Source organism: Streptomyces sp. ISL-99, assembly GCF_018614005.1.
Taxonomy (GTDB): domain Bacteria; phylum Actinomycetota; class Actinomycetes; order Streptomycetales; family Streptomycetaceae; genus Streptomyces; species Streptomyces flavidovirens.
Genome location: NZ_JAGGPC010000031.1, coordinates 1 through 55711 on the forward strand (window position 1 = coordinate 1; position 55711 = coordinate 55711).

At 69.5% G+C, this 55711-nt stretch carries 52 protein-coding genes, 1 tRNA gene, 4 pseudogenes and 1 riboswitch (1 of these 58 cut by a window edge); of the genes and pseudogenes, 31 read left to right on the forward strand and 26 right to left on the reverse strand.

The features are described from left to right. Positions 1–391, forward strand: a pseudogene (locus tag J7E91_RS19595) (sel1 repeat family protein); the annotation flags it as partial. A 98-nt stretch (positions 392–489) separates the two neighbouring features. After that, a tRNA-Met gene (locus J7E91_RS19600) sits at positions 490–563 on the forward strand. 144 nt (positions 564–707) lie between these two features. Here the strand turns inward: J7E91_RS19600 and J7E91_RS19605 are convergent. Next, positions 708–1124 carry a Fur family transcriptional regulator gene (locus J7E91_RS19605; RefSeq protein ID WP_214906506.1) on the reverse strand — a complete coding sequence of 139 codons (417 nt, stop codon included), beginning with the start codon at positions 1122–1124 and terminating at the stop codon, positions 708–710. Between the two features lie 126 nt (positions 1125–1250). Here J7E91_RS19605 and J7E91_RS19610 point away from each other — a divergent pair, with 126 nt between their 5' ends. Then, a complete protein-coding gene (locus J7E91_RS19610; protein ID WP_251015950.1) occupies positions 1251–2720 on the forward strand; it encodes a catalase in 1470 nt (489 codons plus the stop codon). A 64-nt stretch (positions 2721–2784) separates the two neighbouring features. Here J7E91_RS19610 and J7E91_RS19615 read toward each other — a convergent pair whose 3' ends face one another. Together J7E91_RS19615 and hisN are read right to left on the reverse strand one after the other, a co-directional pair. Next, positions 2785–3189 carry a cyclic nucleotide-binding/CBS domain-containing protein gene (locus tag J7E91_RS19615; RefSeq protein WP_214906517.1) on the reverse strand — a complete coding sequence of 135 codons (405 nt, stop codon included), beginning with the start codon at positions 3187–3189 and terminating at the stop codon, positions 2785–2787. Between the two features lie 185 nt (positions 3190–3374). Then, positions 3375–4169, reverse strand: a complete 795-nt coding sequence (gene hisN, locus J7E91_RS19620; protein WP_214906519.1) for a histidinol-phosphatase — start codon at positions 4167–4169, stop codon at positions 3375–3377. Between the two features lie 158 nt (positions 4170–4327). Here hisN and J7E91_RS19625 point away from each other — a divergent pair, with 158 nt between their 5' ends. After that, complete coding sequence (locus J7E91_RS19625; protein ID WP_214906521.1) at positions 4328–5083, forward strand: TetR/AcrR family transcriptional regulator; 756 nt, start codon at positions 4328–4330, stop codon at positions 5081–5083. On the opposite strand, the gene J7E91_RS19630 is transcribed toward J7E91_RS19625, so the two are convergent. The 4 genes from J7E91_RS19630 to J7E91_RS19645 form a co-directional block, all read right to left on the reverse strand. Continuing rightward, positions 5049–5372, reverse strand: coding sequence for a multidrug efflux SMR transporter (locus tag J7E91_RS19630; RefSeq protein ID WP_028811751.1), 324 nt, complete (start codon positions 5370–5372; stop codon positions 5049–5051). The genes J7E91_RS19625 and J7E91_RS19630 overlap by 35 nt on opposite strands. Positions 5373–5463: 91 nt before the next feature. Beyond that, positions 5464–6474, reverse strand: a complete 1011-nt coding sequence (gene rsgA / locus J7E91_RS19635) for a ribosome small subunit-dependent GTPase A (protein ID WP_214906523.1) — start codon at positions 6472–6474, stop codon at positions 5464–5466. A gap of 14 nt (positions 6475–6488) precedes the next feature. Then, positions 6489–7832: a 3-phosphoshikimate 1-carboxyvinyltransferase gene (gene aroA / locus J7E91_RS19640; RefSeq protein WP_214906524.1), complete on the reverse strand. Its 1344-nt coding sequence runs from the start codon at positions 7830–7832 to the stop codon at positions 6489–6491. 105 nt (positions 7833–7937) lie between these two features. After that, positions 7938–8651, reverse strand: coding sequence for a M50 family metallopeptidase (locus tag J7E91_RS19645; RefSeq protein ID WP_214906526.1), 714 nt, complete (start codon positions 8649–8651; stop codon positions 7938–7940). A 49-nt stretch (positions 8652–8700) separates the two neighbouring features. Here J7E91_RS19645 and J7E91_RS19650 point away from each other — a divergent pair, with 49 nt between their 5' ends. The 9 genes from J7E91_RS19650 (at position 8701) to J7E91_RS19690 (ending at position 17115) form a co-directional block, all read left to right on the forward strand. After that, a complete protein-coding gene (locus tag J7E91_RS19650) occupies positions 8701–9516 on the forward strand; it encodes an SOS response-associated peptidase (protein WP_214906534.1) in 816 nt (271 codons plus the stop codon). 64 nt (positions 9517–9580) lie between these two features. Further along, entirely contained in the window at positions 9581–10225 is a 645-nt protein-coding gene (locus tag J7E91_RS19655; RefSeq protein WP_214906536.1) for an alpha/beta family hydrolase, read from the forward strand. 234 nt (positions 10226–10459) lie between these two features. Then, on the forward strand, positions 10460–11119 hold the full coding sequence (locus J7E91_RS19660) for a sigma-70 family RNA polymerase sigma factor (protein WP_214906647.1): 660 nt from the start codon (positions 10460–10462) through the stop codon (positions 11117–11119). Further along, entirely contained in the window at positions 11116–11442 is a 327-nt protein-coding gene (rsrA, locus tag J7E91_RS19665; protein ID WP_214906538.1) for a mycothiol system anti-sigma-R factor, read from the forward strand. Before J7E91_RS19660 ends, rsrA begins: the two co-directional genes overlap by 4 nt. 165 nt (positions 11443–11607) lie before the next feature. Next, positions 11608–13032: an HD-GYP domain-containing protein gene (locus J7E91_RS19670; protein ID WP_214906540.1), complete on the forward strand. Its 1425-nt coding sequence runs from the start codon at positions 11608–11610 to the stop codon at positions 13030–13032. Between the two features lie 88 nt (positions 13033–13120). Further along, entirely contained in the window at positions 13121–14398 is a 1278-nt protein-coding gene (locus J7E91_RS19675) for an HD domain-containing protein (RefSeq protein ID WP_308376796.1), read from the forward strand. A 115-nt stretch (positions 14399–14513) separates the two neighbouring features. Continuing rightward, positions 14514–15500 carry a hypothetical protein gene (locus J7E91_RS19680; RefSeq protein WP_028811741.1) on the forward strand — a complete coding sequence of 329 codons (987 nt, stop codon included), beginning with the start codon at positions 14514–14516 and terminating at the stop codon, positions 15498–15500. A gap of 97 nt (positions 15501–15597) precedes the next feature. Further along, on the forward strand, positions 15598–16230 hold the full coding sequence (def, locus tag J7E91_RS19685; protein ID WP_214906541.1) for a peptide deformylase: 633 nt from the start codon (positions 15598–15600) through the stop codon (positions 16228–16230). 144 nt (positions 16231–16374) lie between these two features. Next, complete coding sequence (locus tag J7E91_RS19690) at positions 16375–17115, forward strand: D-Ala-D-Ala carboxypeptidase family metallohydrolase (protein ID WP_214906543.1); 741 nt, start codon at positions 16375–16377, stop codon at positions 17113–17115. 43 nt (positions 17116–17158) lie between these two features. Here J7E91_RS19690 and J7E91_RS19695 read toward each other — a convergent pair whose 3' ends face one another. Together J7E91_RS19695 and J7E91_RS37345 are read right to left on the reverse strand one after the other, a co-directional pair. Further along, positions 17159–18127, reverse strand: coding sequence for a helix-turn-helix domain-containing protein (locus tag J7E91_RS19695; RefSeq protein ID WP_214906545.1), 969 nt, complete (start codon positions 18125–18127; stop codon positions 17159–17161). Between the two features lie 213 nt (positions 18128–18340). Continuing rightward, positions 18341–18484, reverse strand: a pseudogene (locus tag J7E91_RS37345) (transcriptional regulator); the annotation flags it as partial. A 110-nt stretch (positions 18485–18594) separates the two neighbouring features. Between J7E91_RS37345 and J7E91_RS36075 the strand changes: the two are divergent. Next, positions 18595–19089, forward strand: coding sequence for a transposase (locus J7E91_RS36075; protein WP_308376797.1), 495 nt, complete (start codon positions 18595–18597; stop codon positions 19087–19089). Between the two features lie 6 nt (positions 19090–19095). Here J7E91_RS36075 and J7E91_RS19710 read toward each other — a convergent pair whose 3' ends face one another. The 5 genes from J7E91_RS19710 to J7E91_RS19730 all read right to left on the reverse strand — a co-directional run bounded on the left by J7E91_RS19710 (position 19096) and on the right by J7E91_RS19730 (position 26313). Further along, a complete protein-coding gene (locus J7E91_RS19710) occupies positions 19096–20112 on the reverse strand; it encodes a ribonucleotide-diphosphate reductase subunit beta (RefSeq protein WP_214906547.1) in 1017 nt (338 codons plus the stop codon). Next, entirely contained in the window at positions 20112–22526 is a 2415-nt protein-coding gene (locus J7E91_RS19715; RefSeq protein WP_214906549.1) for a ribonucleoside-diphosphate reductase subunit alpha, read from the reverse strand. The genes J7E91_RS19710 and J7E91_RS19715 overlap by 1 nt, the downstream gene beginning before the upstream one ends. 146 nt (positions 22527–22672) lie before the next feature. Next, positions 22673–22804, reverse strand: a riboswitch (cobalamin riboswitch). 153 nt (positions 22805–22957) lie between these two features. Next, positions 22958–23161 carry a YbdD/YjiX family protein gene (locus J7E91_RS19720; RefSeq protein WP_214906551.1) on the reverse strand — a complete coding sequence of 68 codons (204 nt, stop codon included), beginning with the start codon at positions 23159–23161 and terminating at the stop codon, positions 22958–22960. Further along, entirely contained in the window at positions 23158–25377 is a 2220-nt protein-coding gene (locus J7E91_RS19725) for a carbon starvation CstA family protein (protein ID WP_214906553.1), read from the reverse strand. The genes J7E91_RS19720 and J7E91_RS19725 overlap by 4 nt, the downstream gene beginning before the upstream one ends. 168 nt (positions 25378–25545) lie before the next feature. Continuing rightward, the gene (locus tag J7E91_RS19730; RefSeq protein ID WP_214906555.1) at positions 25546–26313 is read right to left on the reverse strand and encodes a GntR family transcriptional regulator; all 768 of its coding nucleotides are present in this window, start codon (positions 26311–26313) and stop codon (positions 25546–25548) included. A 284-nt stretch (positions 26314–26597) separates the two neighbouring features. Here J7E91_RS19730 and J7E91_RS19735 point away from each other — a divergent pair, with 284 nt between their 5' ends. From J7E91_RS19735 to J7E91_RS19750, 4 genes are all read left to right on the forward strand, one after another. After that, positions 26598–27878, forward strand: coding sequence for an extracellular solute-binding protein (locus J7E91_RS19735; RefSeq protein WP_214906557.1), 1281 nt, complete (start codon positions 26598–26600; stop codon positions 27876–27878). 79 nt (positions 27879–27957) lie between these two features. Then, positions 27958–28965 (forward strand): carbohydrate ABC transporter permease, encoded by a 1008-nt coding sequence (locus J7E91_RS19740; RefSeq protein ID WP_214906559.1) that lies wholly within the window; start codon positions 27958–27960, stop codon positions 28963–28965. Further along, the gene (locus tag J7E91_RS19745; protein WP_214906561.1) at positions 28962–29840 is read left to right on the forward strand and encodes a carbohydrate ABC transporter permease; all 879 of its coding nucleotides are present in this window, start codon (positions 28962–28964) and stop codon (positions 29838–29840) included. Before J7E91_RS19740 ends, J7E91_RS19745 begins: the two co-directional genes overlap by 4 nt. 7 nt (positions 29841–29847) lie before the next feature. Continuing rightward, the gene (locus J7E91_RS19750) at positions 29848–31386 is read left to right on the forward strand and encodes a glycoside hydrolase family 3 protein (protein ID WP_214906563.1); all 1539 of its coding nucleotides are present in this window, start codon (positions 29848–29850) and stop codon (positions 31384–31386) included. A gap of 72 nt (positions 31387–31458) precedes the next feature. Here the strand turns inward: J7E91_RS19750 and nagB are convergent, their stop codons facing one another. Next, positions 31459–32244, reverse strand: a complete 786-nt coding sequence (nagB, locus tag J7E91_RS19755; protein WP_214906565.1) for a glucosamine-6-phosphate deaminase — start codon at positions 32242–32244, stop codon at positions 31459–31461. Positions 32245–32767: 523 nt separating this feature from the next. On the opposite strand from nagB, the gene J7E91_RS19760 reads away from it, so the two are divergent. Continuing rightward, positions 32768–34234 carry a sensor histidine kinase gene (locus J7E91_RS19760; protein WP_214906651.1) on the forward strand — a complete coding sequence of 489 codons (1467 nt, stop codon included), beginning with the start codon at positions 32768–32770 and terminating at the stop codon, positions 34232–34234. Between the two features lie 211 nt (positions 34235–34445). Here the strand turns inward: J7E91_RS19760 and J7E91_RS19765 are convergent, their stop codons facing one another. After that, positions 34446–34703 (reverse strand): WhiB family transcriptional regulator, encoded by a 258-nt coding sequence (locus J7E91_RS19765; RefSeq protein ID WP_004937597.1) that lies wholly within the window; start codon positions 34701–34703, stop codon positions 34446–34448. Positions 34704–35020: 317 nt separating this feature from the next. Further along, the gene (locus tag J7E91_RS19770; RefSeq protein ID WP_214906567.1) at positions 35021–35989 is read right to left on the reverse strand and encodes a diacylglycerol kinase family protein; all 969 of its coding nucleotides are present in this window, start codon (positions 35987–35989) and stop codon (positions 35021–35023) included. Between the two features lie 73 nt (positions 35990–36062). Between J7E91_RS19770 and J7E91_RS19775 the strand changes: the two genes are divergently transcribed. Then, complete coding sequence (locus J7E91_RS19775; protein ID WP_214906569.1) at positions 36063–36494, forward strand: hypothetical protein; 432 nt, start codon at positions 36063–36065, stop codon at positions 36492–36494. A 72-nt stretch (positions 36495–36566) separates the two neighbouring features. Here J7E91_RS19775 and J7E91_RS19780 read toward each other — a convergent pair whose 3' ends face one another. From J7E91_RS19780 to J7E91_RS19790, 3 genes are all read right to left on the reverse strand, one after another. After that, a complete protein-coding gene (locus J7E91_RS19780) occupies positions 36567–37637 on the reverse strand; it encodes an RNA polymerase sigma factor SigF (protein WP_214906571.1) in 1071 nt (356 codons plus the stop codon). Further along, positions 37634–38047 carry an anti-sigma regulatory factor gene (locus tag J7E91_RS19785; RefSeq protein WP_028811722.1) on the reverse strand — a complete coding sequence of 138 codons (414 nt, stop codon included), beginning with the start codon at positions 38045–38047 and terminating at the stop codon, positions 37634–37636. The genes J7E91_RS19780 and J7E91_RS19785 overlap by 4 nt, the downstream gene beginning before the upstream one ends. Positions 38048–38283: 236 nt before the next feature. Continuing rightward, complete coding sequence (locus J7E91_RS19790; protein WP_214906573.1) at positions 38284–38517, reverse strand: UBP-type zinc finger domain-containing protein; 234 nt, start codon at positions 38515–38517, stop codon at positions 38284–38286. A gap of 34 nt (positions 38518–38551) precedes the next feature. Between J7E91_RS19790 and J7E91_RS19795 the strand changes: the two genes are divergently transcribed. Continuing rightward, complete coding sequence (locus tag J7E91_RS19795; protein ID WP_214906575.1) at positions 38552–39748, forward strand: RNA-guided endonuclease TnpB family protein; 1197 nt, start codon at positions 38552–38554, stop codon at positions 39746–39748. Positions 39749–39824: 76 nt separating this feature from the next. Continuing rightward, positions 39825–40172, forward strand: a pseudogene (locus tag J7E91_RS19800) (Na+/H+ antiporter); the annotation flags it as partial. On the opposite strand, the gene J7E91_RS36080 reads toward J7E91_RS19800, so the two are convergent. Beyond that, positions 40151–41230: a pyridoxal-phosphate dependent enzyme gene (locus J7E91_RS36080; protein WP_308376798.1), complete on the reverse strand. Its 1080-nt coding sequence runs from the start codon at positions 41228–41230 to the stop codon at positions 40151–40153. The pseudogene J7E91_RS19800 and the gene J7E91_RS36080 sit on opposite strands and share 22 nt — an antisense overlap. Positions 41231–41284: 54 nt before the next feature. Beyond that, positions 41285–41875 carry an N-acetylmuramoyl-L-alanine amidase gene (locus J7E91_RS19815; RefSeq protein WP_214906577.1) on the reverse strand — a complete coding sequence of 197 codons (591 nt, stop codon included), beginning with the start codon at positions 41873–41875 and terminating at the stop codon, positions 41285–41287. Between the two features lie 251 nt (positions 41876–42126). On the opposite strand from J7E91_RS19815, the gene J7E91_RS19820 reads away from it, so the two are divergent. From J7E91_RS19820 to J7E91_RS19840, 5 genes are all read left to right on the forward strand, one after another. Then, positions 42127–43539, forward strand: a complete 1413-nt coding sequence (locus tag J7E91_RS19820) for a family 2B encapsulin nanocompartment shell protein (RefSeq protein WP_214906579.1) — start codon at positions 42127–42129, stop codon at positions 43537–43539. Between the two features lie 73 nt (positions 43540–43612). After that, positions 43613–44662, forward strand: coding sequence for a family 2 encapsulin nanocompartment cargo protein polyprenyl transferase (locus tag J7E91_RS19825; RefSeq protein ID WP_214906581.1), 1050 nt, complete (start codon positions 43613–43615; stop codon positions 44660–44662). A gap of 123 nt (positions 44663–44785) precedes the next feature. After that, positions 44786–45376: a GNAT family N-acetyltransferase gene (locus tag J7E91_RS19830; protein WP_214906583.1), complete on the forward strand. Its 591-nt coding sequence runs from the start codon at positions 44786–44788 to the stop codon at positions 45374–45376. A 136-nt stretch (positions 45377–45512) separates the two neighbouring features. Then, positions 45513–46091, forward strand: coding sequence for a dihydrofolate reductase family protein (locus J7E91_RS19835; protein WP_214906585.1), 579 nt, complete (start codon positions 45513–45515; stop codon positions 46089–46091). 50 nt (positions 46092–46141) lie between these two features. Next, on the forward strand, positions 46142–46873 hold the full coding sequence (locus J7E91_RS19840) for a DUF6304 family protein (protein ID WP_214906587.1): 732 nt from the start codon (positions 46142–46144) through the stop codon (positions 46871–46873). 152 nt (positions 46874–47025) lie between these two features. Here J7E91_RS19840 and snpA read toward each other — a convergent pair whose 3' ends face one another. Then, positions 47026–47682: a snapalysin gene (snpA, locus tag J7E91_RS19845; RefSeq protein WP_214906653.1), complete on the reverse strand. Its 657-nt coding sequence runs from the start codon at positions 47680–47682 to the stop codon at positions 47026–47028. 201 nt (positions 47683–47883) lie between these two features. Here snpA and J7E91_RS19850 point away from each other — a divergent pair, with 201 nt between their 5' ends. Beyond that, positions 47884–48846: a LysR family transcriptional regulator gene (locus J7E91_RS19850; protein WP_214906589.1), complete on the forward strand. Its 963-nt coding sequence runs from the start codon at positions 47884–47886 to the stop codon at positions 48844–48846. Positions 48847–48861: 15 nt separating this feature from the next. Here J7E91_RS19850 and J7E91_RS19855 read toward each other — a convergent pair whose 3' ends face one another. After that, positions 48862–49572, reverse strand: coding sequence for a TetR/AcrR family transcriptional regulator (locus tag J7E91_RS19855; protein WP_251015952.1), 711 nt, complete (start codon positions 49570–49572; stop codon positions 48862–48864). 78 nt (positions 49573–49650) lie between these two features. On the opposite strand from J7E91_RS19855, the pseudogene J7E91_RS19860 reads away from it, so the two are divergent. Both J7E91_RS19860 and J7E91_RS19865 read left to right on the forward strand, forming a co-directional pair. Then, a pseudogene (locus J7E91_RS19860) lies at positions 49651–50231 on the forward strand (EamA family transporter). Between the two features lie 68 nt (positions 50232–50299). Beyond that, complete coding sequence (locus J7E91_RS19865) at positions 50300–51193, forward strand: NAD(P)H-binding protein (protein ID WP_214906591.1); 894 nt, start codon at positions 50300–50302, stop codon at positions 51191–51193. 58 nt (positions 51194–51251) lie between these two features. On the opposite strand, the gene J7E91_RS19870 is transcribed toward J7E91_RS19865, so the two are convergent. Further along, entirely contained in the window at positions 51252–51917 is a 666-nt protein-coding gene (locus J7E91_RS19870; RefSeq protein ID WP_251015953.1) for an HNH endonuclease family protein, read from the reverse strand. A gap of 126 nt (positions 51918–52043) precedes the next feature. Further along, positions 52044–52685 carry a class I SAM-dependent methyltransferase gene (locus J7E91_RS19875; RefSeq protein WP_214906593.1) on the reverse strand — a complete coding sequence of 214 codons (642 nt, stop codon included), beginning with the start codon at positions 52683–52685 and terminating at the stop codon, positions 52044–52046. A 1142-nt stretch (positions 52686–53827) separates the two neighbouring features. Between J7E91_RS19875 and J7E91_RS19880 the strand changes: the two genes are divergently transcribed. Further along, positions 53828–55711, forward strand: partial view of a hypothetical protein gene (locus J7E91_RS19880; RefSeq protein ID WP_308376800.1) — the 5' portion only. It continues 1431 nt past the right edge of the window; 1884 of the gene's 3315 nt are visible here — the first part of the coding sequence; its start codon is at positions 53828–53830; its stop codon lies beyond the right edge, outside the window.

Sequence of the window (55711 nt, forward strand, 5' to 3'; positions counted from 1 at the left end):
GTGCGAGGAGTGGTACGAGCGGGCCGCCGAGCAGGGTCACCGCCGCGCGCAGGTGCGCGTCGGCATGCTCGCCGCGGGCCGGGGCGACCTGGAGGGCGCCGCGCGCTGGTACCGGGAGGCCGCCGAGGCGGGCAGCCGCAACGGCGCCTTCAACCTCGGTCTGCTGCTGGCCCGCGAGGGCAGCGAGCCGGAGGCCGCCCTGTGGTGGTCCCGCGCCGCGCACGCGGGCCACGGCCGCGCCGCGCTGCGCCTCGCGCTGCTCGCCGCCCGCCACGGCGAGCTGGACGAGGGCGAGCGGTGGTGCGCGCGGGCCGTCGAGCTCGGACCGGCCGAGGTCGCCGAGCGCGCCGCGCGCCTGCGCGAGGCGCTGCACCAGGAGCTCACCGCGTAGACCGCGTGGGGCAGCGGGTACTGGCGGATCGTTTCTTCACCGCGTACGGGAACGGATTTGCGCTGGTCGGCGGTGCGACGTACAGTCGTGTTTACCGACGCGGGGTGGAGCAGCTCGGTAGCTCGCTGGGCTCATAACCCAGAGGTCGCAGGTTCAAATCCTGTCCCCGCTACTGAAGAAGTAGCCGAAGGCCCGGATCTCGAAAGAGATCCGGGCCCTCGTCGTATACGGACACGGGTGCGCGCACCCGTACGTACGTGAAAGGGCCTGGTACCGGAATCCGGTGCCGGGCCCTTTCATGTACCGCGTGGCGGCGTCAGGCGGAGGCGCAGTTGGGGCACGTGCCCCGGTAGGTCACCTCTACGTCCGAGATCGTGAAGCCGAAGCGCTCGGAGTTCGGCAGGTCCGTGAGCGGATTGCCGACCGGGTGTACGTCGCGTATGGCGCCGCACTGCGCGCACACCAGGTGCTGATGCGGGCGGTGGGCGTTCGGGTCGTACCGCTTCGCCCGGCGGTCCGTGGACACCTCGATCACCTCGCCGAGGGACACCATCTCGCCCAGCGTGTTGTACACGGTCGCCCGGGAGATCTCGGGCAGCTTCGCCACGGCGCGCGCGTGCACCTCGTCGGCGGTCAGGTGGATGTGGTCCCCGTCGAGGACTTCGGCCACGACGCGCCGCTGAGCGGTCATACGCCAGCCGCGTCCGCGCAGTCGTTCCAACAGGTCACTCATGCGGTCCAGCCTAACAGTGAGGGGACCCTGGTCCCGAATGGGTGTGTCTTTGGATGTCTGCTTGACTTAGACAAAGTCCATTGTAGGATCGGGAGCGGCAAACGCCAAGGGACAGGACTTGCAGGTATGACGCAGGAGGCGCACGTGACGCAGGGACCGCTTACCACGGAGGCCGGCGCGCCGGTCGCCGACAACCAGAACAGCGAGACCGCTGGCGTAGGCGGCCCCGTTCTGGTTCAGGACCAGGCGCTGCTTGAGAAGCTCGCCCACTTCAACCGTGAGCGCATCCCGGAGCGCATCGTTCACGCCCGCGGCGCCGGTGCGTACGGCACCTTCACCGTGACCCGTGACGTCTCGCAGTGGACGCGCGCGAAGTTCCTCTCCGAGGTCGGCAAGAAGACCGAGACCTTCCTGCGCTTCTCCACCGTCGCGGGCAACCTCGGCTCCGCGGACGCGGTGCGCGACCCCCGCGGTTTCGCGCTGAAGTTCTACACGGAGGAGGGGAACTACGACCTCGTCGGGAACAACACGCCCGTCTTCTTCATCAAGGACGCCATCAAGTTCCCCGACTTCATCCACACCCAGAAGCGCGACCCGTACACCGGCTCGCAGGAAGCCGACAACGTGTGGGACTTCTGGGGCCTGAGCCCCGAGTCGACGCACCAGGTGACCTGGCTGTTCGGTGACCGCGGCATCCCGGCGACGCTGCGCCACATGAACGGGTACGGCTCGCACACGTACCAGTGGAACAACGAGGCCGGCGAGGTCTTCTGGGTCAAGTACCACTTCAAGACCGACCAGGGCATCAAGAACCTCACCACCGACGAGGCCAACCGCCTCTCCGGCGTCGACCCCGACTCGCACCAGCGCGACCTGCGCGAGGCCATCGAGCGCGGCGAGTTCCCGTCCTGGACCGTGCAGGTGCAGATCATGCCGGCGGCCGAGGCGGCGACGTACCGCTTCAACCCGTTCGACCTGACCAAGGTCTGGCCGCACGCGGACTACCCGCCGATCGAGATCGGCAAGCTGGAGCTCAACCGCAACCCGGAGAACATCTTCGCCGAGGTCGAGCAGTCGATCTTCAGCCCCGCGCACTTCGTGCCGGGCATCGGCCCGTCCCCCGACAAGATGCTCCAGGGCCGCCTCTTCGCGTACGGCGACGCCCACCGCTACCGCGTCGGCATCAACGCCGACCACCTGCCGGTGAACCGCCCGCACGCCACCGAGGCGCGGACGAACTCCCGTGACGGCTACCTGTACGACGGCCGCCACAAGGGCACCAAGAACTACGAGCCCAACAGCTTCGGCGGCCCCGCCCAGACCAACCGGCCGCTGTGGGAGTCCGTCCCGGTCACCGGTGGTACGGGCAACCACGAGGCCCCGCGTCACGCCGAGGACGACGACTTCGTCCAGGCGGGGAACCTCTACCGCCTGATGTCCGAGGACGAGAAGGGCCGTCTCATCGACAACCTGGCCCAGTTCATCTCCAAGGTGTCGCGCGACGACATCGCGGAGCGCGCCGTCAACAACTTCCGTCAGGCCGACGGTGACTTCGGCAAGCGGCTGGAAGCCGCGGTCCAGGCCCTGCGCGGCTAGTACGGACCGCTTGTCGTAGGCGGAGGGCCGGATTCCCCCAGGGGAGTCCGGCCTTCCTTCGCGCTCAGCCCACGAGGGAGGCGGTCTGCCGGCGGCGGCTCGGTGCCCAGCAGCGGATGATGTCGCGTACGGAGACGACGCCCACGGGGCCTTCGCCGTCCAGCACGATCAGGTGCCGGAAGCCGCCGTGCGCCATGGCGTCGGCGGCGTCCTCCAGGGTCCAGGACGGCGCCGCGAAGACGACGTCGGTGGTGGTGTGGGTGCCGGCCGTCTCCAGGTCGGGGTCCTGGCCCGACCCGACGGAGATGAGGATGTCGCGTTCGGTCAGAATGCCGAGTCCGCCGGCGTCGGTGTCGAGGACGACGGCCGCCCCGACGCGGCGCTCCGCCATCAGACGGGCTGCCTGGCGGAGCGTATGGGCGGGGCCGATGGTGAGGACCACCGTGCTCATGGCGTCACGGACGAGCATGGACGGAGCCACCTCCTTGGTGAAGCGGGCGTCGAGCGATACGAGAACCGATTCACAAGTTCACAAGTGGGGGGACTCACAGAGTGACAGCCGGACGGGAAGGCAACAAGGGGGCGTGGGAGGGTGTCTGCGGCGATCACACGCCCCCGCGCGCCGGTTTCCGGCGCACGGGGGGCCGCAGGCGGCTAGCCGCGCAGGTAGTTCAGCATCTCCTCGTGGAGCAGGCCGTTGGACGCCGCCGCGTTGCCGCCGTGAGGGCCCGTCACCCCTTCGAGGGAGGTGAAGACGCCGCCCGCCTCCTGGACGATGATCGCGTTCGCGGCCATGTCCCAGAGCGAGAGCTCAGGCTCCGCGCAGATGTCCACCGCGCCCTCGGCGACCATCATGTACGGCCAGAAGTCGCCGTATCCGCGCGTCCGCCAGCAGTCGCGGGTCAGGTCCAGGAAGCCGTCGAGCCGGCCCCGCTCCTCCCAGCCGCTGAGCGAGGAGTACGCGAAGGACGCGTTCGCGATCTCGTTGACCTTGGAGACGTGGATGCGGGTCGCCGAGGTGAGGCTGCGTCCCGTGTACGCTCCGGCGCCCTTCGCCGCCCACCAGCGGCGGCCCAGCGCGGGTGCGGACACGACGCCCATCACGGGCTGGAAGCCGTGCTCGCCCGCCTCCATGAGTGAGATCAGCGTCGCCCAGACCGGCACACCGCGCACGTAGTTCTTCGTGCCGTCGATCGGGTCGACCACCCAGCGGCGCGGGCCCGTGCCCTGGAGCCCGTACTCCTCGCCCAGAACGGCGTCACGCGGCCTGCCGCGGTGCAGATGGCTGCGGATCAGCTCCTCGGCGGCCTTGTCGGCCTCCGTCACCGGCGTCATGTCCGGTTTGGTCTCGACCTTGAGATCCAGAGCCTTGAAGCGCTCCATCGTCGTGGCGTCCGCGGCATCCGCGAGAACATGGGCAAAGCGCAGATCATCGTGATAGTCGGGCATGACTGAACAGTATCGACCGCGTTGTGCCCGAACCACACGGTCTCGCTGTGCGGGCCCGGTCCTCCGTCCGTACGCTCCCTACGCCACGGCGCGCGGGCCATTGACAGGGCCCGGCGGCGCGTCAACTCTGAGACCGGAGCAGCCGGGGAGGCAACGCGATGCCCACAGCGCGAGAGGCCTTGTTGGACGCCGCCCTCACCGCGCTCGCACCCCGGCCGTGGTCCGGGGTGCGGATGGTCGGCGTGGCCGCGGCGGCCGGTGTCTCGCGGCAGACCCTCTACAACGAGTTCGGCAGCAAGGACGGCCTCGCCCGCGCGCTGGTGCGCCGTGAGGCCGGCGGTTATCTGGCGGGCGTCGAGCGGGTGCTGGCCGGCGGGACGGCCGAATGGACAGCGGCGAGGCCGGCCGACCGGCCGGGTAACGGGACCGCCGATCCGGCGGCCGCGCGGACGCCGGGCGTCCATGACCGGCTCGTGGCCGTCGCCGAGTGGACCGTCGGCGCCGCCCGCACCAGTCCGCTCGTCCGCGCCCTGCTCACCGGCTGCTGGGGCGAGCGGCTGCCCGCGCCCCGCCCCGCGAGGTACGCCCTCAGCGTCTCGGTGTCCCCGGTGCCCGCCCAGCGCCGGGCCGACGACGGCTCACCGGGGCCCGCCGAGCTGGTCGCGGCGGTACGGGACAGGGCGCTCGCCGCGCTCGGGATTGGACGTACGAAGGCGGAGGCGGCGGACATCGCGCACCGCTGTGAGCTGACCGTCCGTCTCGCTCTCTCGTACGTCGTCGCACCCACGGCGTCGGCGGACGACTTCGCGCGGCTGCTGCGGACCGCTCTCGGCGGGGCGCGTCACGGAGGGGCGGGTCACGGCGGGCCGGGGCGCGGCGTCAGTGGGCCGAGCCCGAGAGCTGGAGCCCGATGACGCCGATGATCACCAACGAGATCGAGACCAGTTTCAGCGTCGAGACCACATCGCCGAGGAAGACCATCCCGTAGATCGCGGTGCCGGCGGCGCCGATGCCGGTCCACACCGCGTACGCCGGTCCCACGTCGAGCTTCTTCAGCGCGAGCGTCAGCAGGCCGAAGCTGCCCAGCGCGAACGCGGCGAAGGCGACCGTCGGCCAGAGCCGGGTGAACCCGTGGGACAGCTTCAGGCACACGGCGAAGCCGGTCTCCAGCAGTCCTGCCACGATCACCAGCAGCCACGCCATGGTCGGTCGCCTCCCCGCGTCGGTGACTGCTTCGTCTGACTCGGTGCGATTATGCACTTACCAGACGTCAGCAGGCGTAAACGTGACGCGGTCAGTCGCCTTCGCGCCGCTCCCGCGTGGCCAGAAGCCGGCGCAGCGAGTCCAGCCTGGCCGGGTCGGCGTGACCGTCGGCCGCCCACTGGTCGAGCGCGCACTCCGCCTCGTCGTGGCTGCAGCCGCGCGGGCAGCCCTCCGTCCCCGGCTCCAGGTCCGGGAAGGCGAGGATGACGCGCGACGGGTCCACGTGGTTCAGCCCGAAGGAACGGACGCCGGGGGTGTCGATCACCCAGCCGGGCACGCCCGTGAGCGGCAGCGCGAGCGCCGAGGTGGTGGTGTGCCGGCCGCGGCCCGTGACCGCGTTGACGACGCCGGTCGTACGCCAGAGGTCCTTCGGTACCAGCGTGTTGACCAAGGTCGTCTTGCCGACGCCCGAGTGGCCGACGAAAGCCGTCACCTTGTCCTCCAGGTGCTTGCGCACCAGCTCGGTCGCCGCGCCGTTCTCCAGCTCCTCGCGGCTGGTCACGATGTAGGGGACGCCGAGGGGTCGGTAAGCGTTCAGGAGGGTGTCCGCCGGGGCCAGGTCCGCCTTGGTCAGCACGAGGAGTGGCGTGAGCCCGGCGTCGTACGCCGCGACCAGGCAGCGGTCGATCATGCGCGGGCGCGGCTCGGGGTCGGCCAGCGCGGTGACGATCGCCAGCTGGTCGGCGTTGGCGACGACCACCCGCTCGAACGGGTCGTCGTCGTCGGCGGTACGGCGCAGCACCGAGCGGCGCGGCTCGACCCGGACGATGCGGGCCAGGGTGTCCTTGTCGCCCGTCAGGTCGCCGACGATGGCGACCTGGTCGCCCACGACGACGGACTTGCGGCCCAGCTCGCGGGCCTTCATCGCGATCACCGTGCGGTCGTCGACGAGGCAGGTGATGCGGCCCCGGTCGACGGTCACGACGAAGCCTTCGACGGCGTCCTCGTGCTTGGGGCGGGTATGGGTGCGAGGCCGGTTGCCCTTGGGGTTCGGGCGGGTCCGGATGTCGTCTTCGTCGGGGTTCTTGCCGTAGCGGCGCATGTCGTCAGGCCCCGTCAGTTTCCGTCGAGCATTCCGGTCCACATCTGCGGGAAGTCGGGCAGTGTCTTGGCGGTCGTGGCCACGTTCTCGATCTGTACGTCCTTGACGGCGAGGCCGATGATCGCGCCCGCGGTCGCCATGCGGTGGTCGTGGTACGTGTGGAACGTCCCGCCGTGCAGGCGGCGCGGCCGGATGCGCAGCCCGTCCTCGGTCTCGGTGACATCGCCGCCGAGGGCGTTGATCTCCCTGGTGAGGGCGGCCAGCCGGTCGGTCTCGTGCAGCCGCAGGTGCGCGACGCCGCGCAGGACGGACTCGGAGTCGGCCAGGGCCGCGACCGCCGCGATGCCGGGGGTCAGCTCACCGACGTCACCCAGATCCACGTCGATGCCGTGGACGGTGCCCGTACCGGTGAAGGTGAGGCCCTGCTCGGTGAGCTCGCAGGAACCGCCCATCTCGGTGAAGATCTCACGCAGCGCGTCGCCCGGCTGGGTGGTGCGCTCGGGCCAGTCGGGGATGGTGACGCGGCCGCCGGTGATCAGCGCGGCGGCGAGGAACGGCTGCGCGTTGGACAGGTCCGGCTCGATGGTCAGGTCGCGGCCGAGCAGGGCGCCGGGGGAGACCCGCCAGACGTTGGGCTCACCGCCGGACTCGGGGGTGTCCACCTGGGCGCCGACCGCGCGCAGCATGTCTACGGTCATCAGGATGTGCGGCATGGAGGGGAGGGTGGCGCCGGTGTGACGTACCTCCACGCCCTGGTTGAAGCGCGGGGCGGACAGCAGGAGCGCGCTCACGAACTGGGAAGACGAGGACGCGTCGATGTCGACCGCTCCGCCATCCAGTGCGCCGCTGCCGTGCACGGTCAGCGGGAGCGCGCCGCGGCCGTCGTCGTCGATACGGGCGCCGAGGGTGCGCAGCGCATCGATGACCGCGCCGAGCGGGCGTTCGTACGAACGGGGATCGCCGTCGAAACGGACCTCGCCGTCGGCGAGCGCCGCGACGGGCGGCAGGAAGCGCATCACCGTGCCCGCGTTGCCGACGTCGACCGTGGCCGGGCCGTGCAGACCCGCCGGGATGACGCGCCAGGCCTCGCCGGAACCGTCGAGCTCGCCCGTGGCGGACGAGCTGGACGACACGGTCTCCTCGATGCCGACGCCCATCGCGCGCAGCGCGTCGGCCATCAGCAGGGTGTCGCGGGAGCGCAGCGGGTGGCGCAGCCATCCGGGCTCGGCGGCGAGGGCGGCCAGGACGAGAGCGCGGTTGGTGACCGATTTCGATCCGGGCACGGTGACGGTCGCGTCGACGGCTTCGCCCGCGCGCGGGGCGGGCCAGAGGGCGGGGTGCACGGGGCTTTCGGTCATGGCCATCACTTTAATGGCTCCCGGCGAACCCGGATCTTGATCAAATGTGGCGAAACCCGGGCGTAACTCAGTGATGCTCGTGCGCTGCGCCCAGTAACGGCGGTTTCACAGCCCGAGCAGCCAGCGGCCGCCGCCCAGCAGCGCGCAGACCGACACCGTGTGGAAGAACAACAGCCACACAAGGGCCGGTACGTGCGTGAGCCGCGACAACTGGTCGGCGTCCGAGTCCGGGGCGCCGCCGTGACGGCGCTTCGACTGGAGCTCGAAGGCGGGCCGGATGCCACCGATGAGCATGAACCAGACGGCGGCGTACGCGAAGGCCGCCTGCACCTGCGGGGTCGTCAGCCAGGAGATGAGGAGGAAGGCGGCGCCGGTGACGATCACGGTCAGGGCGCCGTACGCGTTGCGGATCATCACCAGCATCGCGAGCAACAGGGCAGTCGCGATCCAGAGGAAGAGCGTGATGTGGTTGGCGGCGAGCAGCCAGGCGCCGCCGATGCCCAGGAGGGAGGGGGCGGTGTATCCCGCGGCGGCCGTGAGGATCATGCCGATGCCGGTCGGCTTGCCCCGGCTGACGGTCAGGCCACTGGTGTCGGAGTGGAGACGTATGCCGTCCAGGCTGCGGCCCGTGAGCAGGGCGATCAGGCCGTGGCCGCCCTCGTGGGCGATGGTGATGGCGTTGCGCGTCAGACGCCAGACGGTGCGCGGGACTACGACGGCGAGTGCGGCGAAGGCCGTTGCGATCACGAGCCACTGGTCGGGATCGGGCTGCGTACCGAAGATGCGGTCCCACAGATCGCCGAGCTGGGTGCTGTCCATTTTCCGGGCGGCTCCTTGAGGTGCGGGCAGTCGTGGCAGTCTGGCACTTATGTGCGGACGGTATGCAGCGAGCCGGAGGCCCGAGGATCTCGTCGGGCTGTTCGATGTGCAGAAGTGGGAGCCCAAGGAGGCGCTCGCCCCGGACTGGAACGTGGCGCCCACGAAGGAGGTGCACGTCGTACTTGTGCGTCCTGTGAAGGACGCACAGGACAAGCAACCGGTTCGGCAGCTGAGAAAGCTGAAGTGGGGGCTCGTGCCCTCGTGGGCGAAGTCACCCGAGGGCGGGGCACGGATGATCAACGCGCGGGTGGAGACGGTGCACGAGAAGCCGTCGTTCCGGCGGCTGTTCGTCTCGCGGCGCTGCCTCATTCCGGCCGACGGTTACTACGAGTGGGTCACCGGGGCCGGCGAGCGGCAGCTGGAGGAGCAGGGGAAGAAGAAGCGGCCGCGAAAGCAGCCGTACTTCGTGACGCCGGCGGACGGGTCGGTCATGGCGATGGCGGGACTCTACGACTTCTGGCGCGACCGGACGCTGCCGGAGGGACATCCGCAGGCGTGGTGGGTGACGTGCACCGTCATCACCACCGAGGCGGAGAAGTCACCGCTGGCTGTCGCGCCGGCCGCCGGGCCGGGATCGCTGGCCGACATCCACCCCCGGATGCCGCTGATGCTGACGCCGGACCGGTGGGACGCGTGGCTGGACCCGGCCCGTACGGACATCGAGGCCGTACAGGAGCTGGCGGCGCCGCCGCCGGGCGGGCTGATGCGGGCTTATCCCGTGACCACCGCTGTGAGCAACGTGCGCAACAACGGGCCGGAGCTGCTGGAGGAGCTGGCGGCGCCGGAGGTGGAGACGCTGTTCTGAGGTGGCGCGTGCGTGCGGGATGCGGGGGCGGCGGTGATTGAGCACACCGCGCCGCAGGCGCAGGATGGGTGCCGTGACGCACAGCGAGACGGTTGAGACGGATGTCGGGCAGGCGCGCATCACCTGGGCCGAGGCCGCGGCGCCCTGGGCCGTGCTGGCCGTGAGCCACGGCGCGGGCGGCGGGATCGGGGCGCGCGACCTTCAGGGGCTCGCGGCCGCGCTGCCCGCGCGTGGAGTGAGTGTTGCCCTGGTGGAGCAGCCCTGGCGGGTGGCGGGGAAGAAGGTCGCCCCCGCGCCCAAGACCCTGGACGCCGGATGGCGCGGGCTGTGGCCCGCCCTGCTCCGTCCCGGGCTGCCGGTCGTGGCCGGCGGTCGCAGCGCCGGCGCGCGGGTGGCCTGCCGTACCGCCGCCGAACTGGGCGCGCACGCCGTGCTCGCCCTCAGCTTCCCGCTGCACCCGCCCGGCCGTCCCGAGAAGTCCCGGGCGGACGAGCTGCTGGGCGCCGGTGTCCCCACCCTGGTCGTACAGGGCGGAAACGATCCTTTCGGGAAGCCCGAGGAGTTCCCCGACGGGGCGTACGACCTCGTGGAGGTGCCGTACGGGGATCACGGGTTCGCCGTACCGAAGAAGGCCGGAACCACCCCGGAGGAGGTCGTCGGGACGATCACGGACGCCGTGGGGAACTGGATCGACGGGCTGCGGGAATGATGAGCGCCCCACCTCTGTTATTGCGTGCGTCGACATACACCGCACGTACGTGGAGAGGGAGTCCGTCGCATGGGATCGACCATCTGCCCGAGCCGCTCGAACACCGCTGACCTGGAGTGGACGGTGCTCAGTGCGGCCAAGGCCGCCCCTCGTCGGGCGGCGGCCGGGCAGGATCGTCGTCTATCCTCCGATTCGAGCGGGTCCGCATTCGGCCCCGCCACGGCGTTGGAGGAGGTGGGTCCGGTCACTGGGACCGACACAGGGACCGACGACGGCCAGGCGGCGGAGGAGAGCACCGCCGAGCGCAACGCGCGTTTCGAGCGCGACGCGCTGGGTTTCCTCGACCAGATGTACTCGGCCGCGCTGCGCATGACGCGCAATCCGGCCGACGCGGAGGACCTGGTGCAGGAGACGTATGCCAAGGCGTACGGGTCCTTCCACCAGTTCCGTGAAGGTACGAATCTGAAGGCGTGGCTTTACCGCATTCTGACGAACACCTTCATCAATACGTACCGGAAGAAGCAGCGGGAACCCCAGCGCAGTGGCGCCGAGGAAATCGAGGACTGGCAGCTCGCGCGCGCCGAGTCGCACATGTCGACCGGCCTGCGTTCCGCCGAGTCGCAGGCGCTCGACCACCTGCCCGACTCGGACGTCAAGTCCGCGCTGCAGGCCATCCCCGAGGAGTTCCGCATCGCGGTCTACCTCGCGGATGTAGAGGGCTTTGCGTACAAGGAGATCGCGGACATCATGGGAACACCCATCGGTACGGTGATGTCCCGGCTGCACCGGGGCCGCCGCCAGCTGCGCGGCATGCTTGAGGACTACGCACGTGAGCGCGGGCTGGTCCCGGCCGGTGCCGGCGAGTCGAACAACGGGAAAGGTTCGGGCTCATGAGCTGCGGAGAGCCGCACGAGACTGACTGCTCTGAGGTCCTGGATCATCTCTACGAGTTCCTCGACCACGAGATGCCCGACAGCGACTGCACCAAGTTCGAGGTGCACTTCGAGGAGTGCTCCCCGTGCCTGGAGAAGTACGGCCTCGAACAGGCCGTGAAGAAGCTGGTGAAGCGCTGCTGCGGCAGTGACGACGTACCGGCCGACCTGCGATCCAAGGTCATGGGCCGTATCGACCTGATCCGGTCGGGGCAGGCCGTGCCCGAGCAGGACGTGACGGCCACGACGGCCGCCGACCTGCCGGCCGCCGCCAACGAGGCGTAGCCTCCCCGCTCACCCCGCTCCTCCCTCCCTCACCGCTTGTGGCGAAGTCGGCCGATTATCACTCGAAGGTGCTAATCGGCCGCTTCGTCGTCTCCGGCTCCGCCCAACTCGCTAGCCTGGCGCACGAATTGTGGCGGGCGTACCGGGACAACAGGAGCGAAGCCGGTGAGAGCTCTATCAGTAACGGCGCGTGCGTACATTCTGTGTGCGCTGGTCGCGGCCGTCTGCTGCGCGCTCCCCGCTCTGCGGCCGGGCGCCGGCACCCCCTGGACGACCACCGCGCTGCTCGCCGCCCCCTACGCCGCGTGCGAGCTGCTCGGGCGGCGGCCGTTCCTCGTGAGCGCGGTGCGGGTCGGCGCGGGCTCCTTCTTCCCGGTGCTGTTCGCCGCCGTACTGCTGCTGCCGCCGTCGGCCGCCGCGCTCGTCGCCGTACCCGGCGCGCTCGTCGGCCATGTCGAGCGGCGCCCGCGCGCGGTACGGCGGGCCTGGCGGGCGGCGCAGCTCGCGCTCGCCGCGTGGGCCGCGGCGCACGTCTGCACGTTCCTGGACGGCGGTGCGTCGCTGGGGGGCGGGGCGGTCGGTGCGGCGCCTGATTTTCCGTACGTCCTGCTGCCCGCCGGGGCCGCCGTCCTCGCCTTCTGCCTGGTCCTGACCGCCCTCGACGGCGGCATCCTCTGCACCGCCGAGCGGCTGCCCGTGCGTACCGCGTGGCGGGGGCTGCTGCTGCGGTCGGTGGCGCCGCACTGTGTGCACGGGCTGGCCGGGCTGATGATGGCGGTGCTGTGGCGCAGTCCGTACGGGGCGCTCGCCGCGCTCTTCGTCCTTCTGCCCATGTACATCTCCTGCTGGGTCTTCGCGCAGTACCACCGCGAGCGCGCCGCCCACCAGGCGACCATCCGCGCCCTCGTGCAGGCGGTCGACATCAAGGACCAGTACACGCGCGGGCACAGCGAACGGGTCGGCCGCGCTTCGGTGATGATCGCGCGCGAGATCGGCATGGACGAGGAGCGCGTCGAGGTCCTGCGCTTCGCCGGCATCCTGCACGACGTCGGCAAGCTCGGCGTCCCCACGCGGCTGCTCCGCAAGGACGGGCCGCTGACCCCCGAGGAGCGGCGGATCATCGAGCTGCATCCCGAGTACGGGCACGAAATGGTCCGGGGCATCGGCTTTCTCGGGGAGGCGCGGGCGGCGATCCTGCACCATCACGAGCGGCTCGACGGGAGCGGTTATCCGTACGGGCTGGCGGGTGGCCAGATTCCGGAGTTCGCGCGGGTTGTCGCCGTGGCGGACGCGTTCGACGCGATGACGTCGACGCGGTCGTACCGGCGGGCGCGGCCGGTGGGGACGGCGCTGCGCGAGCTGGAGCGGTGCGCCGGAACGCAGTTCGATCCGCGGATGGTGGAGGCGCTCACCCGGGCGCTGGCCCGCCAGGGCTGGCACCACCGGGTCACTTCGGACGAACAGTCCGACCCCAGAGGAAACGTCCCGCCACCGCGTGGGATCGACGGGTCCTGCGGCCCTGTTCCGGGCGGGGACGCCGTCCCCCCGGTCGCTGCCGCGCGGTCCCACGACCCGGGCCGGCCCACATGAGCCCCGCCCCGGCGCCCGGGCCGAAGGGGTGTCCTGCGGAGCCTTTCCCGGGTAGGGGAAAACCCCCTCCGTCCGTGGAGCGTGGCGCGTGAGGGGGCCGGTGTTTGCCCTCGTGCTCGTGTACGGCGCCGCCGTCGTCCTCACCGTCTACGCCCTCGGCGACACCCTCTGGTACGGGATCACCGAACCCGGTATCGCGCTCGCCTTCGGTGCGCTCATCCTCCTCGGTGAGCTTTCCCGGTGGGGCGTACCGGGGGCGGCCCCCTCCGCCCTGCCCGCCGAGCGCGAGCCCGCGCCGCTCGGCGCCGCCGGGGCCCTCGCGTACGCCCTGCTCGGCCAGATAGCCGGGCAGCCCACCACCCACGGCGCCCTCCAGGTCGTCGCCGTCGTCGTCGCAGCCGCCCTCGCCGGCGCCGTGCCGCACATCGCCGCCGGGCACGGGCCCGCCCTCGACCACGTCGCCCGCCGCGTCCTCACCGTCGCGTTCGCCGCCGTCTGTTTTCAGCCGCTCTACAACTCCGGGCTGTGGGGGAAGTGGGTCGGCCACGGGCCGTACCACGCGCTCCTTCTCCTGCTTCTCCTCGTGCTCACCGCTTTGTGCGACGCCGTCCTCGCCGCCACCATGGCCCGCGCCCGCACCGGCTACCCGTACGGACCGCTTCTCCGCGACGAGCTGCGGGCGCTGCTCGGGATCGGCTCCGCCGTCTGTGCCACCGGCGCCGTCATGGCGCTCGGCGTCGCCGTCGCCGGGCTGTGGGCCCTGCCCGTCTTCTGCGTGCCCCTGCTGCTCACGCAGCTGTCCTTCCGCCGGTACGCCGCCGTCCGTACGACGTACCGCCAGACCATCACCTCACTCGCCCGCGCCACCGAGATCGCCGGTTACACCCCCCATGGCCACGCCCGCCGCGTCGCGCTGCTCAGCCGCGCCGTCGGGCGTGAGCTGGGGCTCTCCGAGCCCGACCTCACCGTCCTGGAGTACGCGGCGCTGATGCACGACATCGGACAGCTGTCACTCCTCGACCCCGTCCCGGCCGGGGCCACCGCCTCGCTCCCGCCCGCCGAACAGCGGCGTATCGCCCTGCTGGGGGGAGCGGTCGTACGCCAGACCGGAGTCCCCGCCGAGGTCGCGGTGGTCGTGGAGCGGCAGGCGGACCCGTACCGGGAGCAGCCGCTTTCCGCACGTATCGTCCGCGCCGTCAATGCATACGACGATCTGTCGGGGGAAAGCGGAGGTGGACTGGGCGGGCCGCTCAGCGCCCTGGAACAGCTGCGTCTGGGCACCGGCCGCGACTATCAGCCCGAGGTCGTGGAATCCCTGGCGCGTGTCCTGTCACGGGGCGGTCTGACCCCGTCCCCACCTGGGTAACCCATGGGTAATGAGCGGCCCTCCGACCCGGCATGGTTGGATGCGAAGAAGAGGAACAAGAGGGCGTCCGGGGGGACTGACCTTCAGCGACCGGCAGGCGGGACAGGCGGGAATCGTGAAGATCTTCGGGAAGGTACGGCATCGGCCATCCGCCTCGTGGCGGCAGGCCACCGACCGCGCGTTCACGCTGATCGGTGACGGTCGGTACGAGGACGCGGGAGCGCTGCTGACACGCGCGGCGGACCTCGAACCCTGGTTGTCGGAGTCCTGGTTCAACCTCGCGCTGCTGCACAAGTTCCGGCACGACTGGGAGCAGGCGCGCTCCGCCGGCCTGCGCGCCGTCGCGCTCCTCGACCGTGAGACGGGCGCTCCCGACTGGTGGAACGTCGGCATCGCGGCCACCGCGCTCCAGGACTGGCCGCTGGCCCGCCGCGCCTGGCAGGCGTACGGCCTGAAGGTCCCCGGCGAGCCCACCGAGAGCGGCGAGCCCCATGGCATGGAGCTGGGCAGCGCCGCCGTCCGCCTCTCGCCCGAGGGCGAGGCCGAGGTGGTGTGGGGCCGCAGGCTCGACCCGGCCCGGATCGAGGTGCTCTCGATCCCGCTGCCGTCCTCCGGGCGTCGCTGGGGCGAGGTCGTCCTGCACGACGGCGTACCGCACGGTGAGCGCGTCACCGCCGCGGGCCCGTCCTTCCCCGTCTTCGACGAGATCGAGCTGTGGGCGCCGTCGCCCGTGCCGACCTGGGTGGTTCTCCTTGAGGCGGCCACCGAGGCCGACCGGGACGCCCTGGAGCGGCTGGCGGCCGACGCGGGGTTCGCCGCCGAGGACTGGTCGTCGTCCGTACGGCTGCTCTGCCGCTCCTGCTCCGAGTCGCAGATGCCCAGCGACGAGGGCGACGGTGAGCACCTCGACCCGCACGACCACAGCGAACCGGGCCACCCCGGTCCGCTCGGGCACCGCACGGCCGGCGCCGGTGAGCTGTGGCTGCCGGAGCGCGAGTGCGGCATCGCGGCGCCCGCCGGACTGGTGCGCGGGCTGCTCGACGGGTGGGTCGCCGACAACCCCGACAGCCGCGAGTGGCGGGATCTCGAAGAAGTCTGCTGAGAGGTCCGCCGGAGCCTGCCCGTAGGCTGTACGGGCATCGGATCCGGTATTTCCGGGTTCCTGGGTTCTTTGGGTTTGAGGAAGGCGTACGGCGGACATGGCGCAGCAGGAGACGGACCAGCAGGTCATCAACGACGGGTTCGTCGTGGACACGGAGAACACCGAGGAGCGCGAGCGGGCGTACCGCGAGCGTGGCACCGCCCGCCCCATCACCGTTGTCGGGAATCCGGTCCTCCACAAGGAGTGCAAGGACGTCACGGAGTTCGACGACAAGCTCGCCGCGCTGATCGACGACATGTTCGCCAGCCAGCGCGCGGCCGAGGGTGTCGGCCTGGCCGCCAACCAGATCGGTGTCGACCTCAAGGTCTTCGTCTACGACTGCCCGGACGACGACGGCGTACGCCACGTCGGCGTGGTCTGCAACCCGGTCCTCCAGGAGCTTCCGCAGGACCGGCGCAACCTCGACGAGGCCAATGAGGGCTGCCTGTCCGTCCCGACGGCGTACGCCGAACTGGGCCGCCCCGACTACGCGGTGGTGCACGGCCAGGACGCCCAGGGCAAGCCGATCAAGGTGCGTGGCACCGGTTACTTCGCGCGGTGCCTCCAGCACGAGACGGACCACCTGTACGGTTACCTGTACATCGACCGCCTGTCGAAGCGCGACCGCAAGGACGCGCTGAAGCAGATGGCCGAGGGCGCGCCGCGCTACGAGACCGTTCCGAACGACTGATTTCCCCGCCGTTGCCGCCGTCGCCGTGGGGCGATTGCCATTGGTCCGACAAATGACCAGGGCAGTCGCCCTGTTGACGCGCGTGCGCGGCGGCGTCAGTCTCGGGCGTGCCCCCGCTCCTCCGCTCCTCGGTATGGAGGTCCCATGCTCCGACGCACGGCGAGATCCGTCCTGTCGCTTGTCATGTTCATGGTCGCCGCATTGGCCGGTACGGTCGCCACCGCGAGCACCGCGCACGCCGACGGCTGCTACACCTGGACCCGCACCCTCTCCCAGGGAGCCACCGGAGCCGACGTCACCCAGCTCCAGATACGACTCGGCGGCTACCCCGGCTACGGCGCGGTGCTCGCCATCGACGGCGACTACGGCCCCGCGACCACAGCCGCCGTCAAGCGCTTCCAGTCCGCGTACGGGATGGCCTCCGACGGCGTCGCGGGAAGCGCCACCTTCAGCAAGCTCTACGCCCTCCAGGACGACGACTGCACGCCCGTCCACTTCAGCTACGCCGAGCTGAACGACTGCAACAGCACCTGGGAGGGCGGCGCGGTGAGCGCGGCCACCGCCAAGTCCAACGCCCTGCGCACCATGTGGAAGCTCGAAGCGCTACGGCACGCGCTCGGCGACCAGCCGATCACCGTCACCAGCGGTTTCCGCTCGCACGTGTGCAACGACGCAGTCGGCGGAGCATCGAGCAGCCGCCACCTGTACGGCGACGCCGCCGACCTGGGGGCCGGCCCGCACTCCCTGTGCACCCTGGCCAAGCAGGCCCGTAACCACGGCTTCAACGGCATCCTCGGCCCCGGCTATCCCGGCCACAGCGACCACACCCACGTGGACCACCGCGCGAGCCGCTACTGGTCCGCGTCGAGCTGCGGCGTCTCCTGACCCGTCCGGTCCCGAGGCCTTCCGGGGCGGCCGGCGCCAGGCCCTACGCGGCCACCGACGGCCCCCGGAAGGTGCGGCGGTACGCGTTCGGCGTCGTCCCCAGTGACCGTACGAACTGATGGCGCAGCGCCGCCGCGTTCCCGAAGCCCGCGCGGCCCGCGATCGCGTCCACCGTGTCGTCGGTCGCCTCCAGCAACTCCTGCGCCAGCAGCACCCGCTGCCGCAGCAGCCAGCGGTACGGCGTCGTGCCCGTCTCCTGGAGGAAGCGCCGCGCGAACGTACGGGGCGACATGTGGGCCCGGTCCGCGAGCTGCTCCACGGTCATCTCCTGGTCCAGGTGCCGCTCCATCCAGGCCAGCACGCCGCCCACCGTGTCGCAGCGCACGTGCGTCAGCGGACGCTCGATGTACTGCGCCTGGCCGCCGTCGCGGTGCGGCGGTACGACCATGCGGCGGGCGATGGTGTTGGCGACCTCCGAGCCGTGCTCCTGCCGGACGAGATGCAGGCAGGCGTCGATCCCGGCGGCGGTCCCGGCCGACGTGATGACCGGACCCTCGTCGACGTACAGCACATCGGGCTCCACCTTCGCGCGCGGATGGCGGCGGGCCAGCTCGTCGGAGTGCCGCCAGTGGGTCGTGCACCGGCGCCCGTCCAGCAGCCCCGCGGCCCCGAGCACGAACGCGCCCGAGCAGACGCTGAGCACCCGCGCCCCACGGTCGACGGCCCGGCGCAGGGCGTCGAGGAGCGGCTCGGGGTAGGTGCGGGCCTCGCAGTGCTGGTCGGCGGGGACGGCGATGAGATCGGCGCTCTCCAGCCGGTCGAGCCCGTGCGGTACGGAGATGGAGAAGGCGGCGGAGCGGGCGGCGAGCGGGCCGGGCTCGGCGGCGCAGACAGCGAAGTCGTAGACCGGCAGCCCCTGATCGCTCCGGTCGATTCCGAACACCTCGCATATGACGCCCAGTTCGAAGGGGTTGACTCCGTCGACGAGCGCCACGGCCACGTTTTTCAGCATGCGAGCAGTGTGGCAGCAATTCGAGGTTCCATGACAGTCCTGCCACTGACTTTTCTGGACCGCGAAGACCAGAGTGGACGTCATGGAAACCTTCTTGAACTACCTCGCAGTCCTCGTCCTCTTCGTACTCCTCACCCTCCCGTCGTTCATCGGCCACGCCCGGGAACGCCGCATCGACCGGCAGCTCAGGCAGGCCGAGAACCCCCGCCCGCGTCAGCCCGAAACGGCCCGCAGCGCGCCCGGCCGGCGGCCGGTGAGGCGGTCCATCGCGGCGGACGTGCTGTCGTCGGCCGGGAGGTGAACGATCAACCGCTGGTCGTCGTCGGCGGGCAGTTCGAGCGTCTCGTACGCCAGCCTCGACCAGTACGTATGTTGCCTGCCGTATCCGAAGGTCGGGGGCCGCTTTACCGCAAACGCGCGGTGGAAGATCACCCCGGTGGAGACCTGTCTTTCGCGAGAACCAGGCGGTGGCTGTGGAAGACCTGGCGGTCAAGGGACTCGCCCGCACGCGTCTGGCCAAATCCGTGCACGATGCCGGATGGTCCGCGTTCGTCGCGATGCTGGAGTACAAGGGCCGCGCTGTACGGGCGCAAGTTTTCCGCATCGGACGCTTCGAGCCCACCTCTCAGGTCTGCTCGGCCTGCGGCGTCAAGAACGGCCCCAAGCCCCTGCACGTACGTGTATGGACCTGCGGGGCTTGCGGGGCTTGCGGGGCTGCCCTGGACAGAGACATCAGCGCGGCGGTCAATGTCGCCAAGGCCGCCGGACTGGCGGTGTCAGCCTGTGGAGCGCAGGTAAGACCGGGGCTCGTCCCCGGCACAGCGCGGCGAAGCAGGAACCCCGACGGCACCCTCAAGAACCCCGAAGAGCCCAATGGCGCCGCGAAGGTCCTGCTCGACCAGCTGTACTGGTGGGGCACGGTCCTCCACGACGCCAGGCGCGAGCGCCCGATGGCGCTCTGAGGCGGTCTAGAAGTCGTCGTCGAAGGCGACCGAGCCCTCGACCGCGACCTGGTAGGCCGACGGGCGGCGCTCGAAGAAGTTCGTCAGCTCCTGCACGCCCTGGAGCTCCATGAAGGAGAACGGGTTCTGGGAGCCGTACACCGGCGGGAAGCCGAGGCGCTCCAGGCGCTGGTCCGCGACGCACTGGAGGTACTCGCGCATCGACTCGGTGTTCATGCCGGGCAGGCCCTCGCCGCACAGGTCGCGGCCGAACTGGAGCTCCGCCTCGACGGCCTCCTTCAGCATGTCGGTGACCTGCTGCTGGAGGGCGTCGTCGAAGAGCTCCGGCTCCTCCTTGCGGACGGTGTCGACGACCTCGAACGCGAAGTTCATGTGCATGGTCTCGTCGCGGAACACCCAGTTGGTGCCGGTCGCCAGGCCGTGCAGCAGGCCCCGCGAGCGGAACCAGTAGACGTACGCGAACGCGCCGTAGAAGAACAGGCCCTCGATGCACGCCGCGAAGCAGATCAGGTTCAGCAGGAAGCGGCGGCGGTCGGCCTGCGTCTCCAGGCGGTCGATCTTCTCGACCGAGTCCATCCACTTGAAGCAGAACTGCGCCTTCTCGCGGATCGAGGGGATCTCCTCCACCGCGTCGAACGCGGCGGCGCGGTCGTCCGGGTCGGGGAGGTAGGTGTCGAGCAGCGTCAAGTAGAACTGGACGTGCACGGCCTCCTCGAAGAGCTGGCGCGAGAGGTAGAGGCGCGCCTCGGGGGAGTTGATGTGCTTGTAGAGAGTCAGCACCAGGTTGTTGGAGACGATCGAGTCGCCCGTCGCGAAGAACGCGACCAGCCGGCCGATCATGTGCTGCTCACCGGGCGAGAGCTTGGCGAGGTCGGCGACGTCCGAGTGGAGGTCGACCTCCTCCACCGTCCACGTGTTCTTGATCGCGTCCCGGTAGCGCTCGTAGAAGTCCGGGTAGCGCATGGGGCGAAGGGTCAGCTCGAAGCCCGGGTCGAGAAGGTTCTTGTCAGGATTGGTTGACATTACTGGCACGCCTCGCAGGACTCGGGGTTCTCAAGGGAGCAGGCGATCGCGTCCGCGTCGGGAGCGGCTGACGCGGGCGCGGTCTGCTGTACGGGGATGGGGGCCGCGGCCGCCGCGCCGGAGCCGGCCGCGCGGGCGATGCGGGTCGCGGGGCGCGAGCGCAGGTAGTACGTCGTCTTCAGCCCCTTCTTCCAGGCGTACGCGTACATCGAGGAGAGCTTCCCGATGGTCGGCGTCTCCAGGAAGAGGTTCAGGGACTGCGACTGGTCGAGGTACGGCGTACGGGCCGCCGCCATGTCGATCAGTCCGCGCTGCGGGATCTCCCACGCGGTGCGGTAGAGGTCTCGTACTTCCGCCGGGATCCAGCTGAAGCCCTGCACCGAACCGCTCGACTCGCGCAGCGCCTCGCGGGACTGGGCGTCCCAGACGCCGAGCTTCTTCAGGTCCTCCACCAAGTAGGCGTTGACCTGGAGGAATTCACCGCTGAGCGTCTCGCGCTTGAAGAGGTTGGAGACCTGCGGCTCGATGCACTCGTACACGCCCGCGATGGACGCGATGGTCGCGGTCGGCGCGATCGCGAGGAGCAGGGAGTTGCGCATTCCGGTCTTGGCGATACGGGCACGCAGCGCGTCCCACCGCTCCGGCCAGGTCACCTCGACGCCGTAGTGGTCGGGGTGCAGGACGCCGCGCGCCGCGCGGGTCTTCTCCCACGCCGGGAGCGGGCCGCTGACCTCGGCGAGGTCGCAGGACGCCTCGTACGCGGCGAGCATGATCCGCTCGGCGATCTGCGTGGAGAGGGCGAGCGCCTCGGGGGAGTCGAAGGGCAGGCGCAACTTGAAGAAGACGTCCTGGAGGCCCATCGCGCCCAGGCCCACCGGGCGCCACTTGGCGTTGGAGCGGCCGGCCTGCTCGGTCGGGTAGAAGTTGATGTCCACGACGCGGTCGAGGAAGGTGACGGCCGTACGAACGGTCTCGTCCAGCCGCTCCCAGTCGATCTCGCCGTTCCCCGACACGAACGAACCGAGGTTGACGGAGCCGAGGTTGCAGACAGCTGTCTCGCCGTCGTCCGTCACCTCCAGGATCTCGGTGCAGAGGTTCGAGGAGTGGACCACCGAGCCGGGCTCGGCCGTCTGGTTCGCCGTACGGTTCGACGCGTCCTTGAACGTCATCCAGCCGTTGCCGGTCTGCGCCAGGGTGCGCATCATCCGGCCGTAGAGCTGGCGCGCGGGAATCGTCGTACGGGCCAGACCGTCCGCCTCCGCCTTGCGGTACGCCGCGTCGAACGCGTCGCCCCACAGGTCGACCAGCTCGGGTACGTCGGACGGCGAGAACAGCGACCAGTCGGCGTCGGCCTCGACACGGCGCATGAACTCGTCGGGGATCCAGTGCGCGAGGTTCAGGTTGTGCGTACGCCGCGCCTCCTCACCCGTGTTGTCGCGGAGCTCAAGGAACTCCTCGATGTCCGCGTGCCAGGTCTCCAGGTAGACGCAGGCGGCGCCCTTGCGGCGGCCGCCCTGGTTGACGGCGGCGACCGACGAGTCCAGGGTGCGCAGGAAGGGGACGATGCCGTTGGAGTGGCCGTTCGTGCCGCGGATCAGGGAGCCGCGGGCGCGGATGCGGGAGTACGAGAGGCCGATGCCGCCAGCGTGCTTGGAGAGGCGCGCGACCTCGTGGTAGCGGCCGTAGATCGAGTCGAGCTCGTCGAGCGGTGAGTCCAGCAGGTAGCAGGAGGACATCTGCGGGTGGCGCGTACCGGAGTTGAAGAGCGTCGGCGAGGACGGCAGGTAGTCCAGGCGGCTCATCAGGCGGTAGAGCGCGGCGACCTCGTCGGCGGCCGCGGCGGAGTCGTCCTTCGCCAGTCCTGACGCCACGCGCAGCATGAAGTGCTGCGGGGTCTCGATCACCTGACGGGTGAGCGGGTGGCGCAGGAGGTAGCGGCTGTAGACCGTGCGCAGGCCGAAGTAGCCGAAGCGGTCGTCGGCGGCCGGGTCGATCAGCGCGTCGAGGCGGGCCGCGTGGGCGGTCACGAAGTCGGCCGTACGGTCGGCGATCAGGCCCTCGCGGTGCCCGACGGAGACCGACTCCGAGAAGGTACGGACGCCCTGCGTCGCCGCCTCGTCGCGGATCGTGCGGGTCAGGAGGCGGGCCGCGAGGCGGGAGTACGCCGGGTCCTCGGAGATCAGCCCGGCGGCGGCGTCGGTGGCGAGGCCCCGCAGCTCGGCCGCGTCCGACGCCGCGTTGCGGCCGCGGAGGGCGGCCGCGGCGACTCTGCCCGGGTCGGTGTCGGTAAGGTCGGCGGTGAGGTCGGTGAGGGTCCGCAGGAGCGCGGTTCCGGCTCCCTCGGTCCCGTCGGACGACTCCGTCGGCTCCGTCGATTCCGTGGCAGTTGCCGGATCGGCTGGCGCGATGGTCACGGGGTGCTCTCCCTCGCTCGGCTCGGGGCCGGCGGGGGGAGGAGTGGGGGCGTACGGGCGCACGTCACCGCTGAGGGGCGGCGGCGCACCGCGTAGCATCCACAGGCCCAACCGCGAGGCCCGGACGTGTCGGTATCCGGTTCGGTCGAGCCGGATACGCCGTCGGCAGGTCTTCGGACTTCCGGGTGCACAAAAGCGCACCGGTCACACCGTTGCGGGACAGTTCCGGATTCGCACCGGATTCCCCTGCGGCGACAGCGAGCATGAGCATACATGTGGGGGCGGTTGGGTGTTGCACCCCCCAGATGTTGTGTCGTCGCGCCGCTGTTGCTCCAGGGTGGAGCCCCGCACGCGGCGGGAACGCACAGTGCGGGGTACGCCATCGGGCCGCCGCATCCCCCGAAGGGGTCGCGGCGGCCCGTGTGAACCGTTCAGCAGCAGCGGAAGCCCTCGCGGGGGTCCGCCTCGCGGGCGTCCGTGCGGCTGCGTTCGAACGCGCGGCGGGTCATGACCGGGGCCCCGGGGTCGCAGGACCTCGCGTGCGCCACGTACCGGTCGTACGCCGACTCGCCGGTCAGCTCGCGGACGTACCAGCGGATACGGCCCGCCGCGCGGCGTACGTCCGCCAGAGTCATTCGGGCGTCCCCGTCCCGGCCGGCGCGGCCTCCCTGCGGTTGCCGCCCTCCGGGCCGACGCCGGCGGCGACGAGTTCGGCCTTCTCCTCCTTCGTCGCGATGATCGACGCGGGGGCGACGAGCTTGGACTCGACGTACGGCGCCTCGTGGAGCTTGACGCTCTCGGGTTCGCGGATCGCCTTGAGGCAGACCCGGCCGGCGTCCGCGAGTACCACCACGATGAGGGTCGCGAAGAGCGCGCACAGCACGCCGTCGACCGTGGAGTTGGTGACGACGGTGTGCATCTGGTCCATGTTCTTGGCGGGCGGCAGGACCTGGCCCGCGTCGATGCCCGCCTGGTACTTGTCGCGCTGGGCGAAGAAGCCGACCTTCACGTCGTCCGAGAAGATCTTCTGCCAGCTGGCGGTGAGCGTGACCGCCACGTCCCAGGCGAGCGGAACCGCCGTGACCCAGGCCCACTTCAGGCGGCCGGACTTGACGAGGAGTGTGGTGCAGACGGCGAGGGCGACGGCGGCCAGCAGCTGGTTGGCGATGCCGAACAGCGGGAAGAGCTGGTTGATGCCGCCCAGCGGGTCGTGCACGCCGACCCACAGGAAGTAGCCCCAGCCGCCCACGACGACCGCGCTGGCGAACCAGACGCCCGGCTTCCAGCTGACCTGGCGGAACGGCTTGTAGACGTTGCCCAGCATGTCCTGGAGCATGAAGCGCCCGACGCGGGTGCCGGCGTCCACCGTGGTGAGGATGAACAGCGCCTCGAACATGATCGCGAAGTGGTACCAGAACGCCTTCATCGCGGTGCCGCCGACGACGGCGGAGAAGATCTCCGACATGCCGAGCGCGAAGGTCGGCGCGCCACCCGTGCGCGACAGCAGGCTCTGCTCTTCGACGTCCTTCGCCGCCTGGGCCAGCACCTCGGGGGAGATGGAGAAGCCGAGGTTGCCCACCGCCTGGGACGCGGACTGGACGGTGTCCCCGATCACGCCGGCCGGCGAGTTGATGGCGAAGTACAGACCGGGGTCGATGATGCACGCCGTGATCATCGCCATCACCGCGACGAACGACTCGGTCAGCATCGCGCCGTAACCGATCATCCGGATCTGCGTCTCCTTCTGGACCATCTTCGGCGTGGTGCCGGAAGAGACCAGGGAGTGGAAGCCGGACAGGGCGCCGCAGGCGATGGTGATGAAGACGAACGGGAACATCGAGCCGGCGAAGACGGGGCCCGTGCCGCTGGTCGCGAAGTCGGTGACCGCCGGCATCTTCATCGTCGGCAGGGCGATGAAGACGCCGAGCGCCAGCAGCCCGATCGTGCCGACCTTCATGAAGGTGGAGAGGTAGTCGCGCGGGGCCAGCAGCAGCCAGACCGGGAGGACCGAGGCGAGGAAGCCGTAGATGATCATCCAGATGACGAGCGTGCCCGGCTCCAGCGTGAAGGTGTCCGCCCAGGAGGACTCCGCGACCCAGCCGCCCGAGACGATCGCGAGCAGCAGCAGCGCGACGCCGATGAGCGAGACCTCGCTGACCCGGCCGGGACGCAGTACGCGCAGGTAGACGCCCATGAAGAGGGCGATCGGGATGGTCATGCCGATGGAGAAGACGCCCCACGGGGAGTGCGCGAGCGCGTTCACGATGACCAGGGCGAGTACCGCGAGCAGGATGATCATGATGGCGAAGACCGCGACCAGCGCGGCCGCGCCGCCGAACGGCCCGATCTCGTCACGCGCCATCTGGCCGAGCGAACGGCCGTCGCGGCGGGTGGAGAAGAAGAGCGTCACCATGTCCTGGACGGCGCCGGCGAGTATGACGCCGACGATGATCCATATCGTGCCGGGCAGGTAGCCCATCTGCGCGGCGAGTACGGGGCCGACCAGCGGGCCCGCGCCCGCGATGGCGGCGAAGTGGTGCCCGAACAGGACGCGGCGGTCGGTGGGGTGGAAGTCGACGCCGTTGTCGAGCCGCTCGGCGGGGGTGGCCCGGTTCTTGTCGACCTTCAGTACGCGGTTGGCGATGAACCGCGAGTAGAAGCGGTACGCGATGGCGTACGAGCCGAGGGCCGCCGCCAGCATCCAGGCTGCGGAGACCTCTTCACCGCGCGAGAGGGCGAGTACGGCCCAGGCGATGGCGCCGACGAGCGCTACGGCGCTCCATACGGCGATCGACTTCGGGGACAGCGCCCGTTGTCTCTGGGCTGGCGTTGTCGACTGCGACTCCGGCATGACGATCCGTCCCCTCGCGCGATCTTTCTCGTAACGTGCGCGAAATCTAGGTCCTGTGACCGTCGTCCGTAACCCCCTGTCCGCATATCGGTACGGACACGGCCCGACCATTGCAGGTCAGGGCCGTACCAGAACGCCACCTGTCCGGTCGTCAGTCCGTCGGCCGCTTCAGTCAGTCGGTCGCTTCAGATTGGCGACGAACTTGTAGCGGTCGCCGCGGTAGACCGAGCGCACCCACTCCACCGGCTCGCCGTTCCCGTCGATCGAGTGCCGGGACAGCATCAGCATCGGCAGGCCCACGTCCGTACCGAGCAGACCCGCCTCGCGCGGGGTGGCCAGCGACGTCTCGATCGTCTCCTCGGCCTCCGCCAGGCGTACGTCGTACACCTCGGCCAGTGCCGTGTAGAGCGAGGTGTACTTCACGAGCGAGCGGCGCAGCGCCGGGAAGCGCTTCGCCGACAGGTGCGTCGTCTCGATCGCCATCGGCTCACCGCTCGCCAGCCGCAGCCGCTCGATCCGCAGGACCCGGCCGCCCGGCGAGATGTCGAGCAGGCCGGCGAGCGTGTCGTCGGCGGTGACGTAACCGATGTCCAGGAGCTGGGAAGTGGGCTCCAGGCCCTGCGCCCGCATGTCCTCGGTGTACGACGTGAGTTGCAGCGCCTGCGAGACCTTCGGCTTGGCGACGAACGTGCCCTTGCCCTGGATCCGCTCCAGGCGCCCCTCGACGACCAGCTCCTGGAGCGCCTGGCGCACCGTCGTACGAGAGGTGTCGAACTCGGCGGCCAGCGTCCGCTCCGGCGGTACGGGCGTCCCGGGCGGCAGGGTTTCCGTCATCTCCAGCAAGTGCCGCTTGAGCCGGTAGTACTTGGGCACGCGCGCGGTGCGTGTCGCCGCCGCCGTGCCCTCGGCCTCCGTGCCGCCCCCGTCCGTGGCCATGACCCGCCTTCCCGACTTCTGTGCTGCTGCCGTCACCGGCTCCTCCGACTGTCGCGGCTCACATGGTGGCACGGCCTCGTCACAGGTCGTCGCCCTTGCTCAGGTGTCGGTCCGATAACGGACGCGAGAGCCCTTCTTATACACCCTTGACACCCCTAAAGGTCTAGGCCAAGCTCCCGGTGCTGGTCTAAACCATTAAAGGCCAAGGTCCCACCCCCGGGCAGTACTTGTCGTAAGTCTTCGCGGTGGGCAGGGGGGTTGCAGGCATCCCTGAGGAGGGTGGCGTGAAGCGCAAGCTCATCGCGGCGATAGGCGTCGCGGGCATGATGGTCGGCATCGCGGCGTGTGGCGACTCGGGCAGCACGGGCGGTGGCGACGAGGCGAAGCCCAAGGAGCTCACGGTCTGGCTCACGGTCGACGCCCAGAACAACTGGCCCGAACTGGTCGAGGCGGCCGACGACGCGATCGCCAAGAAGTACCCGGGCATCAAGATCAAGCACGAGTACTACGGCTGGCCGGACAAGAACGCCAAGCTCGACGCCGTACTCGCCACGGACAAGGCTCCGGACGTCGTCGAGATGGGCAACTCCGAGATGGTCGGCTACATGGCCACCGGCGCCTTCGCCGAGGTCGACCCGTCGAAGTTCGACAAGTCGGGCGACTGGCTGGACGGCCTCAAACTGTCCGTCACCTATGAGGGCAAGACCTACGGTGTGCCGTACTACGCCGGTGGCCGCGTGGGCACCTGGCGCAAGGACATCGCCGCCGACGCGGGCGTGAAGGCCACGCCGAAGACGTACAAGGAGCTCACCTCCGCCCTGGACAAGATCCAGGAGAAGAAGGGCGACAAGTTCAGCGCCTGGTACCAGCCGTCGCCCGACTGGTACGCGGCCATGTCGTTCGTCTACGACGCCGGCGGCTCCATCGCCGAGCAGGACGGCGACCGGTGGAAGTCCAACCTGTCCTCGCCGGAGTCCCTCAAGGGCCTGGCCGAGTACAAGAAGATCCTCGACAGGTACATGCACGCCGACAAGACCAAGGACGAGGCCGACCGCCCGATCGTCTTCGGCCAGGGCAAGGCCGCGACGATGTTCGCCGCCGCGTGGGAGGGCGGGACCGCCGCCGACCCGAAGAACGACAAGGTCGGCAAACTGGCCGACAAGATCGAGAGCTTCGTGATGCCCGGCCCGTCCGGCAAGAACCTCCCGGTCTTCCTCGGCGGCTCCGACCTGGCCATCCCGGTCAAGTCCGACGCCCAGGCCGTCGCGGGTGAGTGGATCAACGCGTTCACCGGCGCCAAGGGCCAGAAGGGCCTCATCGCCAAGGGCAACCTCCCCAACAACAAGACGGACCTGGAGCCCCTGAAGTCGGACCCGGCCACCGCTGTCCCGGCCACCGCCGCCGCGTCCAGCTGGTTCGTCCCCACCGCTCCCGGATGGGGCCAGGTCGAGAAGGCCAAGATTCTCCAGACCATGCTCAAGGAGATCGGCACCGGCAAGAAGTCGGTCGAGGCCGCCGCGAAGGCCGCCGACGCCGAGATCGACAAGGTCATCAACACCAAGTGACCTTCAGCGGGCAGGGCTTCGCCGGTTCGGCGGGGCCCTGCCCGCCCGCAGTAGGAGAGGGAGCTGTGAGGAGCGCGCGATGAGTGCCGCAGAGACAACCACCGCCAAGGTGCCGCCGACGCGGCCGTCGCCATCACCGCGGACCGGGGCGGGGGGCCCGGCGGAAGCCCCAGGAAAGCCGGCCAGGAAACCGTCCGCGGGCGGAGCCGCTGTGCCGTGGGCACTGCTCGCTCCCTGTCTGCTGGTCATCGTGCTCGTCATGGGCTATCCGCTGGTACGGCTGGTGACGCTCTCCTTCCAGAGCTTCGGCAAATCGGAGCTGTGGGGCTTCAAGGACGCCGAGTGGGTCGGCCTGAAGAACTTCAACGCCATCCTGGGAGACGGCGAGTTCTGGGCGGTCGTCGTACGGACCATCGGTTTCACGGCCGGCGCCGTCATCCTCACCATGGTGCTCGGCATGCTGATCGCCCTGCTCATGCAGCGGGTGTCCGGCTGGGTCAAGGCACTCATCAGCATCGCCCTGGTGGCGAGCTGGGGCATGCCCATCATCGTCGCCACCGCCATCTTCAAGTGGATCTTCGACACCGATTACGGCGTACTCAACTGGCTGCTGAGCACCCTGCCCGGAGTCGAGATGGTGGGCCACAACTGGTTCGCCAGCGGCCCGCAGGGCCTCGCCGTCATCACACTGCTGGTCGTATGGGGCGCCGTGCCCTTCGTCGTGATCACACTGAGCGCCGGACTCACCCAGGTTCCCAAGGAGATGGAAGAGGCCGCCCGCCTCGACGGAGCCGGTGCCTGGGGTGTCTTCCGCTGGGTCACCCTGCCGATCCTCAAACCCATCCTCGTCATGCTGACCACTCTCTCGGTGATCTGGGACATGGGCGTCTTCCCGCAGGTCTTCGTGATGCGGGGCGGTAACCCCGAAGCCGAGTTCCAGCTGCTCACGACGTACTCGTACCAGAAGGCGTTCGTCGTCAACGACTACTCCGGCGGCTCCGCGATCGCCCTGGTCACCGTGTTGCTGCTGCTGGGCGTGGTGGCCGTCTACATGCGTCAGATGCTCAAGATCGGAGAGGTGGAGTGACCTCGACCACCGCGGCTCCCGCCGGCGTCCACAGTCCCCAAAGGCGCCCCCGCAAGGGCGGGAGGGGCAAGTCCGGCTGGAACGCCGTCGGCCTCCTGGTCTTCGTCGTCATGGGCTTCCCGGTCTACTGGATGCTCAACACGGCGTTCAAGCCCGCCAAGGACGCGATCGACCCCAACCCGCAGTTCTTCCCCAGCCCGTTCACGCTGGAGAACTTCAGGCGGGCTTTCGACGTCGCGGACTTCTGGGGACCGGTCGGGCGCAGCCTGGCCGTCTCCTCCGTCGTGGTCGTCATCGGCATCGTGGTCGGCATGCTCGCCGCGCTCGCCATCTCGCGGTTCGCCTTCCGGGGCCGCAAGATCGTGATCGTCGGCATCCTCGCGGTCCAGATGGTTCCGCTGGTCGCCATGATCATCCCGGTCTTCCTGCTCCTGAACGAGTTCGGCCAGTACGACAAGATCACCGGTTTGATCGTCACGTACCTGACCTTCATCCTTCCCTTCACCGTGTGGACGCTGCGCGGCTTCATCGTCAACATCCCCAAGGAGCTGGAGGAGGCGGCCATGGTCGACGGCTGCACGCGCTCCGGGGCGTTCCTCCGGGTCGTCTTCCCGCTGCTCGCCCCCGGAATGGTCGCCACCTCCGTCTACGGATTCATCCAGGCGTGGAACGAGTACCTGTACGCGCTGATGCTGATGAGCCAGCAGAACCAGACAGCCACCGTCTGGCTCGGCAACTTCACCACCAAGCACGGAACCGAGTACGCCCCGATGATGGCCGGCGCCACGATGATGGCCGTCCCCATCGTGATCCTCTTCCTCCTCGTCCAGCGCAAGATGGCCGCAGGTCTGACGGCCGGCGCAGTGAAGGGATAACGCCGCCATGACGACACTCGTAAGCCGTACGGACACACTGACCCGCGACGCCCTGGCGGTCCTCCAGCCCGGCTTCGAGGGCGCCACCGCCCCCGACTGGCTGCTGCGCCGCGTCGGCGAGGGCCTGACCTCGGTCGGCCTGTTCGGCCGCAACATCGCCTCCCCGGCGCAACTGGCCGCGCTCACGGCGCGGTTGCGCGCCGAGCGTGACGACGTGCTCGTCGCGATCGACGAGGAGGGCGGTGACGTCACCCGCCTGGAGGTCCGCAGAGGCTCCTCGTTCCCCGGCAACCTCGCACTCGGCGCCGTCGACGACACCGACCTGACCAGGGAGGTCGCCCGCGAACTCGGCCGCAGACTTGCCGAATGCGGCGTCAACCTCAACTGGGCTCCGTCCGCCGACGTCAACTCCGACCCGGGCAATCCGGTCATCGGCGTACGTTCCTTCGGCGCCGATCCCCAGCTTGTGGCCCGGCACACCGCGGCGTACGTCCAAGGCCTCCAGGCCTCCGGCGTCGCCGCCTGCACCAAGCACTTCCCGGGCCACGGCGACACCGCCGTCGACTCGCACCACGCACTGCCCCGCATCGACGTGGACTTGGACACACTGCACGCCCGTGAGCTGGTGCCTTTCCGGGCCGCGATCGCGGCGGGCTCCAAATCTGTCATGAGCGCGCATATCCTGCTCCCTGCGCTCGATCCGTCCCGTCCGGCCACTCTGAGCCCGCAGATCCTCACCGGTCTGCTGCGCGAGGAGCTCGGCTACGACGGGCTGATCATTACCGACGGCATGGAGATGCAGGCGATCTCCGCGACGTACGGCATCGAGCGCGGCAGTGTCCTGGCGATCGCCGCGGGCGCCGACGCGATCTGTGTCGGCGGCGGGCTGGCGGACGACGAGACCGTCCTGCGGCTGCGCGACGCGCTGGTCGCGGCGGTTCGCAGCGGCGTACTGCCGGAGGAACGGCTGGCCGACGCGGCCGCGCGGGTGCGCGCGCTCGCGGGCTGGACGCAGCGGACCAGGGGGGCCCGGGGGGCCTCCGGGCCGGGCGCGGCTTCACAGGAGGGGACCGCGCCCGGCACCGGCGCGGGCCCGCGTGGCGAGGTCGGACTGGTGGCCGCGCGGCGGGCCCTGCGGATCACGCGGAGCGCCGGCTTCGAGCCCGTCACTTCTGCCCCGTACGTCGCTTCCTTCTCCCCTGTCGCGAACATCGCCGTCGGCGACGAGACGCCCTGGGGTGTGGCCGCCGAGCTGGCGCGCCTGCTGCCGGGCACCGCGACGGGCACGTACAGCAGTGAGAACTCCACGCCGGAGCAGGTGACCGGGGCCGCCGGGGACCGCCGCATCGTCGCGGTCGTACGCGATGCCCACCGCCATCCGTGGATGGCGGTCGCGCTGGAGACGCTGACCGCCGCCCGGCCGGACACGATCGTGGTGGAGATGGGCGTGCCGCAGGCGCAGTCGCGCGGAGCCCTGTACATCGCGACGCACGGCGCCGCCCGGGTGTGCGGTCGGGCCGCCGCCGAGGTCATCGCCGGCGTCTGACCCACGAACGAAAAGGTGCCGGGGTCCACTGGGGGGACCCCGGCACCGTTCTCTGCAGGCTTTGCCAGGTCTCTACAGGCCCTGCCAGGCAGGCTTGGCGGCGTACGTGGCGCGGAAGTAGTCGGCGAGCTTCAGCTTCGACGCCGCCGCCTCGTCGACGACGACCGTCGCGTGCGGGTGCAGCTGGAGCGCGGAGGCCGGAACCAGCGCGGCCACCGGACCCTCGACGGTCTGTGCCACGGCCTCGGCCTTGCCCTCGCCGGTGGCGAGCAGCACCAGGTGGCGGGCCTCCAGGATGGTGCCGATGCCCTGCGTGATGACGTGGTGAGGCACCTGGTCGATGTCGTTGTCGAAGAAGCGCGCGTTGTCGACGCGGGTCTGCTCCGTCAGCGTCTTGATGCGGGTGCGGGAGGCGAGCGAGGAGCACGGCTCGTTGAAGCCTATGTGCCCGTCGGTGCCGATTCCGAGCAGCTGGAGGTCCACGCCGCCGGCCTCGCCGAGAGCGCGGTCGTACGCCTCGCACGCGGCCTGGATGTCCTCGGCGGACCCGTCGGGGCCCATGAAGGACGCCTCGGTCAGGCCGAGCGGCTCGACGACCTCGCGCAGCACGACGGAGCGGTACGACTCGGGGTGCCCGGCGGGCAGGCCGACATACTCGTCGAGCTGGCAGATCCGGGCGCGCGAGGCGTCGACCTCGCCCGCGCGGACCTTGGCCGTCAGCGCCTCGTAGATGGGCAGCGGGGACGAACCGGTGGCCACGCCGAGGAGCGCGCCGGGCTTGTGGCTCAGCAGCCGGCCGATGGCCGCCGCGATGAGCTCGCCGCCCGCTTTGGCGTCCGGAACGATGACAACTTCCACGCTGAGCCTGCCGATCTGAGAGTGGGGAGCCGGTTGTGGTATAGACCAATCTAGCAGAGGGGGCGCCGCGCGCCAGGTGGTCTTCGCCGTGCGGACACCCGTATTTCCATGGTCGGCCGGGACGCGCCGGCCGTCACCTTTTTGGACCATCCGGGCAAGGCCGGAGGGCCGCGTGCCAAGCGTCCTGGCCGGACGCGGGCACCTGATCGCCTGATCCGGTAATTTGGCCGCACGGCACGGCCATAGACACGGGATGATGGTCTAGTCCACAATGAACAGGTAAAGCCTCCTCCCTCCCCGCACAGGAGGGTGGAACGAGGTACCGGCGCTCTCTGCCCTGACTGCGCCGTGGCCTCCTACGGCCGCGCGGGACCGCACACCCGCCCGGTCAATGGGGTATCCCCTGCTCCTTAAGAGCTTGGGGAAAGCTCCGGGCTGCGGTGCCAGGAGGGCTGAGGGTCCCTCCCAGGCGCCGCGGCCATGGGGTCGCCCGAGCGGCGGTACGCTCGCACACGTGCCCTCCATGAACGACCTCGTCCGCCAGCACACCGCTCTGAGTGAAACCGACCTCGAGTGGCTCCATCTGCTGGTCTCGGAGTGGCAGCTGCTCTCCGACCTCTCCTTCGCCGACCTCGTTCTGTGGGTCCCCACCCTCGACGGGACGCGTTACGTCTCCGTCGCGCAGATGCGGCCCAACACCGGCCCCACCTCCTACCAGGACGACATGGTCGGCCACCTCGTCCCGCGCGGCCGTCGCCCCCTCCTCGACGCCGCCCTCGACGAGGGCCGGATCGTGCGCGAGGGCGACCCCGAGTGGCGGGAGGAGGTCCCGGTCCGGGTCGAGTCGATTCCCGTACGCCGCGAAGGCCGCGTACTGGGCGTCATCGCCCGCAACACGAACCTGCTGACCGTACGCACCCCCAGCCGTCTGGAGCTGACGTACCTCCAGAGCGCCTCCGACCTGGCCCAGATGATCGCCGCCGGGTCCTTCCCCTTCCCCGCCCAGCAGGTCGACATGGACGCCTCGCCGCGGGCCGGCGACGGGCTGATCCGGCTCGACGCGGACGGCATCGTCCAGTACGCGTCACCGAACGCCCTCTCCGCGTACCACCGGCTCGGCCTCGCCTCCGACCTCGTCGGACACCACCTCGGTCAGGCCACTGCCGAACTCGCCCCGTCCCGCGGCCCGGTGGACGAAGCCCTGGTCAAACTGGCCAGCGGCTACGCCCCGCGCGAGACCGAGGTCGAGGGGGACAGCGGCGTCATCCAGCTGCGCGCGATCCCGCTCAAGCCCAAGGGGACCCGGATCGGCTCGCTCGTACTGTGCCGGGACGTCACGGAACTGCGCCGCCGCGAACGCGAGTTGATCACGAAGGACGCGACCATCCGGGAAATCCACCACCGGGTGAAGAACAACCTGCAGACGGTGGCGGCGCTGTTGCGGCTCCAGGCCCGCCGGATGGACTCGGAGCAGGGCCGCGAGGCGCTCAACGAGGCGGTGCGCCGGGTCGGGTCGATCGCGATCGTCCACGAGACGCTCTCGCAGAACCTCGACGAGCGGGTCGAATTCGACGAGATCGCCGACCGGGTGATCGCGATGGTCGCCGAGATCTCGCCGGGCAAGGTCGCCTGCCGTCGTACGGGCCGCTTCGGCGTACTCGACGCCGAGGTCGCGACGCCCCTGGCGATGGTCCTCACCGAGGTCCTGCAGAACGCGCTGGAACACGCCTTCGCGCCGGCGGAGCACGGTTCGGTCGAGGTGGCGGCCGTGCGCGGCGGCGACCGCAAGGACGCCCGGCTGCTGATCACCGTCCAGGACGACGGCCGCGGACTGCCCGAGGGCTTCGACCCGAAGCGGACCGGCAACCTCGGGCTGCAGATCGTACGGACGCTGGTGGAAGGCGAATTGGGCGGGACCTTCGACATGGTCCCGGGTCCCGAGGGCGGCACGCGGGTCGTACTCGACGTTCCCGTACGCGCCGACAAGTAACGCGCAGACAAGTAACGCGCAGACAAAAGACGCCCGACAAGGACCTCCCGTCCGGGGCGGAAAAGCGGCGAGCCCCGGACCGAGGGTACGGTCCGGGGCTCAAAGCTCACGTTGCTAAGCGCATCGGGGGTACTGCGCGCTGCGGCTCGGGGGCGGGTGGTGCGTACGCGCTGTACGCGCCGCCAAGCTCAGGCTCGTGCGGGGTGGTGGTTCAGGCGGTCGCGTTACGCGCCCGGTTGCGGGCGGCGCGGCGCTTCATCGCGCGGCGCTCGTCCTCGCTGAGGCCACCCCAGACGCCGGAGTCCTGGCCGGACTCGAGCGCCCACTGCAGGCACTGCTCCATGACGGGGCAGCGGCGGCAGACGGCCTTGGCTTCCTCGATCTGCAGCAGCGCAGGACCGGTGTTGCCGATGGGGAAGAACAGCTCCGGGTCTTCCTCACGACAAACGGCGTTGTGACGCCAGTCCATGGCTGCTACCTCTCCTTGGTATTACAAGCACGTTGCTTGTGAATGTGAACGCTTTCACGAATCCCCCCGCAAGTGAAGGGCCGACTGCCAGTTGCCTGGTGTGGGTCCTGTGTGGAGGAGGGGTTCTGGCTTTCAGCGGAGGCTGGTGTTGCGGGCCGTCCCGATCGCCATGTAGAGATTCGCAAACCTCGGCAGCGGATACAACCCCTTCCGGAAAGTTTTTTTTGATTCCTCGGTGTCGGGTAGGTCACAGCCGTACTTCTATGGGGTGTAACCCAGCCCGTACGTTCGAGTTAAAGGACTTTTGCGCCTTCCGCTCACACAATCACACGCAGTGCACGGCGTACGCCTGTGAACGTCACGCTAGTACGCAGTCCGAGGTGGTCGCCGTCCATCTGAAAGGGGAGCGGAGCCTTGGAATGCAAGGTGAAGTCGGTCAGGTCGTGCAATGTCACCGCATGTTTGCCATGCGGCCCGCGCTCGGGCGACGAGGTCAGCAACTGGGTGGCGTAACGGGCCACGGCGGGGGTGGACAGCTTGCTCAGTCCGAGCACGTCCAGAGCCTTGTCGAAGGATGCCTCCGGGGACGCGTACATCGGGCGATTGCCCAGGTAGGTCCACGGAGAGGTGTTGCAGACTATGGACAGCACAAGATCTTCGACCGGGTCGTGACCGGGGCGCTCCAGGGTGATCAGACCCTGCCGGCGGTGCGGTTCCGTCAGGAACTGGCGTACCACCTGGCGCACATAGAGGGCGTGCGTCGAACGTTTTCCGCGCTCCCGTTGCTGCTCGACTCTGCCGATCACTCCCGCGTCGAAGCCGAATCCCGCGCAGAACGTGAACCAGCGGGCCGGGACTGATTCGTCCTCCGTACCCGGGGTACCCGCCGCAAGGCCGAGACCGACCGTGCGCTCACTGCGCGTGCTCAGCGCGTCCAGGATGGCGCCGGTCGCCTCGACCGCGTCATTGGGGATACCCAGGGCGCGCGCGAAGACGTTCGTGGAACCGCCTGGTACGACGGCGAGGCGCGGCAGCCTCTCCGGGTCCGGGCCCTCGTGGAGGAGACCGTTGACGACCTCGTTGACCGTGCCATCGCCGCCGAGCGCCACGACCAGCTCTATGTCCTTGCTCTGTGCCGCCCGCCGGCCCAGATCACGGGCGTGCCCGCGGTACTCGGTCGTCACCACTTCCAGCTTCATCTCGCTGGCGAGGGCGTGGATCAGGACGTCACGGGTGCGTGCGCTGGTGGTGGTAGCTGCCGGATTGACCACGAGGAGTGCACGCATGAGCGCCAGACTACCCAGTAGGGCGTACGTGGCCCAGACCTGGTCCGCCGGGGCAGGCGGTTACGCTGCTGGGGTGAGCAATGAGCAGACTCCCGGACCCGCTGCCGCCCCCCGCCCCAACCGGCTGACCGCCGCCGCGGGCCTCGCCGCGCTGGAGGGCCTGGCCCTGGTGGCCGGTGGCGTGTACATGCTCGTGATGGGGCTGCTCGGCAGCCCCGACAAGCCGGAGCAGGCGGAGATGGGCGGCCTGACGCTGATCGTCCTGGCGCTGCTGCCGCTGCTGGCCGCGCGGGGGCTGCTCAAGTGCCGCGCGTGGAGCCGGGGGCCAGCGATCATCACGCAGATCATGGCGCTGCCGGTGGCCTGGACGCTGCTGCGCTCCGAGGGCTCCCTGCTGATCCCCGCCGGCGTCGTGCTCGCGGCGGTGGCTGTGGCGTCGCTGGTCCTGCTGGTCAACCCCGAGACGAACCGGGCGCTGGGCATCCGCGGTCCCCGCGACGCATAACGACAGCGGCGCGGGGCAGGGCGGTCACCGCGGATGCCGTACGGCTTACCGCTTACTCCTGTTACTCCTCGACTACTCCTCGACCAGAAGCTTTTCGCGGAGCTGAGCCAGCGTGCGCGCCAGCAGCCGGGAGACGTGCATCTGGGAGATGCCCACCTCCTGCGCGATCTGCGACTGCGTCATGTTGCCGAAGAAGCGCAGCAGCAGGATGCGCTTCTCGCGCGGCGGAAGGTCTTCGAGGAGCGGCTTCAGCGACTCCCGGTACTCGACGCCTTCCAGCGCCTCGTCCTCGGAGCCCAGCGTGTCCGCGACCGCCGGGGACTCGTCGTCGGTGTCCGGCACGTCCAGCGACAGCGTGCTGTACGCGTTGGCGGACTCCAGGCCCTCCAGGACCTCCTCCTCGGAGATGCCCAGGCGCTCGGCCAGCTCGTGCACGGTCGGGGAGCGGCCGTGCTGCTGGGAGAGCTCGGCGGTGGCCGTCGTCAGGGACAGACGCAGCTCCTGGAGACGCCGGGGAACCCGGACCGCCCAGCCCTTGTCGCGGAAGTGCCGCTTGATCTCACCGACGACGGTCGGCGTCGCGTACGTCGAGAACTCGACGCCGCGCTCCGGATCGAACCGGTCCACGGACTTGATCAGACCGATCGTGGCGACCTGCGTGAGATCGTCGAGCGGCTCCCCGCGGTTGCGGAAGCGGCGCGCCAGGTGCTCGACCAGCGGCAGGTGCATGCGCACCAGCCGGTTGCGCAGCTCCGCCTTCTCGGGCGATCCGTCCGGCAGCTTGCGCAGCTCGATGAACAGCGCGCGTGCTCCACTGCGGTCGTGCGGATCGTGGCGCCCGTGCTCGCGCTCCGTCTCCGTCTCCGTGGAGTGCTGTCCGTGCTCGCTCATATGGCCCGCCCGATCTGCCTGCTCCGCCGCCATCGTGCCCACCAGGCCGTCCACCGGTCCCTCGACCACCGGTCCCTCGACCACCGGCCCGTCGGCCACCGGCCCGTCGACCGGGTGGGGCCGGGCCTGCTGCTCAGGGAAGCCCGCGGGTACGGGCGTCGGCCCGGCTTCCCCGGCCGGAACCGCGCGCCGTCCCGTCGGCGCCTGTGGGCTGAGCTCCTCGTTGCGCACCGGCCCGTCCCCGTTCCTCACGCCGGCCCGGGTCCCGCGCCGCGCTGTTTGTACAGGCTGATGGTGACCGTACGGTCCTCCGCGACCGTCGAATCGACCTTGCCCGCCAGTGCCGAGAGCACCGTCCAGGCGAAGGTGTCGCGCTCCGGTGCGCGTCCGTCCGTGGTGGGGGCCGAGACCGTGACGTCGAGTGAGTCTTCGACGAGCCGGAAGACACAGCTGAGAACGGACCCGGGCACGGCCTGCTGAAGCAGGATCGCGCAGGCCTCGTCGACCGCGATGCGCAGATCCTCGATCTCGTCGAGGGTGAAGTCCAAGCGCGCCGCGAGTCCGGCCGTGGCCGTACGCAGCACGGACAGATAGGCACCTGCAGCGGGCAGCCGGACTTCCACGAAGTCCTGGGTCCCGGGCTCGCCTGCGATCTGGGACACCCTCACCTCCAAGGTGGCACAAGCTCTTTCGGGGGGTCCGGGAGGCAGTGCCCCCCGAAGCCACGCGGTACGTCGTTACGTCGTTCGCCGGTGACGCTATCGCGATCCATTCTGCCCTGTCGCCGGGGCCCCCACCCCAGACTGTCACTCATGGTAAGCACATGAGTACGCACAGTGGCTAGGGGTCTGCGGCACCCAATTGGAAACAACCGGCGCCGGGTTGACGTACCCACACGTCAGACGATCGAACCGTCCTCGTAACACCAGCGCCAGTTGTCCCCCGCCTCGTAGCTGCGCACCACCGGATGGCCCGTTTCCTTGGCGTGCGCGGACGCGTGCCGGAACGGCGACGAGTCGCAGCACCCCACGTGCCCGCATTCCAGGCACAGCCGCAGCTGTACGGGATGACTGCCGACCGCCAGGCACTCCGGGCAGGTGTCGCTCAGTGGGACCGGCTCAGTCTTGGGCATTCGGCTCACGAACAACTCTGATAGTTTGTGAGATGTGAAACCGGAGCAGGTGAAGCGGGCGTTCAAGTACCGCTTTCACCCCACGAGCGAGCAGGCAGCGGAGCTGTCGCGCACGTTCGGGTGTGTTCGCAAGGTCTACAACCTGGCACTCGAAGCCCGCACGGTGGCGTGGTACCAGCGCCAGGAGCGCATCAACTACAACGCCACCTCGGTGATGCTCACCCAGTGGAAGAAGACCCAGGAGCTGGCCTTCCTGTCCGAGGTGTCGTCGGTGCCGCTGCAGCAGACGCTGCGGCATCTGCAAGGGGCGTTCTCGAACTTCTTTGAGGGCCGGGCGAAGTACCCCCGGTTCAAGTCGAAGAAGAAGACCCGGAGGTCGGCTGAGTACACCCGCTCCGCGTTCACGTACCGCAGCGGTGAGCTGAGGCTGGCGAAAATGCAGGACCGGCTGAACATCGTGTGGTCCCGGCCCCTGCCGCAGGGTGTCGAGCCGTCCACGGTGACCGTGTCCCAGGACAGTGCGGGCCGCTGGTTCGTGTCCATCCTGTGCGAAGACACATCCGTCAAACCCCTGCCGGTCCTGGACACCGCCGTCGGCATCGACGCGGGCATCACCAGTCTCGTGACGCTCTCCACCGGAGAAAAGATCACCAACCCCCGACATGAACGCCGGGACCGCGCACGCCTGGCCAAGGCCCAGCGGGTCCTGGCGAAGAAAGAGAAGGGCTCCCGCAACCGGGACAAGGCCCGCCTCAAGGCCGCCAAGATCCACGCCCGGATCGCCGACCGGCGCCGGGACTTCCTGCACCAGCTCACCACTCGGCTCGTTCGTGAAAACCAAACGATCGTGATCGAGGACCTGACCGTGCGCAACATGGTCAAGAACAGGAGTCTGGCCCGCGCCATCTCGGACGCGGCATGGACCGACATGCGCTCCATGCTGGAGTACAAGTGTGCCTGGTACGGAAGGAACCTGGTCGCCATCGACCGCTGGTTTCCCTCCACCAGGCTGTGCTCCGCATGCGGCACCATCCGGGAGAAGCTGCCGTTGAACCTCCGCGCGTGGACGTGTGACTGTGGCACCACGCATGACCGCGACATCAACGCGGCATGCAACATTCTGGCCGCCGGACTGGCGGTCACAGCCTGTGGAGCTGGTGTAAGACCTCAACGGGAGACCTCCCGGACGAGGCAACCGGCCGCGAAGCAGGAAACCCTCACTGCGAAGTGAGGAATTCCCCTCGTTCACGAGGGGGAGGAGGTCAAGATGGCCAGGTTACGCGCGGCGGCCGGGGGGCGCGGGGCGGGCGCGGCGAGGAGCGCAGAGCGAGGCATCGGCGGCCGCCGAGGCGCGGCTGGAGGAACTGCTCGCCGATCCGCGCAACGCACTGCCGCAGCCGCTCGCGGACCGGCTCCGGACCGTTCTCGAGCGGCGTCGCAACGCCGTCTGGGAACGGCTCGGCGCGGTCAACGAGGAGACCGGGGAATCGGCGGACGACACGTACAGGCGCCTCGCCGGGGAAATGATCGCCGCGGAACGGGCGGTCTTCGTGGAACTGCGGGACCGGCGGCGCATCGACGACGAGATGCTGCGCAGCCTGATGCGCAGGCTCGACCTGGAGGAGGCGGCGGCCTACCGCGCGGAGCCCGGCTGAGCGGCGTCCGGCCGGCCCGTGATCACCGCCGCGACGGTGGTGCCCGGCGGGAAGGCTCCCTCGGTGGCGAGTGTGGTCAGTCCGTGCAGCATCTTGGCGACGTAGACCCGCTCCACCGGCAGCCCGTGCCGTTCTTCGAAGTCCGCGGCGAACGCTTCGAGTTCGGGAGTGGTACGGGCGTATCCGCCGCAGTGGAAACGGTCGTCCAGCGTCCAGTCGCCGGCGGGGGCGCCGAAGGCGGCGTCCTGGAGCGCGCGTATCTCGTCGCCGAGGAAGCCGCCCTTGAGCACCGGGAATCCGATGGCGCGTTGCGCGGACCCCAACCCCGCCGCGAGCCCGGCGATGGTGCCGCCGGTGCCGCACGCGACCCCGACGACGTCGGCGACGCCGCGCAACTCCGTCCCCAGCGCGACACACCCCTGCACGGCGAGGACGTTGCTGCCGCCCTCGGGGACGACGTAGAGATTCCCCACCCCGCCGTTTCCCGGCCGGGACGTGTGCGGCTGCAGTCGGCTTTGCCGTTTGGGGCAACTTTCAGCCTCTCCGGCGTTTGAGGAGCGGGGTTGGGGGCGGAGCCCCGGTTCGGGAAGGGGCGGGGTGGGGAGAAGGCCCCGCGCGGCGGCGGCACTCGCCTCGGCCACGATGGCGGCCAGCACCTCCGGCTCCGCCTTCGCCCGATACGTCGCCCGGTCCACGAAGTGCAACCGCATGCCGTCCGCCGCACACCGGGCCAGGGAGGGATTCAGGGGCCGCCCGGCCAGCTCGTCGCCCCGTACGACACCGATCGTCGGAAAGCCCAGCAGCCGCCCGGCCGCGGCCGTCGCCCGCAGGTGGTTCGAGTACGCGCCGCCGAACGTCAGCACCGTCCGCCCCGCCGCCGCCCGCAGGTTCAGCTCCAGCTTGCGCCATTTGTTGCCCGGCAGGTCCGGGTGGATCAGATCGTCACGCTTGAGCAGCAGCCGTACGCCGCGACGGCTGAAGCGCTCGTCCTCGGACTCCCGCAGCGGCGACGGCAGCCGCGGCCGCAGGCGGGAGAGGTCGAGCGCTTCGTGGGTCACGCACCCATTGTCGCCACGCGCGTCACCACGCGCGTCACGGTCATCACACGAGCGTCACGCGAGGCGGTCCTGGATCCGCGCGCGCATCGTGCTCATGGAGAATCCGCGGGGGTCTATCTTGCCCGGCTGCCATTCCAGGTGGCCGATCACCGACCGGGAGTTCCACCCGTGGTGCCGGCAGACCGCGGCCGCCGCCCGCTCGATGGCTTCGAGCTGCGCCTCGGGCCAGGGGTCCTTGCCGTCGCCGAGGTTCTCGCACTCGAAGCCGTAGAAGTGCCGGTTTCCGTCGGTGTTGGACTCGTTGTCGCGCGGCAGGGCCCTCTCGGCGATGACCGCGCGCAGTACGTCGTCGTCGCCCAGCCCCGCGTGGTTGGCGCGGCCGTACCCGACCAGATGGATGGAGCCGCTCTTGGCGATCACGCCGTGGCAGAGCGGACCGGGGAGTCCCGGATAGCCGTCGCGGCAGATGCGGACGGTCTTGGAGGTGCCGGAGGTGACGGTGTGGTGGATCATCACGCCGTGCACAGGCCCCCAGGGGCCCTTGTGGTTGCGGTTGTGCGTACGCCAGTCGCCGACCTGGACGACGTTGATGCCCTCGTCTCTCAGTACGTCGAGGAATCTGCTCGCGGACATGGGTGAGGCCATGACCGCCTCCTTAGGTGAGTCGCGCACCATCTCGTACGCTGCTTGTACCCGAACTCCGCTGCCACGGCTATGTGTTCGGACCACGTGCGAGCTGATTCGGACACCTCCCGCACGGGTCCGTTCGTCCCGGAGCCGTGCGACGTGCCCCGCCGTCCGGTGATCCAGTCACACACTTTTGTGTAATGGCGCCGTGACTCCCCCCGCTGGAAGGCTTGTTGCAGCCGGGCAGCTCGTGATCAAGAGGGAGTCAGATGTCGGTCGAGGCAGGTTCCGAGATCCGCGAACAGCAGACACAGCCGCAGCAGAGTCTCGGCACGGCCGCAGCGCGGAACTTGGCCACCACCACCAAGTCCGCACCGCAGATGCAGGAGATCACCTCGCGGTGGCTGCTGCGGATGCTGCCATGGGTCCAGGTCCAGGGCGGTACGTACCGGGTGAACCGCCGGCTCAGTTACGCCATGGGCGACGGGCGAGTGACCTTCGTACAGACCGGGGAGCGCGTAGAGGTCATTCCGGGCGAGCTGAAAGAGCTGCCGGCGCTGCGCACGTACGGCGACGAGGAGGTGCTGGCCGAGCTGGCGCAGCGGTGCGAGCAGCGGGAGTTCGCGGCAGGAGACGTGATCGCGACCGCCGGCGGTGCCGCGGACACGGTCTACCTGCTGGCCCACGGCCGGGTGGAAAAGGTCGCGGACGGCGCGTACGACGCCGAAGCCGTGCTCGGCGTCCTCGCCGACGGGGCGTACTTCGGCGACCAGGCGCTCGTCGAGGAGGAAGGCACCTGGACGTGCACGGTCCGCGCCGCGACCGCGTGCACGGTGCTGACGCTGTCCCGCCAGTCCGTCATGACGCTCGCCGACCGTGCGGAAACGTTGCGCGATCACCTCACGCGCGTACGGTCGCTGCCCCGCCAGCGCACCAACAAGTACGGCGAGGCGCCCATCGACCTGTCCGCGGGCCACGTCGGCGAGCCCGTCGTCCCGCACACGTACGTCGACTACGACGCGGCGCCGCGCGAGTACGAACTGAGCGTCGCGCAGACCGTCCTCAAGGTCCACAGCCGGGTCGCGGACCTCTACAACCAGCCGATGAACCAGACCGAGCAGCAGTTGCGGCTCACCGTCGAGGCGCTGCGCGAGCGCCAGGAGGACGAACTCATCAACCACCGTGAGTTCGGACTGCTCCACAACTGCGACTACGGGCAGCGCCTCCAGCCGCACGACGGCGTGCCCAGCCCGGACGACATGGACGAGCTGCTGTCGCGGCGGCGGGGCTCGAAGCTCTTCCTGGCCCACCCCCGCGCCATCGCCGCCTTCGGCCGCGAGTGCAACAAGCGCGGTCTGAACCCGGAGAGCATCGAGATCGGCGGCAGCCGGGTGCCCACCTGGCGCGGTGTGCCCATCTTCCCCTGCAACAAGATCCCGGTGAGTGACGCGCGTACGACCTCGATCATCTGCATGCGTACGGGCGAGGCCGAGCAGGGCGTCATCGGACTCCAGCAGAGCGGTATCCCGGACGAGATCGAGCCGAGCCTGTCGGTGCGCTTCATGGGCATCGACGAGCAGGCGATCATCCGGTACCTGGTCACGGCGTACTACTCGGCGGCGGTGCTGGTGCCGGACGCGCTCGGTGTCCTGGAGAACGTCGAGATCGGCAGGTGGCACTGAGCCCGGCACTCGCACAGGCGGTCCGTGCCCCCGGCCGGTGGGCACCGTACGAGCACTGCTGGAGGAAGTCACCGTGACCACGACCAGAGCGGAAGCGGCCGCCACCGAGGGGCACGAGGCGGCAGCCCTCCTGGAACGGACCCGCAGCACCGTCGATCCCCAACTGCGCACCGGCGTGGAGAGTCTGCCCGGGTCCATACGGCGGATCGCGATGTACCACTTCGGCTGGGAGCGGGCCGACGGCACACCGGCCGCGGGACTGGCCGGCAAAGCGATCAGGCCGGCTCTCGTCCTCGCCGCCGCCCAGGCGCTCGGCGGGGAACCGGGCCGGGCCGTACGGGCGGCGGCCGCCGTGGAGCTCGCCCACAATTTCACGCTGCTCCACGACGACGTCATCGACGAGGACCCGACGCGCAGGAACCGGCCCACCGCCTGGACGGTCTTCGGCGTACCGGCCGCGATCGTCACCGGGGACGCGATGTGCGCCCTCGCGCTGCGGCTGCTCGCCGAGGATCCGCACCCGGCGGCGGCCAAGGCGTCGGCGCGGCTGGCCGCCTGCGTCGTCGAGCTGTGCGCGGGACAGCAGTCCGACTGCGAATTCGAGCGGCGCGGACCCCGGGACGTGTCGCTCGAAGAGTGCCTCGCCATGGCCGAGGCGAAGACCGGAGCCCTGCTCGGCTGCGCGTGCGCTCTCGGCGCGCTCTACGCGGGCGCGGAGGAGGACGAGGTCGCGGCCATGGACGCGTTCGGCAGGGAGGCCGGCCTGGCCTTCCAGCTCATCGACGACCTGATCGGGATCTGGGGCGACCCTTCCCACACCGGCAAACCGGCGGGCGCCGATCTGGTGGCCCACAAGAAGTCCCTCCCGGTGGTTGCGGCGCTGACCTCGGGCACCGAGGCCGCCGCCGAGCTCGCCGCCCTGTACGCGGGGCCGTTGGACGGGGCTGCCGTCCGGCGCGCGGCCGAGGCCGTCGACCGGGCGGGCGGCAGGGACTGGGCGCAGGGGCACGCGGCGGACCGGATGGCCACGGCCGTACAGCATCTGTCGCGCGCGGTGCCGGACCTGGAGGCGGCGGGTGACCTGCTCTCGCTCGCCGAGTTCGTCACCCGCAGAACACGCTGACCGGGGGCATGGACGGCGGCGGGCGTCCGGGGGAACCCGGGCGCCCGCCGCCGTCAACTCTAGGATCGGACACGTCAGTTCAGATGACGGATCATCCTGATCCTGGAGAGAAGAGGCCGGACCGTGGGCGTGGAGATACGACAGGCGGGGGAGAGCGACCGTGAGGCGCTCGTGCGGCTGCTGGACGCGGCCTTCATGGACGACCCGGTGAGCTGCTGGGTCTTCCCCGACCGGGCGCACCGCGGCCGCGTGCACGGCGCGTTCCTCGGCGTCTTCCTCGATGTGGCCCTGAGCGAGGGGCGGGTCGACGTAACGGAGGACGGATCGGCGGCGGCCCTCTGGCTCCAGGTGCCGGCCGGGGTGCCGGAGGAGGACGACACTCCCGTACGGATGAGGGAGACCGCCGACCCGGACAACGAACGCGCGGAGCTCGTCGGCCGGCTGATGGGCGAGGTGCATCCGCACGACCGGGCGCACGAGTATCTGCTCCTCATCGGAGTCTCGCCCGACCGTCAGGGGGAGGGGCTCGGCACGGCCCTGATTCAGCCGGTCCTCGACCGCTGCGACCGGGACGGCGTACCGGCCTATCTGGAGGCGAGCAGCGCGCGCAGCAGCAAGCTGTACGAGCGGCTCGGGTTCGCCTTCACCGGCCGTACGGTCGAGCTGCCCGACGGCCCGCCCATGTGGCCCATGTGGCGCGAGCCGGTGCGCTGAGCGCGGCACCCGGCACCTCGATCGCTTCGAACAAGTGGCTTGCGCAACCACTACGGGTGAAGCACTATGGCCGTAGTGGTTGACGCGGTCCGGTGACCCCGCCGCCCGTGCCTTTCCTTCCGGCCAGAGGATCAGCTTGCGCAAGCTCACATATTACGTCGGTATGTCCATCGACGGCTTCATCGCGGCGCCGGAGGGCGCGTTCGACTTCTACCCGGTGAGCGATTCCTTCCTGAAGGACTTCCTCGTCGGCGAGTACCCGGACTGCCTCCCCACCCACGTGCGACAGCACCTGGGCGTGGACGACCTGGAGAACAAGCACTTCGACACGATGCTTCAGGGGCGGGCCACGTACGACGCGGCGCTGGAGCTCGGGATCACCAGCCCGTACAGGCACCTGCGCCAGTACGTCGTGTCGCGCAGCGTCGACAAGTCGATCGACCCCGAAGTCGAGGTCATCTCCGGCGATGTCGCCGCCAAGGTCCGGGAACTCAAGCAGGAGGACGGGCTCGGTATCTACCTGGCGGGCGGGGCGAATCTCGCCGCGCAGCTCCTGGAGGAGATCGACGAACTGATCGTCAAGGTCTACCCGATCGTGACCGGTTCGGGCGTTCCGGTGTTCTCCGCCGAGTTCGGCGTGTTCGACTTCACGCTCGCATCGACCCGGACCTTCGACAACGGCACCGTCGTCCTGATGTACAGCAAGAGGCGCTGAACCCAGGGCTGTTCGGCGGGCTCACGTTCGAACGGGCTAAAGTCCCGGGCATGACAGGAGAGCCATGGGCCGGCTGGTACCGCGACCGCGAGGGTGCCGTCGCCGTCACCTTCGCGGCGGACGGACAGCGGCTGCGTACCCGCATCAGGGGAGTCGACTTCGAGGGCGACAGCTTTGCCGCGCTGGAACCCGTGGCCGGACCGCAGCCCGACGGCGCGGGGTTCGCGCCGGCGCGTGGCCCGCTGTGCGACTGCATACTCGAATGGGACATTCCAATACCGGTGTACGCCGATGGGCGGGTCCACCGGGCCACGCTCAGCTGCCTGCTCACGCTGGGGAAGCGGCTTCCCGGGGGTGGCGTCGACCGGCAACACCTGGCGCTGACCCTGCACTTCGACGGTGCGGCGTACGAGTCGGAGCGTGCGGAGACCGACTTCGAGCACGCGCTGACGGTGATCCAGCGGCGGCTGCCGGCCGGTGCGTATCTGCGGGCGTGCATTTCCTGCGCCTTCTCCGACTACCACCCCGCGGGGAGCGGTCTGTTCGGGAACCTGGCTTGCTTCCGGGGGTTCAAGGACGAGTACCGGGCGGTCGAGGGCGAGCGCGAGCTGTTCGAGCTGTGGGATCTGCGGTCCGGCTTCGTGCAGGAGACGTGGGCGTGCGCGGATTTCGAGCGCAGGCCGGCGCAGGGGCCGGGGACGGGGTACCGCGGTGCGTTTCCGCAGGTGCGGGGGGAGAGGCCGACGCCGCCGGAGCCGGTGGCCGCGGAGGCGGCGGGCTAGAAGGTCCCCTCTTCCCGTTCCGGCGGGAAGATGCCCCGTACTCGCGAGACGGCTCCCCTGGTGGCTGGTCGGGGGACGACTGTGCGTGTACGGGGCAATCCTGGAGCCGGGGTTCGTCGGGGTCCGACGGGTTCCCTCGACGCCCGTCGGGGTCAGGAGGCCGGGACGAAGCCGTTCTGCCAGAGCTGGTTGACGCGGCTGCGCTCGCGCTGGTCCGGGGTGGCGTTCTGGCAGGACGTGCCGGGGCCGCCGCCGGACATCAGCTCGCTGCACGGACCCGAGTAGTGGTCGGGCAGGCCCAGCACGTGACCGGTCTCGTGGGAGGTGACGCGGGTCGAGTTGTACTGCTGGTTCTGGCGGTAGTCGAGGAAGATGTACCCGCTGCCGTGGCCGTCGGTGCTGGCGTACGAGCCACGCGGGTCGTTGCCCTCGCGGTAGACGAAGTCCGGGTTGGAGCCTTCCTGGAGCTTCACGTTGGTGACGGAGCTGTTCCAGATCTGGGTGCTCCTGGCTATCTGGGTGCGGAACGTGGGCGCGTTCGCCGCGGAGTAGACGACGGTGACGGCCAGGGTGCCGGGGGTCGCGGCGCGCTTCTCGGCGACCGACTTCTTCACGGCGTCGAAGAAGGCCTTGTTGGCGGCGGCGTTCTCCTTGGACTTCTCGTACGAGATGTATGAGTTGTGCGAGACGCGCGAGTCGTGCGTGTCGTGCGAGACCGAAGGCGCCGCCGTCGCGGGCACCGCGCCGAGGGTGGCGGCGGCGAGGCCGAGGCCGAGGGCGGTGGTGAGAAGGGTTCTGGGGTGCCGCATGTTCATGTGGGGGGCTCCTACTCGTTCCGTTCATGTCAAACGGTTGGGTAGGGAGAGTGTCGGGGCCCGCTCGCCCGCCGGGGATGATGCCAACAAGTGATAGTGCGAGCGCATCACCCCGCCAACCCGCCTCAAAACAGAGGCGATTCCTGGGGTTATGGCGTCTGGTGTGGCCCACGGGACCCGCCTTAGGCTCGGGTCATGGAGCTCGAGGTCAGGCACCTTCGTGCGTTGTGCGCCATCGCCGACACCGGCAGCCTGCACAAAGCCGCCCGTACGCTCGGGATGAGCCAGCCGTCGCTGACCACGCAGCTCCGCCGGATCGAGAACTTCCTGGGCGCGGAACTGTTCTCGCGCGAGCGCACCGGGTGCCGGCCGACGCCGCTGGGGCGTTCGGTGCTCAGCAGGGCGCGTCCGCTCGTCGAGCAGATGGGTGTGCTCGTGGCCGAGACGAGAGCGGCCGCGGCCCGTTCCTCGGGGGGCCCGCACCTGCGTATCGGAGCCACCGCGAGCCGGGTCATCGGCGGGTGGCTTCGCAGACTCCGTACGCGGCTGCCGGAGACCGACACCTCCCTCCATGTCGACGTATCGGCTCATACGCTGCTCCGGCTGCTCGCGGCCGGGCAGCTCGATGTCGCCTTCGTGCACGAGGTGGAGGGGTCCGCGCTGCGGGTGCCTGCCGGGCTCGAACAGCGCGTACTGGTCGAGCGGGAACCGCAGTTCATCGCGATGTCACGGGATCATCCGGCGGCCGGCCGGTCCGTGGTGGAGCTGGCGGACCTAGCCGGTGACCGGTGGATGATCGACCCCACGGTGGACGGCGAATGGGACGGACTGCGACGCGTCTTCGCCGCGGCCGGTCTCGATCCGCCCGTCCTGCGCGGGGATTACCACACCGCGGCGTCGCTGATCGTGATGGGCGAGGCTGTCGCACCCTGCCAGCCGACGTCGGGGCCGCGCGACGACATGGCGATCCGGCCGCTGCGCGGCGACCCCCTCGCCGTCCGGCTGCTGCTCGTGTGGCGGCCGGGCTTCACCGAGGCGGCGGCGGTGTACGCCGATCTGGAGGCCGCGTACCACGACGCGGCGATGCGGGCGCCCGGGTACCGGCAGTGGCTGCTGCGCAACGAGAGCCCGCTGCCGGCGGGAAGCGCGGTGGCTTGACGTACGGGGGCGGCCCTACGCGGACGTGCCCCCCGTCGCGCCTTTCCGGTCTGCCCCGCCTGCCCCGCTTGCCCCGCCCGCCCCGCGTGGCCCGCTTGCCCCGATGAGGCGGCCCGCCTCTGCGCGGGCTTGGGCGACCGGGTCCTTGAAGATGCCGAGGCCGTGCGCGACGAGCGCCCCTTCATGGAGCAGCATGAGCGTGCGCCCGAGCTGAGCGGCGCTGCCGCCGCCCCGCTCTCGATTCCGCTGCCGGTCCCGGCCCCGGTCGATGCCCCTGGCGAGGTCGGTGAAGAGGGCGAGCATCCACTTCTTCTGGCCGGTGATGATCGCGTACGCCGGGTGGGAGGGATCGCTGATCTCGGCGTGGGCGTTGACCATGCTGCACCCCCTGGGGCTGTTCTCCTCCGCCCACGCGCGCGAGGCGTCGAACACGGCCAGGATCCTTTCCGCCGCCCCCTGTTCGCTCTTCAGCCGCTCGGCGAGGAAGGCGCGCCAGCGCTCGTCGCGGGCGGCCAGGTACTCCACGACGATCTGTTCCTTGGAGCCGAAGCGGTCGTAGAGCGTCTTCTTCGTGACGCCCGCTTCGGCGGCGATGAGGTCCACCCCCACGGCGTGGATGCCGTGCTCGTAGAACAGCCGCGAGGCGGCGTCCAGGGCGCGCTGTGCGCCTGGGGTCATGGAGACGCGGCGGGGTTCCACGGTGCTCGTGCTGGTGCTGCTGCTCATGCGTACCACTATACCGATCTGTATAGTGGCGGGAGTGGAAGTAGACCGATCCGTATACCTGGCGAGGTGGGTGCCCGCATGAACGTCCTGCTTTCCGCCGCGTTCGTACTCTGCTGGAGTTCCGGTTTCATCGGAGCGAAGCTCGGTGCGGGGAGCGCCGACGCGGTGACGATCCTGATGTGGCGCTTCCTGCCCCTGGCACTCGTGCTGGCCGTTGTCGCCGCCACCCTCACCAGAAGCGCGTGGCGCGGGCTGACCCTCCGCGACCTGCTCCGCCAGGCGGCGGTCGGCGCGCTCTGACCGTCCATTGCGCCACCAGCGCCGTCGTCTTCACCGCCCTCGCGGCGGCCTCGGGAGCGGCGCTGCCGCCCGCCGAACCGTCGTTCTGGCTGGCGATCAGCTGGCTCGTCGTACTCGCGACCTTCGGCGGGTACGGCCTGTACTGGCTCGTCCTGCGGCGCTCCGGGGTGACCGCGGTCAACACGCTCATGTTCCTGATGGCGCCGGTCACCGCCGTCTGGGGAGCCCTGATGTTCGGCGAGCCCTTCGGCGCGCAGACCGCTGTCGGCCTGGCGGTGGGCCTGGCCGCCGTGGTGATCGTCCGCAGCGATGGTGCCAATGGCCGTACGAAGGAATGCTCCCGGGCCGCGGTCCATTGACGCTGTAGGGGACGGTCGTCACCGCCGTCCTAAAGCGACGCAGGACGCAGCAGCAAAGGACACTCTCCATGACCCCAGCAATCGCCGTCACCGGAGCGAGCGGCCGGATCGGCGGACGTGTCGCACGCCGCCTCGCCGGCGCCGGCGTCTCCCAGCTCCTGCTCGGCCGCGACCCCGCCCGCCTGCCCGGCCTGCCGGGCGCGGTCAAGGCGCCGCCCGCCTCCTACGGTGACGCTGAGGCGATGCGCGCCGCGGTGGACGGCGCCGGCACGCTCTTCCTCGTCTCCGCGCACGAGAGCCCCGGCCGGGTGCGGGAGCACAAGACCGCCGTGGACGCGGCCGTCGCGGCCGGCGTCGAGCGGATCGTGTACGTGTCCCTCCTGGGCGCGGCGCCGGACGCGACCTTCACCTTCGCCCGCGACCACTGGCACACCGAGCAGTACATCCGCTCCACCGGCGTGCGCCACACCTTCCTGCGCGACAGCTTCTACCAGGCGGAGTTCCCCGCCATGGCCGGGCAGGACGGTGTCATCCGCGGCCCGGCCGGCGAAGGGCGCGTCTCGGCCGTCGCGCACGAGGACATCGCGGACGCGGCAGCCGCCGTACTCCTCGCCGAGCTGGAGGACCTCGACGGTCACGACGGTGCCACGTACGACCTGACCGGCCCGCAGGCCCTGTCGCTCGCCGAGATCGCGGAGGAGCTGACCCGCGCCACGGGCCGCGCGATCAGCTACGTACCGGAGACGCGCGAGGAGGCGTACGCCTCACGCGAGCGGTACAACGCCGAGCCGTGGAAGGTGCAGGGGTGGGTGTCGTCGTACGAGGCCATGGCGAACGGTGAGATGGCGGAGGTCTCCGACGCGGTGCCCCGCCTCACCGGCCGCCCGGCCACCGCCTTCGCCGATTACCTCAGGGAGAACCCGGACAGCTACCGGCACTTGACCGGCCCGTCGACCCCCTGACGCCTGCCCCCTGACCTCTGCCCCCTTCCCCCTGACCGTCGCCCCGACCGAGGCCGCGTCAGAGGGCCAGCTCGTAGGTGATCTCCTCCATCGGGCATTTCGCCACCATGTTCTGCAACGCCGCCAGCTCGCCCGGATCCACCGCCAGCTTCCAACGCCCCTTCACCGCTGCCCACTCGGCGATGTACCGGCAGTCCGCACTGTCGTCGGACGGTTCCCACCGCGCCGGATCCTTGTCCCCCTTGCGGCGCTTCTCGGCGGCGGTCACGGCGGCGAGCACCCTCGGATCGCCCATGTCGTTCGCGAACCGCTCCCGCTCCTCGGCGGTCCATCCTGACGCCCCGCTGCGCCACGCCTCGGCGAGCGGCACCAGATGGTCGACGCCGAGGGCACCGGCGCCGGAGTGGTCCGTCTTGTCGTAGTACGAGTGCCAAGCACCGCCCGTGATGGTGCACCGCCCGTCGACGGCGGGCGGAGTGGTCGCCTCCGCGATGAGCACCTCGGCCCGTGTGTCGCAGCCGTCCTGGTCCGGATCGGTCCAGTGCCTGAACTTCCCCGCGCTGTACCCGGAACTCTCCTCGGCGGCGACCGGCAGGTTCTCGATGGCCTTCTCGACGGTGGTACTGACCGTGTCATCGGGCTCGGCGCCGGCATCCGGCGCGGCACCCACGACAACTGCGGTGGCGACAAGGAGCGTGGAGACCAGGAAGCTGAGCGTGCGCATACGGATCCCTCCATCTCGTCCGGACGGACCAGTACTAGCGACACCTGTCACCCCAACACGCCGCGCAGCCCGCACGGACCACCCGCACGGGTGACCGAGCTTCTTCGCGGCCCCGCGATCGCTGAGTCACTTTCCTGTACGCATCAACAGGTGACCCCTGCGGTACCGTTCGTCCTCGCCCGGCTCCCGCAGCATCCGGCCGACTTCGACGAATCCAGCTTCGCCGGCCAGCTCCGCGAGGTCGTCGATCGGCCACCGGTAAGCTCTCGCCACTTTGTGGTCGAACGCCGTGACCGGCTCACCCTCTGACTCGAAGAAGGCGAGCAAGAGGTGGCCGCCAGGCGCGAGTACCCGCCGGAACTCGGCGAAGTACGAGGGCATGTCCTGCGGCGGGGTGTGGATGACCGAATACCAGGACACGATGCCTTGCAGCGTGCCGTCGGCCAGGTCCAGGGCGTCCATGGAACCGACCTCGAACCGCAGGTCCGGGTATGCCGCGCGGGCGAGACCGATCATCACCGGTGACAGGTCGACGCCGAAGACATCCAGCCCCAGGTCCCGCAGGTGCACGGTCACACGTCCAAGGCCACATCCAAGCTCGGCGACGGGCCCGGCATCGGTGGTCCGCGTGAGTTCGGCGAACGCGGTGAGCACCGCGCGATCCGGCGCAAGAGCGTCAAGATCATTGCGGGGGAGTGCGGCGTAGCGGACGGCGACGGCGTCGTAGGCATCCGCTGTCGCACGGAGGTGCGAGGGAGGTTCAGTCACAAGCGAGGACACTAGAGCCTCCCCTGTCGCGCTGACGACTGACCCGTCAGACAAAAGAAGACCGCACCCGCTCCGTCAGGGTCGCCGTGAACGGCGGCCCGCGGACCGGGTGCGGACAGGTGGGCGCTGCGACCCGCGCGGACGCGGATCAGGCGGCCCAGGACTGATCAAGCCTTCTTGGTCTCCAAGTAATTGGCCAGATTGGTGACCTGCGGGGATCTTACCTGTGGGTCGCTGACCTGGCCTTTTGCTGATGGCTAGCGATGGGGTGTGACGGTCGTGATCGGGTGTCCTGCGGACTGTGTGCGGACTGGGGGTGTGCGGTAACGCCTCCGCGGATCAGAAAGTCTGGGGCCGTACGTTCGTTGGAGCGAGGGGTTCTTGGACGGCTACTCCGCCTCGCAGGTTGCCCTGCGTGGCTATCAGGGCCAGGGTCTGGTGCGGCCCTGCTCGGTGACAAGGGGTACGACAGCAATCCCAACCGGCGTGAACTGCGCAGGCGCCGGATCCTGCCGGTGATTTCCCGCAGAGGCTCCCCGAACATGAAGGGCCTGGGCAAGCTCCGCTACGTCGTCGAGCAGAACTTCTCGGTCCTACACCATTTCAAGCGGCTGGCCGTCCGCTGGGAAAGGCGTCTCGACCTGCCCCGTGGTGAGTGCGGCTTCTACTATGCCGAGCTACTACAACAGACGGTGACCGCCAGCCAACCCTCACGGCAGTGCGAGGCGTGTAGAAGAGCTGGCGGAGGCCGAGGAGGAAAGCGCGGACGAGGTTCAGGTATCGGTCGAGGGCGAGGTTGCCAGCAAAACAGTTGGATGGAATCCTTGAATCACGCGGTGCGCCGCTTTTCCCGTTGCGCGCGTTCGACATGAGAGTGGGGTGTGGCTGCGTTGAGCAGAGCAGGCCAGGCTGGTGAAGTCGGCAGTGTTTTTCGGTGTGAATTAGCTACGCATTTGGTTGTTCATGGGCTCCGCAGCCGACCGGTTTTGGGGTTGGATTTGCCGGGCGGGGCACATCCCGTTCGGCTAGATTTCGAGACCAGTGATCCTACTGATGATATTCGTGTTACCTTTTCCGATGGGCGTCGAGCCTACGTGTCTGCGAAGCGTAAAATCGACCGTGGGCGACCGCTTAAGGAGACTGTGACTGGCTGGGTAGGGCAGTTTCCTGTGCTTGGCCCTGATGACCTTCTGGTTATTGCCGGTGAAGAATTTGTCGGCCCGGTAAGGAATCTGGACCGAGCTTTGCGACGCCATCGTGCGGGCCTACGTATGGAGACCGGGGACGAACAAAAGGCATTCAAAATTCTCGTTGACTTGCTTCCCCCAAATGTTTGCGAGCCAGTGCTCGATCGGGTGCGTGTCTTGCACCTACCCAGCTCAACTGGCCCAGCATCGCACCGAGCTCTCCTGGCGGCCCTGATGGATTTTGTCGTCGCCGACCTGCAGGGACAGCGTGCTGTGAGTACCCTAGCTGATCTCTTTCATCGGCAGGCGGGTGAAGCGCTCGGAAGCTCCGTTGACGACTGGGTCGTGACCCTAAATTCCGCAGGCTTGACCGTTACTGCGGACCAGGGAGGTCCGGCTGCCATGCGAGCGGCCTCCCGCCTGACTGCCATTAGTAACTACCGCACTCAGCTCAAGGAAGATGCTGGGAGGATCGATCTCAGCCTACTTGCCGAAGACCTACCGCCTATCGTCGTCGACGATCTTATCGATGGCCTCCAGATCGATATTGAGGGCGAGCGCACATCCCACTTTCTACTTCAGTATCTAAGGCGTTGGCGTCGCATGCTCGTCGTTGGTCAACCGGGATCGGGCAAGTCAGTTGCATTGCGTGAGATCGCGGCCCACTGCGCAACCCACCCTGACGCCCCAATTCCGATTCCCGTGTCGTTGCCACGCTCGATGAAACAGCAGCCAGAACGCCTGACTGTTGACGGTATAATCGACGGTGCCGCATCGGACACTGTGTCAAGTGCGGAACGTGCACCGCTTGCTGAATATCTGACTGAAGAACTTTTGCATGGGCGCGCAATTGTCCTTTGTGACGGGCTTGATGAATGCGGCGCTCGCGCCCCGTGGGTCGCGCAGCAGCTCGCTACAATCCTTGCTTCCTTGAACCCGGCTTGTGGCTTTGTATTGGCGACACGGGCGAATGCCCAACTCCCAGCCGCTCGCCTTGGGCTGCCGCGCGTGGAACTCGCATGTCCGAAGGATCTCAGCGAGACGGTCGACAGCATTCTCGTTGCATGTGCCGATGCGCGGTTTTCCGAGCCGAACCGAGCAGTGTGGTTGGCAACGCGGCGTGCTTGGATCAAAGACGCAAAGAAGCAGCACGAGCACCTCCTCGCGGTGCCATTGCTGGCTATCTTGCTGGCACTCATTTGTGCGAACGCGTCGGATGCGGATCTCCCAAAGGGGCGTGCGGCGTTGTTGCATCGGGCGGTAGAGCAGTCTGTTGGAAGGTGGGAACAGCTGCGAGGCACCCTTGACCCGGCCCGACCGTGGTCGCCCGCGCTGACGACGTCCATGTTGCTCCGCGGGTTCGTCGTGCTCGGGCGGATCCTTGACGGTGGGGCAACTCCTACGCGTGAAAAGGCGCTTGAATCCCTGATTGGGATGCTGAGGGATCCCAATCACTGGGCCATGCCACCTGCTGCAGCTCAAGAGGTGGCAGAGCATGTGCTCCGTTTCTGGGACGAGCACGTTGCTGTATTCGTTGTGAACGCCGCAGGTGAACTTACCACTCGGAGTAAAGTCTTTGCCGAAATCGCTACGGCCATGTGGGCGAGGGCTTGTGAGCCGGAAGAATTGAGGGCTTGGCTGCGCCAAGCCCTCGACTACACGGACTCTGATGGTGCGATCGCGCTTGCTGCCGGACTTGATCCCCGAATGACTGAGGCGCTTCTCGAAGTCGGAGCCGCTTCTCGGCCAGAAGCAACTATTATGGTGGCTGATTTCGCAGTCCGCGGCATAGTGACGCTTTCAGGCAGTGAAATGGAACGCACTCTAGTTGAACTTGCA

Bases quoted from the DNA above. Each gene is read 5' to 3' on its own strand.
- J7E91_RS19605 (WP_214906506.1), bottom strand. From the start codon at position 1,124: ATGAGTGACCTGTTGGAACGACTGCGCGGACGCGGCTGGCGTATGACC.
- J7E91_RS19610 (WP_251015950.1), top strand. From the start codon at position 1,251: ATGACGCAGGAGGCGCACGTGACGCAGGGACCGCTTACCACGGAGGCC.
- J7E91_RS19615 (WP_214906517.1), bottom strand. From the start codon at position 3,189: ATGCTCGTCCGTGACGCCATGAGCACGGTGGTCCTCACCATCGGCCCC.
- hisN (WP_214906519.1), bottom strand. From the start codon at position 4,169: ATGCCCGACTATCACGATGATCTGCGCTTTGCCCATGTTCTCGCGGAT.
- J7E91_RS19625 (WP_214906521.1), top strand. From the start codon at position 4,328: ATGCCCACAGCGCGAGAGGCCTTGTTGGACGCCGCCCTCACCGCGCTC.
- J7E91_RS19630 (WP_028811751.1), bottom strand. From the start codon at position 5,372: ATGGCGTGGCTGCTGGTGATCGTGGCAGGACTGCTGGAGACCGGCTTC.
- rsgA (WP_214906523.1), bottom strand. From the start codon at position 6,474: ATGCGCCGCTACGGCAAGAACCCCGACGAAGACGACATCCGGACCCGC.
- aroA (WP_214906524.1), bottom strand. From the start codon at position 7,832: ATGACCGAAAGCCCCGTGCACCCCGCCCTCTGGCCCGCCCCGCGCGCG.
- J7E91_RS19645 (WP_214906526.1), bottom strand. From the start codon at position 8,651: ATGGACAGCACCCAGCTCGGCGATCTGTGGGACCGCATCTTCGGTACG.
- J7E91_RS19650 (WP_214906534.1), top strand. From the start codon at position 8,701: ATGTGCGGACGGTATGCAGCGAGCCGGAGGCCCGAGGATCTCGTCGGG.
- J7E91_RS19655 (WP_214906536.1), top strand. From the start codon at position 9,581: ATGGGTGCCGTGACGCACAGCGAGACGGTTGAGACGGATGTCGGGCAG.
- rsrA (WP_214906538.1), top strand. From the start codon at position 11,116: ATGAGCTGCGGAGAGCCGCACGAGACTGACTGCTCTGAGGTCCTGGAT.
- def (WP_214906541.1), top strand. From the start codon at position 15,598: ATGGCGCAGCAGGAGACGGACCAGCAGGTCATCAACGACGGGTTCGTC.
- J7E91_RS19690 (WP_214906543.1), top strand. From the start codon at position 16,375: ATGCTCCGACGCACGGCGAGATCCGTCCTGTCGCTTGTCATGTTCATG.
- J7E91_RS19695 (WP_214906545.1), bottom strand. From the start codon at position 18,127: ATGCTGAAAAACGTGGCCGTGGCGCTCGTCGACGGAGTCAACCCCTTC.
- J7E91_RS19710 (WP_214906547.1), bottom strand. From the start codon at position 20,112: ATGTCAACCAATCCTGACAAGAACCTTCTCGACCCGGGCTTCGAGCTG.
- J7E91_RS19720 (WP_214906551.1), bottom strand. From the start codon at position 23,161: ATGACTCTGGCGGACGTACGCCGCGCGGCGGGCCGTATCCGCTGGTAC.
- J7E91_RS19725 (WP_214906553.1), bottom strand. From the start codon at position 25,377: ATGCCGGAGTCGCAGTCGACAACGCCAGCCCAGAGACAACGGGCGCTG.
- J7E91_RS19730 (WP_214906555.1), bottom strand. From the start codon at position 26,313: ATGGCCACGGACGGGGGCGGCACGGAGGCCGAGGGCACGGCGGCGGCG.
- J7E91_RS19740 (WP_214906559.1), top strand. From the start codon at position 27,958: ATGAGTGCCGCAGAGACAACCACCGCCAAGGTGCCGCCGACGCGGCCG.
- J7E91_RS19750 (WP_214906563.1), top strand. From the start codon at position 29,848: ATGACGACACTCGTAAGCCGTACGGACACACTGACCCGCGACGCCCTG.
- J7E91_RS19760 (WP_214906651.1), top strand. From the start codon at position 32,768: ATGAACGACCTCGTCCGCCAGCACACCGCTCTGAGTGAAACCGACCTC.
- J7E91_RS19765 (WP_004937597.1), bottom strand. From the start codon at position 34,703: ATGGACTGGCGTCACAACGCCGTTTGTCGTGAGGAAGACCCGGAGCTG.
- J7E91_RS19770 (WP_214906567.1), bottom strand. From the start codon at position 35,989: ATGCGTGCACTCCTCGTGGTCAATCCGGCAGCTACCACCACCAGCGCA.
- J7E91_RS19790 (WP_214906573.1), bottom strand. From the start codon at position 38,517: ATGCCCAAGACTGAGCCGGTCCCACTGAGCGACACCTGCCCGGAGTGC.
- J7E91_RS19815 (WP_214906577.1), bottom strand. From the start codon at position 41,875: ATGGCCTCACCCATGTCCGCGAGCAGATTCCTCGACGTACTGAGAGAC.
- J7E91_RS19820 (WP_214906579.1), top strand. From the start codon at position 42,127: ATGTCGGTCGAGGCAGGTTCCGAGATCCGCGAACAGCAGACACAGCCG.
- J7E91_RS19840 (WP_214906587.1), top strand. From the start codon at position 46,142: ATGACAGGAGAGCCATGGGCCGGCTGGTACCGCGACCGCGAGGGTGCC.
- snpA (WP_214906653.1), bottom strand. From the start codon at position 47,682: ATGCGGCACCCCAGAACCCTTCTCACCACCGCCCTCGGCCTCGGCCTC.
- J7E91_RS19850 (WP_214906589.1), top strand. From the start codon at position 47,884: ATGGAGCTCGAGGTCAGGCACCTTCGTGCGTTGTGCGCCATCGCCGAC.
- J7E91_RS19855 (WP_251015952.1), bottom strand. From the start codon at position 49,572: ATGAGCAGCAGCACCAGCACGAGCACCGTGGAACCCCGCCGCGTCTCC.
- J7E91_RS19865 (WP_214906591.1), top strand. From the start codon at position 50,300: ATGACCCCAGCAATCGCCGTCACCGGAGCGAGCGGCCGGATCGGCGGA.
- J7E91_RS19870 (WP_251015953.1), bottom strand. From the start codon at position 51,917: ATGCGCACGCTCAGCTTCCTGGTCTCCACGCTCCTTGTCGCCACCGCA.